Raw genomic sequence first — 52,230 nt, 5'->3', positions numbered from 1 at the left:
CAAGCTCGGCGCGGGCGGCGGGCGTCCACATCGGGGTTCCTGGGTGAGCGTCAGACACTCTCCCAACGCCTGCGATGCTCGCCGCTCACCCAATAGCTAAGCTGTTCTGCCCATTATGAAACGGGGTTTGAGAGCGAAACGTGAGTGGAGGCGCTCATCTAATTGATATCAACTCCGCCGAGTTGGCATTGCATGCCATCAAACCGAACAATCGCGCGGTCAAGCTTGATCTTTAACTTGCCTGGAACGTCGCCCTCGTATTCCCTATGTGCTTCAGCAATAACGACTAAGCCTCCCTCCGAATATATCGCGCATGTGTAAAATGGATGATCTTTATCAATAGCAGAAATTTCGCTCCTACCAATGCGAGGGTTGGGATGGTTCAACAACGGGCGGCCCGCAGTCCCAAGCGTCAAACTTTTTATATTGCCCTTTTCATTTTGTTCAACGCTCTGCACGAACACGGACGGTGGTACTCCCACGATATTCGCCGTCAGGTGGGTAGCCACAACGATTTGGCCCGTTTTGCAATGAGCATCAAAATAAGGAAAAGGTTTTGTTTCCATTTCATCAAGGAGGTGCTTCATAGGCACGTGAAATTTTCCAAAGACATATTGTGTGATACCGGTGTTTGATATGCGCCGATCCATTTTGAACACAGAGTATTTACCGAAGCGTAGATTGCATCGAATACGAGCCGTTGCATAGGACCCTGGCATTTTGACGGAAAGGTAAAATGTCCCGTCCTCCTTCCCGCTTTGGTAATCAAATTTAGATTCTATCTGCGCTGATCCAGCTGGTAGATACTCACCGTTTGGCCCGGCATAGGCGCTGCTGATTTCATCCAGTCCGAGCAGGATGCAGATTGCGAAACACCACAACCGATACACGACGTACGATCCTACCTTGAGGGAGTGAACATCATTATAAATACCGCTCTAAGCAATGTCACGACCAATGCTTTAACGGCTGCTCCCATAGTCAATGTACTGCTTTTGTGCGTTGATTAAGCATACCCTGGATGAGATTGCGCGTAAGCCTGTTCGTCGTGTCGTGGCAGCGATCACCTGGCTCATCGCTTCCGCACCGCCTTGGCCGTGTGTGTTCGAACGCGCCATAGAAGCGTCTGGCCGCCCCATCGCGCGGATGGCCCAGAGCGCGACGACCGACGACATCAATCTGGCTTTGCTAGCACCGATCGGATCGGTACTGATCCGGTGTCGGGATGGGGGCGGTTGGAGGCCATTTGGGATCGTCGACCCTGCCGATATCGCAGCCGGACTGGACGTTCTGACCGATGTCGTCAGCGCGTTGGCGAGCGGCTCGGCCACGACATGGCCCAGCGGAAGGTGAACCGAAGCGTATCCCATCACTGCGACTGGTCGCCGGCCGCTCGGCGATCGCCACCGCCTCCGATGTGAGCACGCGCTTCGACGTGCCGTCGGTCTCACGCCGATCCGAGACCATGCGCAGGTTCATGTTCAGGCCGGGCGAGAACCATCGCTGCGTCGTCACGACCGGATCGGTCGGCTTGGCGTCCTTCGGCTCCTCGACGAGGTGGATGGTCTGGAACGTACACGCGCCGACGCGCACAGGCTCCTCGCCGAGATACGTGGCCTTCGTGACCGGGCGCAGGACCTCGGTCACCTTGCCATCCCACAGAAGTATGCTGGTTGCGCGGTACTCACTCGGCTTAGCCGCCGCGATCGAGATGTCTGTCAGGCCTTCGGGAAAGACCGTCTCGATTGATCGGCTGCTGCTCTGATAGCGGACGTCGAACCCGTTGCGACGGTCAAGATGATACGTGCGGCCCGACGCCCACCCCCCATCGATGAGGACCGTATCACCGCGGCGCTCAGCATCGACCACCAGTTCGCCCGCGCTCGTCGTCAACGTGAGCGAATAGGGTGCACCCGATTGGTCCAGCCGACACACCGATGGGCCCTCGCCGGCGCGACCCGGTGCACTCAGTGCGATCGCTATCGTGGCCGAGATCACCGAGATGACTGCGCTGCGCATGCCGTTTCCCTGTGCCATCTGTGACGTCCCGATGTATCGGCCGCTACGCACAGATGAGCGGCCGGATGCGACAGGATGATGTTCGGCTCTAAACGCGCTGATGCTCAGGACCGAAGAGCCTCTGTGACCGGTCGTCGGCCCCAGACCGCGAAGCGATCCGACACAACTAAATATCCTGACCATAGGTCTGTGGTGGCAACCTAATAGAAAAAGGCCCGGGCCATACGCCGGGCCCTTTTCCAGACTACAAGACCCTTCGAACGGTCAGTACGAGCGCGAGGTCGTTGTCGTGGTCGCCGGAGCGGTCGAAGTCGGCACCGTATTCGTGGTCGTCGCCTTGTTGGCCTGGTGACGACCGACGGCACAGCCAGCGGCCGCACCGGCGATGCCATGCCCGACCATGTGACCGGCGAGGCCGCCGACGACAGCACCCTTGATGCAGCCCTTGGCTTCCGCCTGGCCGAGGCCAGCGACGGCGGTCAGGGCGAGAACAGAAGCGATCGTCAAAGCAGGCATGGCCTATCTACGAGAGAGGATTTCGCTTCACACATGCGGCTCAGACATCCCGTTCAATCACATCTTAGCGGGCTGTTGCTTCGACGATGCGGCGCGGAGCCTCCGACGACGCCTGCACCAGGCTCGGCGTGGTCGTGATCTCGGTCGCCGGCCGGACGGAAGCGGTCGGACGCGCCTGCTCGCGATAGAGCGGCGGCGTGAAGTCGATCCGCTCGCCGGCCAGGGCCGAACCGAAAGCCGGAACGACGGCGAGCGCGGCGAGAACAAAGGCGCGCATGGTCATGATCATCTTCCCTTGAACGCCGGGTCCGCCCCGGCCTATGACAAAAAAATGCGCTGCACTGCAACATGAAGCAAACAGATCCTATCGATAGCAGGTATCGATGCCGTCAATCTGAGGAGTGGTCGCTTGTGCACGTGATTCATCGCGCCCCGGTTCCGGCGGCGTGCGCCCTCGGCCACGGCACGATCACCGCCTCGAGGTTTCTTCGGCCAGAGGGGATCATTCGGTCCGATCGGTCGTTGTCATATTGCATCGCAACAATTTGAAGAGCTCTTCGCCCAAGACGGGGACGCCTGAGCCCGGCAACGCTCGCGTTGCGCGGCCCCTGTTGCGTTGCCGACCGCTGCCCGGCAGCCCACAGGATATCCCCATGCGCCTCGAACTCTCCCTAGCGGCTTCGGCCGTTCTACTCGGCCTTACCCAACTTCCGGCTCACGCCAGTTCCTGCGCCGAGCAGATCGGCACGATCGAACGCCGCCTCGACAGTGCTGGTGCCGTCCAAGTCACCGGACTTCAGGACGGGCATGCCCTCCGCAGCAGCCACTCGCCGAAGGCCCTCGCCACCGCGCCGGCCGGCGAACCCAGCGATGCCGCGATGATCTCCACTTCGGCGCACGTGGCTGATGCCCGACGCCTCCTCGAACAGGCGGTCGCAGAGGATCGCCAAGGCCATCAGCGTGCGTGCGAGGACACGATGACCGAAGCAAAAGGCATGATCGGCGCACTGCCGTAGAGCCGCGCAACGACCCCGTACCGACGGGGTCCCCACCGCATGACTTCGGAGCGATCCAACCGATCGTGGAGCATGTCCCGCAATCCAACAGGATCCCCGCATGACACGCCATTCCACCACGGGCCGCTGGCTCGCACCGACGCTCGTCGGGTCCGCGGCCGCGCTCGCCGCCTCGGCGCTCTATACGGCTGCCAAGACGCGGGACGCCGAGCACGAGACCCCACCAATCGGTGCGTTTCTCACCGTCGATGGCGTGCGACTGCACTATGTCGAGCGCGGACGCGGACCGGCTCTCGTGCTGATCCACGGCAACGGCATGATGATCCAAGACTTTTTGGTCAGCGGCATCGTCGACGACCTCGCCGAGCGGTATCGGGTCATCATCATCGACCGACCCGGCTACGGCTACAGCGATCGCCCACGCGGCCTCTGGACGCCACGCGCCCACGCCACGCTGTTCCAAAAAGCGCTCCAGCAGCTCGGCGTCACACAGGCCGTCGTGCTCGGGCACTCGTGGGGTGCGCTGGTGGCGGTCGCGTTGGCACTCCAGGCACCGCAACTCGTCCGCAGCCTCGTGTTGGCCTCCGGGTCCTATTATCCAACGCTGCGTGCCGACGTGCTGCTCACGTCACCGGTGGCAATCCCCGGCATAGGCGACCTGATGCGCCATACGGTATCGCCCGTACTTGGGCGGCTCATGCAGCCCGCCTTGATCAAGGCGATGTTCGCGCCGGCTGCGGTCACGGACCGCTTCGACCGAGAGTTCCCGAAGGCGATGATGCTGCGCCCGTTGCAGCTGCGCGCCTCGGCGGAGGACGCTGCGCTGATGACGCCCGTCACCGTCGAGATCAAGCAGCACTACCGCGACCTGACCCTCCCTGTGGTGATCATCGTTGGCGGCGACGATCAAGTCGCCGACGTCGATCGGCAGTCCAAGCGACTGCACAGTGAACTGCCGAACAGCGAACTCGTCGTCGTTCCGGGCATGGGCCACATGATCCAGCATCTCGCCCCGCGCGAGGTCGTGGACGCTATCGATCGGGCCGCGGAGCAGGTTCGCGAGGCGGGTTGAATACCAATTGCAGATCTAACGTCTGGTACCGCACGGAACGTTCGGGAAGGGTGGATAGCAGACTATGGCCTTTCACCCCGAAGCGGGCGTCCCGCTTCTACGAGATGCACATTTGAGATAGGCAGCATTGGGCCTCCCTGTGCTGAGACCTCTGCGCCATGAGCTTTGACTAGAGTGGCAACGACTTGAGCGAGTTCGTGAGGCTTGAGGTCCAGTAGGACCAAAGGGACACAGAACACCATCGGTCGGCTGTGCCATTGTCCAAAGCGGAACCGGTTCTGTCGGGCGCTGAGTGGCGTCCGAAGGTTGAGGCGAACGTGGTTTAAGGAACCGCGAACGTAGACGATGCGCGCTTGCGCGACTTCCGACCATGGGACCACAGCCTCGGCAAAACGATCTTCGACTCCATTCTCACGAACGATCAGCACGGGGGCTGGCCGCATGGCATCTTTTAGGCAATTCCAGGCGGTGATGGAACCGAATGCTGTAAGAAAAAGGCCGCAGGGAGGCCGCTTACGGCTAGAAGCCAAGTGACCTTCTCCAAAGGATGCCAGATCAGCAGGGATATAGCGGCAGCGACTACGATCATGCCGCACGCGCCTCCCGCAAGCATGAAGATCGCAAAAAGGTATTGGCGGATCGCACTGGTGTGTATTTCGAGGGGGAGCTTGGCTAAGCAAAGAGGTGTCACGTTGACCTGGCCGAACGTTGACGCACCCGGCAGATCGGGCGCTTGTGTGCATCCTCGCATAGCAACCTGATGGTCTGCTAAGGGGTGGGGAGCAGACCCAGACCCTTCGCCCGGAAGCGGACGTTCCGTCCCCGACCCATGTCTGCCACGCCGCCAATTGCTGGCGCTACCCGAAAGCGGTCATTCCACGGTTCCCCGAACGAATGCTTAGGAGATGGTCGGCATACATCCTCTAGCATGTACACCTCGGACCCCACGGTATCGCAATGCGGATGTGGACGAGGTTCTATCTCCTGATCGGAATACCGTTCCTCGCTGGTTTGAAATTGGAAGCCGCGCCGATGAGCAGCCCTGGGGTGATCGAAGCGGCTGGTCCCGGTGGGCCACTCTCTGGAACATTGCTCGGCCCCTCTGATCCGAACGCTTCCGTCGTTCTAATCGTCCCCGGTTCAGGCCCAACTGACCGCGACGGCAACAATCCCCTCGGCGTCCGAGCCTCCTCCTATCGGCTGATCGCAGAGGGGCTCGCAGCGCGTGGGATCAGAAGCGTGCGGATCGACAAGCGCGGCATGTTCGGGAGTGCCCAAGCTGTCCCGGACGCCAATGCCGTGACCATGGAGGATTATGCCGCCGACGTCCGTCTGTGGGCTGCTACCATCCGCGAGAAGACGGGGGCCGCCTGTGTTTGGGTGCTCGGTCACAGCGAAGGTGGCTTGGTGACCATGCTCGCGGCCCAGCGGCCCGAGAACATCTGCGGGCTTCTCCTCGTGTCCGCGCCCGGCCGCAAAGCCGGCGACGTCCTTCGCGAACAGCTCGCCGCCAACCCTGCCAACGCGCCGATCCGCGAGCAGGCTGGTTCTATCATCGCCCAGCTGGAGCGCGGGGAGAAAGTCACAGCCGACGGCATCCATCCCGCGTTGCGCCCGCTGTTCCAACCCGAGGTGCAGGGTTTCCTGATCAGTCTGTTCGCGCTCGATCCCACCAAGCTCATCGCCGCCTATGACGGTCCGGTGCTCATCCTTCAGGGCCTTCGCGACATTCAGGTCAGTCTCACAGACGCGGAGCGGTTACATCAGGCTCGGCCAGATACCGAGATCGTCCTGCTGCCAGATACCAATCATGTCCTCAAAGCGGTGACGTCGGATGACAGAGCTGCGAACGCTACGACTTATCAGGATGCGAACCTCCCGCTCGCCCCTGGTGTCATCGACGCTCTTGCCACCTTCGTGAACCAGACGAGGAAGCATCGTTGAAGGTCTCCGGTCGTAGTGGTGACGTCTGCTTCGATGTAGCTGTCGCTCGATAGCAGACGGTCAGAAAACCACCCCAAGCCGCCATTCGGCTACCGACCCAACCTGGTCGTTTGCAACTCAGCCCTGGTGCTCCGGGACCGGACGTTTGAGCGACTACGCGCGCGGCGGTTTTCCGCATCAACATGGGCTCAGCTCAAAAGCAGCCTCATAGCGGACGGCATCAACGCTACGATCATGAAGGCGAGCGCCGCAGAACGGTAGCTGTACACTGCAGGATTGCTGCCTAGAGTTGCATTGAAAAATCGTTTGATGATAGAGGTTCAGCGTCGGCAGAATAGTTAAGGTGTCTGGCTTAGATTTCCCGGGCTTGCTTTTGGGGCGGGGATCAACGTGACAAAACTCAAACTTAGCACAAAGGTTGTGACCGGCTACGTCGTCTTGCTGGCGATGATGGTTGTTCTGACCGGCTACGGCATCGTGCAGGTCGAAAATATCGACGAAAAGCTCAAAGAAATCAATGATCTTAACTCGGTCAAGCAGCGCTACGCGATCAATTTCCGTGGCAGCGTGCACGATCGAGCGATCAGTCTTCGCGATTTTACGCTTGTCGCCGATCAGTCCGGCCGTGAGGCAGTGTTGGCCGATATCAAGCGCCTGACCGAAGCTTATGCGCGATCGGCGACGAGCATGGACCAGATGTTCGCCGAACGACCCGATACCTCGGTCGAGGAGCGCGCGATCCTCGGGGATATCAAGCAAACTGAGGCGAAGACCTTGCCTCTGATGAAGAACGTCATCGAAAGTCAGCAGGCAGGCGACACGGGCAAAGCTCGGACGATGCTCATGCAAGACGCCCGGCCGGCATTCGCCGAGTGGCTGGCGCGCATCAACCGCTTCATCGACCTCCAGGAGGCCCGTAACCAGGCCACCGGTGCCGACGTCCGCGCAGTGTCCCATGCCTTCACCCTTTTGATGCTCGCGCTTTGCGCGATCGCGTCCCTTGTCGGCTGCGGCTTCGCGATCTGGGCCTACCGCGCCATTCGCCCGCTTCGCCCACTGACCGCCGTGATGTTGAAGCTCGCGCAAGGCGAACTCAGTGTCATGGTGCCCGAGACGCGGCAGCAGGACGAGGTTGGCGACATCACCCGCGCCGTTCGCACGTTCAAGGACAACGCCTTGGCGGCGCGGGGTCTGACGGAGGAGCGCGCAGTCGAGCAAGCGCGCAAGGTGCGTCAGGCCGAGCAGATCGATGCGACGACGCGGGCGTTCGAGACGACGGTCAACGGGATCGTGGCCCAGGTGGATGCCGCAGCCGGCGAGATGCAGGCGACGGCACGCACCATGGCGGGCACCGCTGCGCAGACCGCTTCGAATTCGACTTCGGTAGCGATGGCGGCTGAGGAAGCTGCGGCCAACGTCAACATGGTGGCGGCGGCAGCCGAAGAGCTGGGTGCTTCGGTTCAGGAGATCGGCCGTCGGGTCGCCGGCTCTGCGGAGCTCGCCCGCGCGGCCGTCGCGGATGCCGATCAAACCGGCGTCCTGGTGCACGAGCTCTCGACCGCCGTGTCGCGCATCGGCGACGTTGTCGGGTTGATCTCGGGTATCGCCGGGCAGACCAACCTGCTCGCTCTGAATGCGACCATCGAGGCTGCTCGTGCGGGGGCCGCCGGCAAGGGCTTCGCAGTGGTGGCGTCCGAGGTGAAGGCGTTGGCGGAACAGACCGCAAAAGCCACAAGCGAGATCTCCGGGCAGATCGCGCGGATCCAAGCCTCCACCGGCCAAGCCGTCGCCTCGATTGACGGCATAACCGGGCGGATCCGTGAGATCAGCTCGGTTGCGACTGCCATCGCCACCGCGGTCGACGAGCAGGGAGCTGCCACTCAGGAGATCGTCCGCAATGTCAGCCGCGCCGCGATGGGGACTGGTGAGGTGACGAGCAACATCTCGGGCGTTGCTGGAGCTGCGGAGCAGACGGGCGTGGCAGCGAACCAGGTGCTGGGGGCGGCCTCGGAGCTGTCGCATCAGTCTGAGCACCTAGCCGCCGAGGTTGGCCGTTTCCTCGCGACGGTGCGCGCAGCCTAGAGTGGGCCAGACGGCGCGCTCTCAAAGGGCGCGTCGTCTGTCGGGCAAGCTCTCCAGCATCAGCGTGTTGCCACCGGCGGCGGCGCAGCGGCCGTGGGTCGGCGAGATGGATGGTCAAGACGGCGTGCGCTGCAGGATCGAGATGCCGGCCCCCCGACGGCCAAGAAGCAGACGATCTGAGGGTCCGTGAAGGGTCGTGAGCGGGCACGCGAGCGACGTCCGCTTCTATCGATTACTGCCCGAAAGCAGACCGGCGGAAGACCAACCAACCCGGATGTTGGCCTCTACCTTAACAGCCTGGAAGCGGACCTCCCCAGGGTCCGAGAAGGGTCGTGAACGGGCGCGGCGGCAACGTCTGCTCACGTTCGTTGCGGTCCGAAAGCGGACCGGCGGAAATCAACCCGTTGCAGACTTCGCAGGTGGGTACCAAGCGTCGGGTTTGGATTACTAGCCCTCCCCGCAACACAGACGCCAGCCACGCACCGCACCTGAGCAAATGAGACCTCCATTCGAGACCGGCATGCAGCTGATGGGGCGTCGCGTCACTCCACTTGAAAACCGTATGAAGGCATCATAGAGCGAGGCCAAACTTAGCAGCCGCGGGCAACTCTGAACCTCCGCGCTGATGCGCCGAATATATATATCGAATACTCGTCGCGGACATAGGTGATCATCCATTGCGAACCTTCACCGTTCGTCATCAGCGCGGGCGATCACGCCTGACCTGGTTCGGCATCGCGCTCGTCCTAATCAGCGTCGGCCTTATCTGGCGTTTGGTCCCCCTCGGCCTCAATGTCCTCGCGCTCAAGTACGGCGGCTCCGTTCTGTGGGCAGCCATGATTTACTGCCTCTGCGCCGCGCTTCTTGCCAGCCAGTCGATCACGGCTACGGTATGCTTAGCCTGCTGCATGGCGCTCGGCACTGAAATGCTGCGCCTTTACCACGAACCTTGGCTCGATGCGTTCCGGCTGACCTTACCGGGAGCATTGCTCCTCGGGCGTATTTTCTCGGTTTGGAACCTCGTGGCCTACGTTGCCGGGATCGGGTTCGTTGCTCTTTGTGAACGGGCCGCTACCTCGCAGCCCGCAAGTTCACATTCTCAAACCCGCGAGCGATAAGCAGACCGTCCTAAGTCTTCGAAGGGTGGGGCAGCCTGATTTCGAACGCCGTCCCCTGTATTACCGGTACGACCGCGATTGATCCGCCACGTCCTTGCAGGATCGCTCGAACGATGCTCAGCCCCATGCCGGTCCCCCCATCCACCCGTCGCGTGGTGTAGAACGGCTCGAACACCCGCTCGCGGTCGCGGATCGGGATCCCGCGACCATCGTCGACGATGCGTACGCAATGCATGTCACCGGCGATCGTCACATCTAGCCGCAGGGTCGATGCACCGTGCCGAGCTGCGTTGTCGGCCAAATGCCCGAACACGATGCCGGCATCCTCCGGCGACAGCGGCAACAGCTGCTCAAGCGTACCCTCGGCGCGGATCTCGATCTTCGCGAAACGGGCGATCAGATCCGCCGTAATTTCCCGTAAAGTCGTATGCCCGGCAGGTGAGGCAGTTTCGGCGCGGGCGAGTTCGCGCAGCCGCCGCAGCAAGGCGTTTAGACGATTGGCGTCCGCTACGATGTTTGCAAGAAACCGCCGCCGCTCGGCCATACTCATCGCCGACCCCAGCCCATCCTCATCCTCTTGAAGTAGCTCGGCCGCCCCTTGGATCGCAGTGAGCGGTGTCTTCAGTTCGTGCGAGACGTGGTTGGCGAATGTCGCGACGTAGTCCGAGCGCTCGCGCAGGCGCAGTGCCATCGTCTCGAAACTATGAGCGAGTGCCGCGATCTCGCGCGTTCCGAACCGGGCCTCGGGGGCGGAGGTGACCGGCGCACCTTGCCCGATCGCCGCGGCCCGCGCCTTCAAGGCCGTGATCGGCCGACCAATCGCCCGGGTGAAGACGAGGGCAACGGTCCCTGTCAAAACCATCACCATCAGTAACGCAAGGACGACCTTGCCGCGCTCGCCGTAGAGCAGCCGCACGACGTTGTCGGGCGTGCGCGACGCGTACACGACCCCAGCGATGCGGCCATCCACCAGCACTGGCATCGCCACGAACACCCGCACGCTGGTGCCGCGGCTGATCGCGTACAGGGGCGGTGGTGGATGTTTCGAAATGCGGACCCGCATGACCGCCCGAAATCGCCCTTGCAGTGCCGTGGCGACCTCCTCGACACCCGCTAGCGAGCGACCGACCTCGTCACCGCCGGCGAGAACGATGCCGTCGCGGTCGAGGACGCGAAAGCCGGCGAGCGTGACGGCTCGGATGGGTGGTAGGAGCGGAGCGAGGCGCGTGCCCAGGGCCGCGGGGGCGAGTGAGAGGCTCGGGGCGTCGGCAGCGCTCGGGCGGCGACCGAGGATGGGGTCGGTGGTCAGATCCAGCGCCGGCTCGATCGCGGCCGGATCCGCCTTCGGTACGACCGGGCCGAGCAACATGTCGCGCGCAGGATCCGTGGCGATCTCGCGCGCGATCACGGTCGCTAACACCATGGTCTGGCCGATCAGCTCGCCCTCGGCTTGGCGCACGAGTTGGTTCTCGTACAGTCGCACGAAGGACAAGCCGAGCAGCGGTAGGGCTGCCACAGACAGCAGCAGCGCCAGAACGACGAGGCCGAGTGTCGGCCGCCACTTTTCCCGCGGCGCTCGCGCGACAATGTTCTTGGCGCTCACGCCCGCGCACCGCATGGTCCGAGGCGGAAGCCGACGCCGTGTATGGTCTCGATCGCGTCGCTACAGCCGACCGCGGCCAGCTTCGCGCGGAGGTTTCGGACATGGCTGTCGATTGTGCGGTCCGAGACATGCACGCGCCCGCTATAGGCGGCATCCATCAGCTGGTCTCGGCTGAGGACGTGACCAGGACGCACGGCGAGCGCCCGAAGCATCGCAAACTCGACCGCCGTCAATGCCAAGGCGACGCTGCCGTAGGCCGCTGCGTGCCGCGGTGGATCTAGAACGAGGCTACCGCGGCGCAGGACCCCGTCGCCCTCCATGACCGAACGTTGTCCCTCGACCCGCCGCAAGATGATGCCGACCCGGGCGACGAGTTCGCGCGGGCTGAACGGCTTGGTGACGTAGTCGTCTCCACCAATCTCCAGCCCGAGCACCCGGTCGATCTCTTCGTCGCGAGCCGAGAGAAACAGGATCGGCACGTCGGAACTTCGTCGTACCCGGCGGCAAACCTCCAAACCGTCGATGCCCGGTAGCCCGACGTCGAGGACGATGAGGCGCGGCGGCTGCCGGTCGAACTCGGCTAGCGCCGCCTCGCCTCCATCGGCGGCTTGGGTCACGTGTCCCGCCTTGCCCAACGCGAAGCAGATTACTTCGCGGATGTGCGGATCGTCGTCGACGACGAGGATGCTGCGGTTCATGTCTGGCGTGCCGTGCTGATCGATTGGAAGCTCACCGCGCCGGAACTGGCGCGTCAGGATGCGCGGCAAGGTAGTTCAGAAGACGCTGGTCACGGAATGTCCAGGCGCGCCAATCTCCCATCCGCTGCCGGAGGGTGGCGGCAAGCCTCCACCGCCATTGGCGAGCGTCCACCGTGAGAGGTCCATCGCCATCGGCCAGCACGCGATCAATGGCAGGGATCGCTGCAGCCCCGAGGCTCGCTGCGTACGGCAGATCGAACGCTTGCCCTGCGTCGAGCCGATGCGCCGCATTGAAGTCCGCCACTGTGCCGGGAAAATTGACGAACGCGCAGGCGTATAATGTGGTGGCTAGTGCCAGGGCGTTGGCTCCGACGAGCCAACCGTTGCCGCGTCGAAGTATGATGCGGGCGAGGATCAGCGCGAGACCGACACCGACGAGCGCCATCCAGATCAGGGCCGCGAGGCGCAGGAGCGACAGCCCATAGGCCTCGACGTAGAGGTCGAGCCGCAGCATTGCCGAGGTGACCAGCAGAACGTTCTGACCGATCCACAGGCAGACGAGAATGCGGATCGCCGACGAGCGCTCGCCAACGCCGCCGGGACGCAAAGCGATGAGCACGAAAGCTGCCGCGAGCAGTGCGGTCGCGATCAGGGGGTAGGCCCCACGGTGCGCATAGGCTGCGTGGGTCACGCCAGGGGGCAAGGCGAACCCGATCCAGAGATAGGCCACGTCGGTGGCCGATTGCACGGCGAAGAGCAGGTTGAACAGGACGAAGCAGCGCAAAACCACTGTTGAGTCGAGCACACCTGAGAGCACAGGTGCGACGTCCGCCGACGGGGACTGCGTGAGCGCTGCGCCTGCTACGTCCAGTCGCCCCGATCCGCGCGGAGCGACGAAGGCCCACACGACCGCCAGGAGGCAGAGCCAAAGCAGAGTGCGCGGCAGATCGAGACGCGGGATCAGGACCGACCACGGCATGTCCACGACCCAGCCCACGAGGACCGGGTTGGCCGTAGCAAACAACGCGGCGAAGACGGCGCAGAGCGCGAGCGGTATGAGCCAGCCAATCAGAACCGCTGCTCGCGGAGCTCGCCGGCTTTCGATGGTCCGGCGCGCGACGTCGTACAGGTCCGCGGGCAGGTTGAACGGGCCGGCCAGAACGATCCCAGCTGCCGCCTTGACCGTTCTGGCTACACCGCCTTCCAGGCTACCCGTCAGAATGGCGACCGACAGGGCTAAACCAACGACACCGAAGCCAAGGGACAGCAGACTGACGCTTTCCACGAGCGGGGCGAGGCCCGCGATCAGTAGGATGAGTGCGACGGCATACCGAAGCCAGTGTAGCCGTGAACCTACAGCCACCAGGGCCGCAGCTGCGATTGCCGCCAAAAACACGACCAGGGAAATGCCCAAGGCGTGGACGTAGAATAGGCGGTCGCCGATCAGGGCGACGACGGCGGCGAGCACGAGTTTGGGACCGGGATGGGAAATCGTCGGCGTGGGTGCGCTCAAGGAGGGGGATGTCATGTCGGCCTCTGCAAGTTGGGAGGCCGCCTAGCGCAGGCACGCTGGCGGCGAAGCCAGCCGCCGCCTCACCCCATGGCATCTTGGGGCGACGATGACGTCGACAGCTCACCGGCGCAGAATGCGATCGTCTCAGGCATCCCTGAGGGACGATCCGTGCACGGTGTCAGGAACTTCGTGCAGATCGTGTGCAGCCGTCTCGACGATCCTGCTGAACCTTCTGACCGGCGACAGCGCGGCCGGCCTCAAGGTGCTGCAATCGGACGTGCGCATCGACTTGCTGGTCACGGACGTGGGCCTGCGCGGCGGGATGAATGGCCGGCAGATGGCCGATGCGGCCCGCGTCGGCCGGCCCGATCGCCACGTGCTGTTCATCACAGGCTACGCCGAGAATGCCATCCTGGGAAACGGACAGCTTGCACCCGGCATCGCGGTCCTGACGAAGCCTTTTGCCATCGAACTATGGCCGCGCGGATCCGCTCGATGATCGAGGGCGGCAGGGAACACAAACGCACATCGCCCGACCCGTCCTAGGCCCCACGCATTCCGTCCGTCGTACCGCAACCCCGCAGTGCCATCACGGCGATCATCACCGGCCCTAAATCTCATCTAGAGCCGCGGTCAGCGTGCAGACGACGCCAGACGGCAGATAGCTCACTTCGACCTCGCTGGGGCTCCTACCTAGCCGCCGCGCGTTGATCCCGCGTCGAGGCATGGTGCGCCCGAAGGCTATCAGTCTCGGACGAATGCGGCCTTTACCGGACGGTGCGCGAGTGCCTCGATCACTTGCGGAGCCGTGCAGGCGCGCTGATAGCATCCCTCCGCAAGAGCGATCAGCGTACCTTGCGCGTGCTCGGTTGCAACGTCTAAGCCAATGTCGCTGGCATGCTCCGCTGACGTCAAGGTGTCGATCCGGTAGTATCGATCCTTCAGATCGTGCTTTAGCATGAAGTCGACGAGCTGCTGCTGTACGCCGAAGACCGTCGAAACAAGCCGCTCGTTCGTGATCCAGTCTGCAGGACCGAAATCGGCACCCAACGACCTGGGCAGGCCAAAATTCGACGACGTCGTACCGATGCTGAGCACGCGGATGTCCTCCCTGTTCTGCCCCGCGAAATGCACGGCTTCATGCACGGCGCAGGCGTCCGGCGAGTTCGCTGCGAGACCGCCATCGGCGTAGAGGCTGCTACCGACCGTCGCGAGCGGGAAGAATGTCGGGGCCGCCGAGGTCGCCATTGCGATTTCGAGGACCTTGCGGTGCTGGTCCCTGGTCAAGGTCGGATGATGCGGTGTCTTGAACATCTGAACACGACCTTCGGTCATGTTCACCGACGGTATCAGAATACGTGTCCGCGCAGTTCCTAACAGGGTCTCCTCACCGACGATTCCCTTCACCGTCTGCCGAAGCGCGGTAGCTTGGTACTTCGGACCGCCCACATAGGCTCGGTAGCTGTCCCATTTGCCAAGCAGCCCGGTCCTCGGCGGACGCTGGGGCGGGAAGATCGCTGAGCCGTTTTTGATGAAAGCGTCGCGGATCGCACTCGCACGGTGACCGAGGCCGAGACCGAGGGCGATGATGCCGCCGATCGATGTTCCGGCGATGAGATCGAAGCACTCACCAATCGGCCGACCCGCCTGCCCTTCCAACTGGGCGAGCACTTCGGCGGTGAACAAGCCGCGGTAGCCGCCGCCACTCAGGCACAGGATTTGAAACGTCATTGTGAACGAAAACCCCGCCGGTTCTTGATCCGTTCCGCGAATCGCTTAATCTCAACCCTAGCGATATCCCATCCATCCGCACAGCAACGCTCGATTGGTCGTCGCCGAGGAGCCACTATGGCGAATGTCTCCAAACTTTTGCACACCACGACCGATCCCGAGACCTTCCTCGTAAACCTCAAAGCGGAGGATAGCGATCTGAAGGAGGCCAAAGGGAAAATCCGCGCGTCCCTGCGCGTCGCCTTCAGCGCGGCGTCCCGGGAGCGCTTCGACGCAGACGTACAGCCCCGGTTCTTCACGCAAGGCAGCAGCAGCTACCGGACGCTCAACGATCCCGCATGGCCACCGAGCCAGCAAAAGGATCTCGACGACGGCTGCTATCTACCGCTATCGTTCGTTACGGGTGAGCGACCGTCGAAGGCGGCGAAACAATTCTTTGAATTCGTCGACACGATCCTGGGTGAACTCGCGAAGACCGAGGGTTGGACCCTCATCAAGAAGCCAACCTGCGTGCGCCTTGAGATCGCACTCGACGCCCACGTCGACATCCCCCTCTACGCCATTCCCGATCAACAGTTCGCGTTGCTGGAAGCCCGTGCGCAGCGAATGGAGAAGGCCCACGATCACGCTCCGAAACGCTGGGAGGATCTCCCCTCGAACGCGGTTCTGCTCGCGCACCGCGACGACGATTGGGTCGCGTCCGACCCGCGCAAGATCCACAAGTGGTTCCTTGACGCTGTCGATATCTACGGCGAACGGCTTCGGCGCGACTGCCGCTACATGAAGGCTTGGCGAGATCACCACCACCTCGACCACGACAAGCTCTCCTCGATCATGCTCATGGCCTGCGTGTGGAGTGCCTACGAGGCTATTCGCCGGCCTTTCTTAGCCGAACGCGAGGATGAACGCCTCTTGAGCATCGTCACGCGACTGCCGGCCATGCTGGGCCAAGACATGCCCAATCCGGCCAGCAAGGACGAGAACCTCAATCGCATGTCGCCCGAGCAGCGGGTTCGAACAGCTGCGGCCGCCGAGGCACTGCGTGATCGCCTTCGGGAGGCGGTGGAAGCGTGCGACGAGAAGCAGAGCGCGATCTCGCTGATGCGTGCGGCGTTCGGACCCCGACTGCCGGACCGGCCGGATCTCGTGAGCATCCCCGTGCGAGCCGAGGCGATTGTCGCCGCGCAACCTAAGACGTACGTCCCCGCCCGTCCAGTTGGGCGCTCGCAAAGTGGCTGACGACAGGACCGCAGCACGCCACGCAGTCCACGACGCCCTCGGGCAGCGCGGTTTCATGCGCATGGCTCCGGTTTCGCGCTCTCCGTTCTACGCCGGCGTGCTCGAAAGACACGCCGCTGCGATCCCTATCGCTATCGAAGTGACCGACTTCGATTTCGTAAAATACCCACGCATCCGCATCGACCCCGGTTATGTGATGCCGGATCGTATGCTTCCGCACCTGCAGGGTGTCGACCGGTCGATCTGCTATTATGCAAAGGGGAGCGTCGTCCTCGACCGTTACGATCCCGGCGGCACCGTTCTGCAATGCCTCGATCAAGCTGAGGCCGTTCTTCGGGACGCCATTGATGGACGCTCGGACGCCGATTTCGCGGACGAGTTCAATGCCTACTGGGGCACCACATTCGTCTACGTCGATCTCCCGGTGAATTATTCCGGACCGGCACGCATTTGCGCCGTGCGGCTCGGCCGTAGAGAGCGGGACGTTCTCATCGTGACGACCGGACGGACGTGGTTCGGTGGACTCGATCGATATACCGGGCGGCGAGGGGACCTCGGACAACCGGTACTCGTGGTCATTGTCGATCAGCCACTGACCTTCTCGGCGGACGACACATGGCCGCCGACGACACTGCCCGCGCTCAATACGTGGCTCAAAAGCATTGCCCCGGATCTTGACGGCTGTTTGGAGACGGTTCTGCGCACGAAGTCCGGTCACACGGCCGCCGTCCTCGTCCGTGCGCCCAACGGCCTGTTTTGCTATCAGATCGACGTTCCGCGACACCTGCGCAGACCGGAGTTCCTCCAAAACCGACGTCAGCGACTGCTGCACATTATGGCGCGTCAGCGGACCCTGACCCCGGTCGACCGCTTTGCCGGTGTCCATGTCGATGAGGCCTATCTATTCGGTCGGAATCTCGGCGGTATGAAGAACCTCGCCGGCAAGAAGATCCTGCTGATTGGCTGCGGCACCATCGGCGGCTTCCTCGCGCAGCAGCTCGCCCAGTGCGGAGCCGGAGCCGGTCGCGGATCTCTGACGCTCGTCGATCCCGACGTACTCAAGAGTGGCAATCTTGGACGGCACGTCCTCGGTGTACCGTTCCTCGGAGAAAACAAAGCCGAGGCTTGCGCAGCCTTTCTCAAGGAGCAGTTGCCACCCCTAGCGATCGAGGGCCACGGCGGCGACGTTCTCGCGCTGGCGCTGCCATGGGCGCGATACGATCTCGTGATCGACGCCACCGGCGAGGAAGCGCTGTCGCTCGCTCTGAACGAGCGCGCCGTCCGCGCTCGACCAGAGCAGCTGCCAAATCTCTTCGTCTGGTTGGTCGGCAACGGTGCGGTTGCTCAATGCCTCCTGACCGGCGATCCAGACCGGGCCTGCCTGAAATGTCTCAAACCGTCTTTGGCCGGGCCGCCCCAGTTTCCCGCGCTACGACCGGGGGTCGTAACCGAGACCGTCGCCAACGTCTCATGCGGAGACGCCGATTACATCCCTTTTCCGGTTTCGCGATCCGTTGCCGCGGCAGCTCTCGCCTGTGACCTCGTGCTCGATTGGGCGAACGGCGATCCAGGCGATCGTTTTCGGTCACTCACCCTCGATACGAAGCGCGGCCTCGCCGTTCCACCGGGGAGCCCCGCCCCAATCGACACATGTCCGGCCTGCGGTCCCACCGCGTGATCTTCCAGGTCGATGAACGCCGATTGATCCTGCTCGCATCGGCCGTCGAGGTAGCCATTGCAACCTACGTGACCGAGGTCGAGATCGGTCTGGAAGCGGGAGGCATCTTCATCGGCAGCCATCGCGGGCCACACATCGAAATCACAGCGTGCACGACGCCGCTGCCGAGCGACGTGCGTCGATCCAACCTGTTCGATCGTAAGGATTCCGGCCACCAAGCTGCAGCCCTTGCCGCCTGGCAGAGCACCAGCGGCACGGACACCTATGTCGGCGAATGGCATACGCATCCTGTCGACGATCCAACGCCATCAACCCGCGATTTACGGACCTGGCAATCAATCCTGGCTCGCGACACCGATCCAGCCGTCTTCATGATCGTCGGACGTCGATCAGTCTGGTGCGCTTGGGGCCACGGGAAAGGCCTACGCAGAGTTGCGGTTTCACACGCTGCATAATGTCGTGTTTCACCTGTAAAAACGCCGCTCCTCGAAAAACGCCTTCGGGGCTAGGTGCCGTGTCGCGTCACCCCTGTCTGACTGGCCCTGAAACCATGACGCTGCTGCCCCAAGGAGCATTCACCTCATTCGTGATGCCCCTCTGTTGGAGCATACGATCCACGCAGCTGTGTCATTTGCAACCTTGAATAGGTCGCTCAGTCCAGCCAAACATCGCTCATAGAGCGTGGCGGGATAAGATCATGCCCTGGGGTGGAATGCGCGGCCTCTGGCCGATCGTGATCATGGCGAGCACCATGGGGTCCGCGTCCGCGCAAGTGACCCCACTCGACATTTTTGGCGGACTGCTCGGGGCGGCCCAATCACAGGCCGCTCGTGAGGCCTGGGGTCGCCTGCCGAACGGGGATCGTTCCTGCCTGGATCGCGCCATGGCACGGCGGAACACAGACATCGCCGGATTGATCCAACGCGGCATCGGCCCGGACGACAGTCGGCTCAGTGGGTTCTTCACAGAGTGCCGGCGTTTCACCGAGCCGAATTTTCGACGCGGATACAGTTGCACCGCCCCCGATGAAAACGGCTGGTCGGTCTCGACCACGTGCAATCAGTCCTTTGCTTACCGCGACGGCAACGGCCGCATCCAAGCCATCGAGCCACGTGAAGCGATCGAGCTAAATTTCTCTGGCACGCGGGTCATCGTCGCCGACGTAGAGACCGGTGAAGCCCGCGAGCTACGCCAAGCACGTGCTGAGGCGCAGGGACGGTCCGAGCAGCTTCAAGTTCTGAAGGGAACGCTCGCGAACTTCCAGCGCGATGCCTCGCCCGTCGTGCGAGCCGAGGTCGCTCGGATCCAGGGTCGCATCGAGCAGCAGCTGAGCGCGCGGACCGGGCCGACCGCGCCCGACACAGATGCAATCGGTCGCGAAATCGGAAACCTCGGCGCGCTCTCCCAGGCGGAGGCTGTCCGGCTGGCCGCTCTCGATCGGATCAGTGGACTACGGGCCCAGGCCGAAGCACGCACGAAGACCGACACCTCCGACAGCCTGCGCAAACGCCTGAACGAGCTGCGACGGGACGCGGTGGCCCTGTCCGAACCACCGCGCGTCGTACAGGCCTCGAAGTCGGTGTCTCCGGCTCGCGATCTTGGTCCGTCCTTCGATTGCGAGCGGGCGAACACGCCCCTTCCGATCCTTATCTGCGAGGATGCGAACCTCCGACGGACCGATCTGGAAATGGCGCGGGCGTTCTACGCCTTGAGGCACCTGAAGCCCGACGCCGGCGCGGAACTCAAGGCCGAATCGAACGACCTCGTGAAGCGCACGATCGAGGCCTGTCGTGTTCCTGAAACCGGCAAGGTCACGGCAGCGCTGCGAGCCAAAGGCGGCCCATGCATCGCAGCGGCCTACAAGCGTCAGAATGACGTTTGGGCAGGGCGCGTCCGTCGCGACGGACCTCCCTCCGCCCGCCAGGAGCTCGAACGCCCTATCGAGGAGCACGTGCGGCTGCAGGAAGCCCTGCGCAACGCCGGCCAACTCCCTCCGGACGCGACCGCGGACGGCGTCTACGGCGGTGTCACACGCCGGGCGATCACGGCGTTTGCGGAAGCAGAGGGGCTGCCTGGCGACGGGTTCCTCGGAACTGCGCTCGCTAGCCGGCTTGGTCGCGGAACATCCTCCGCTCCATCGATTGCGATCGTCACGGACCCTTCGTTGCCCACGCGCATCGACGCCGTCGCACGGCGCTACGAGACCTATCTGGCGGATCTTGGAGTCGACGAGCGAGACCGCACGACACGGTTGCAGGCGCAGCGAAACCTCGACGAACAGCGCAAGCGCGTTCAAGCGCTCCTGAGCGGACCGGTGCCGGACGACCTTCGCCCGGAACTCGCGGTCTTGATGCAGCAGTCGGAGGGGGCCGCGCCACAGGATTTGCCCCGGATCGCCGAGACGCTCCAACAGCGCTTTTCGCAGATCGAACCCCGGGTGCTACAGGCTGAGGCGGTCCAGCGCGCCGTCACCGACAAAAACCGGTTCCTCGTCGATGGCGATGCCGGCGACCTCCTGCTGCTCTACAACAGTTCACCGCGCGCCGTGTCTGTCGTTCGCGGCCTCGATGGCAACCTCGTCTTCGATCCGGAGCACACGGTCGCTTGTGCGCTGCCCGATGCGCCGTCCGATCGCATTGCTCTGGAGCAGCTCGTTGCGAAAGCTCGCACGCTCGGTGCGCCGATCAAGGAAACCCTGGCTCCCTGCTCGAGCGCGCAACTCCAGAGCGCCGATCTCATCGCCTTCGAGCGGGGCGCGCTCCAGGCACAGACAAGCTTATTCAGGACCATCGCTTCGGCCATCGATACCGGTGTCTTCACCCTCGGCGGTACGGTTCTGAAGTCCGACATCGAGGCCGCACGACAGGCCGAGGGCATCCGCGCAGCCGAGGCCGAAACCGAAGTCGCACGCGGAACCTCGGATGGTCTGACCGTCCTCGCATTCAGCACCGGATCGCGCACGATTTGCCGGATCGCGGGTGGCGATAAGGCCCTTCACGATCAGATTCTGCAGCCCTACGAAGCCTTGCTGAAAGCCGAACTTCGGGGCGTCGCGACCGTGGTCCCCGCAACGACCGACGGAGCCTTCCTGTCGGTCAAACGGGGGCAGTGCGGGGCCGTCTATGGCACGGCAAAAGACTTGGCCCCTCTGGTCAAGGCCATGGCGCGGGATGGCGTCTCACTTCGCTACCTCCCGATCTGGATCGCCCCAGAGACGGTCGCCAAGGCGCAAGCCGCGCTGAACGATCAGGACGCCGCCAAACGCCGGGACCGCGAGCAGGATGCGCGCCAGAGGGAGCGCGATCAGGCCGAGCGCAGCCGGACCGCATTGGTCGAACGTCTGAAGCGCGATCAAAGCGAGGCCGAAGCCACGCTGAAGGGCGGGATCCCGCAAGATCTGCAGACCTTCCTGGGTGGGTTCGTCGCCGAGATCGCCGGAATCACCGCCGAAACGCCCGATGCGCGGCTGAAAGAGCTGACCGACGCCTATGCCGGCAAGCGCGCGCGCATCGACGAGGCGGCACGGCTCGCACGCGCGATCACAGCCAAGAGCCGCTTTCTGATCGAGGGTGGCCGCGGCGACCTCATCGTCTTGTACAACGACAGCGGCAAGGCCCCGTCGGTGGTACGCAACCTACGCGGCGAACTGGTCTTCGAGGACGGGCGTGCGGCTGCCTGTCTGTTCCATGCGCCACTCTCCGACGTCTTCCTCAACCGCCAGATCCGAGACCGGAGCGCGGCCCTCGGAGCCAAGCTCGCCTTGCCGCTCGCGACGTGTGGCGCGAACGATCTCGCTAAGCAGGATCTCATCTTTGCCGAGCGCGAGCGCCTCTTGCGCGAGCCAGTCGACCGGATGATCACCCTGGTCGATGCTGTCAACGGGAACCTCTTCGCTCGCCTAGAGGTCATCGATGCGGCGGCACTCGCGACTGTGAAACAGGCGGAGGCCGCCAAAGCCAATGCCGTCGAGGCGCGGGTTCGAGGCCGCACCGGCGAGGGCTTTGGCCTGGTGGTCGTGCCGAACACGTCGAGCGCCCTGTGCCAGGTTACGACGGACGCCGTCGAGGCGCATGCCGCAATTCTCAGCCGCCTCGCCGACCGCGTTGGGGACGAATTGCCTGGCACCCCGGTCGTGACGCCGACATCGGCAGATGGGGCGTTCATTGCCGTCAAACGCGGCGAGTGCGGTGCCGTCTATGCGTCGGTGGCCGACCTCGCGGCAGTGACGGAGGCCATGACCCGGGACGGCCTCAGCCATCGCTACCTACCGCTCTGGATCGAACAGAGTGAGGTGGCCCAGACGCTTAATGGGATCGAGCAGGACAAGTCACGCAGCGCTGCGCAGATCTTCGCGCGCCAGCGTGAGCTCGAGGAGCGAAAAACGCTCGACCGCGAGAAGGAAAAAGAGGAAAGCGCGCGGCGCGACGTGCAGGAACGAGCCCTTCGCGCCCAGTATAGTGAACGGGCACGCTTCTTCGAACAAACCTTCGGTGACGAAGCACGGAACTTCGTCACTGGCGATCAGCCTGCATCGTTCATCGGTCGCTATCCACGGCTTGCCCAACACTATCAGGCTCAGCGCGAGGACCGCTGGGAGTTCATGTCGATCGAGACTCGAATTTTGGATTACGGCACCGCCCTCTACAAAAACCGCCCTCTCGAGACCGCGCTGGTGAGCACTTGGGTCAAGATGCGCAACCGCATCAAGGGCGAGTACCAGGATGTCTGCTATGTCACTGGCTATATCAACGATGCCGAATTCGGTGTGACGCGTGATGCGTTTGGGGAGCTCTGCGAAGAGGTCGGCCCTAAGATCGCACGCTACAAACAAGGCTCGCACTTCACTAGTCGATGGACTGTTCCGTGAAACGCACGAAAGCCCCGTGAGACTTTGACGCCGTATTGTAGTGTCAGACACTCGGTTCTACGACGAATGCGTGATCCGATCGAAGCGGCTCCGCAGTCGCACTCGCGGCATCGGCGCACTATACGGCCACGAAGACGCGGAACGCCGAGTGCGAGACCCCACCGATCGGTGAGTTCATCACCGTCAGCGGCGGGCGGCTGCACGATGTCGACCGCGGACGCGGACCGGCTCTCGTGCTGATCTACGGCACCGGCATCATAATCCAAGATTTCTTGGTACGCGGCATCGGGGACGACCCTGGCCCGTGATGGCGCGAGCTGGGAAGAGTTGGACGCGGTCGCCGATATCGCGATGGCTGGCTGGGACGCTCGAATTGCCAAATCTATGGTCGACGACGTCTGATCTACTGGCCTCTTCCCGAAAGCAGACCGGTGACAATTCACCCATCCTGGCCGTAGAGCGGTCCGGCCGATGTCGACCCAACTCGGTCGTCGAGCGGACGGGCGGGTCCCGACCCAACCCGGCCGCCTGGATCGGCATGGGCGCTTCCCATAAGCGGTCATTGCTCGGCCGCCCGGCAACTTCGGCTAGGGGTGGTAAGCGGACCCTGGCTCTTCGTCCCGAAGCAGACATCTCGCGCGCGAACTGGTCCGTAGGCCCAGCAATGGCAGACAGCCTTGACGGGTCGATCAGGAGGAGCGTTCTACGGGTTTCGTCCGGGGCATGGATAGGCGGCCCGGAAGGCCTGTCGCATCGGCACGACGTAAAAAGCTGTCAGCTCGCTGGGATGCTGGATGACGTACAGCGAGAAGGCCGTCACAGCATCGATCAGTTTGACCTCGTTCGACGGACAGATGAAGTCACCCGCGATCTCCGTCGCAAGCATCGTCCGAACTGCTCCTAGACACTCGCCGAGATGCCGCATCGTATCTGCATCGTTCCGTGAGTAGCCTTTACGGGCAAATTTGATGAACTGGTTGCAACCGTAGATAATATCTTCAGCCTTGTCTCCGGCCGAGCAACCAAATGCTGGCGACGAGAGAGCCATCAAGACGCAGGCCAAAGACATGAAGTGGCCGATTTTCTCGAAGTTTCTCATGCATCAATACGCGCTTTGAGGGCGTGATCTTCATCGGGGTCGCAATTCGCGGGTTTACATTTTTGATCTTATGCGGTTAAGTTTTAATTAAGCAGCAGGGCTGGTCACGATGCATTGAAGAATAAGATGCTGGTTGGGATTTCTGACTATCCCTTAGCAAGGCTTTCATATCCAACAGTCTAGTTGCTGCGCCGGACCTCCCTGGGCGCGGGATCGGATTGCATGCCACGTCGAGGCCGAATGGATTTTCGTCGTGTCCGAGCTGCTGGCTGGAGCGTCATCGCGCGTGGCCAAGCGTTCAAGGCCGACCATCGCGGCGGCGTCGCCGTCATCTTCAGTCTCACCGCCGTGGTGCTGCTCGGTCTCGCAGGCGGCGGTATCGATTTTGCCCGCCTCGCAAACCGGAAGGTTCAACTTCAGTCGGCGACCGACGCCGGCGTGATCTTGGGCGGTAACACCCTGAAGCTCGCCGCAGCGAACGGCGGCTCCGTCACAGCTGTCACCGAGCAGAAGATCCGCTCCGACGCCCAGCCCGTAAGCGGGACGCCTTTCTCCGTCCAGGTCAGCGTCGGTGCCGATGGCACCAGCGTCTCCGCGCAAACCCAGGAAACGGTGACGCTGATCTTCGGCAAGTTCCTCGGCAAACCGACCGCCACAATCAGCGTTCATGCGCAGGCGTCCGTCGTGGGTAAGACGCGACTTTGCGTCCTGGCACTCGACCCAAGTTCGGCCGGCACGTTAACGGTTCGGGACCACGCATCGATGACTGCATCGACGTGCTCGGTCTACTCGGACTCGACGAACGCAAGCGGCGTCACGCTCCAGAACCAAGCCACCATCTTGGCGACCAGCATCTGCTCGGCGGGTGGGAGTTCCGTGAGCACCACGATCCCGCCCCTTCCAGGGCCCAAATCCGGTTGCCCCAGCTTGGTGGACCCCTTGGCTGGGCGAGCACCGCCGCCGTCCTCCAGCTGCACGTACACGAACACGGTCGTGACCACCTCGCAGACGCTCTATCCGGGCACGTACTGCAACGGATTGAAGGTCACGAAGGGGGCCGTGGCCACGCTCGCGCAGGGCATCTACGTCATCGACACGGGTCCCCTCACCGTTGATGGCAACGCCACGCTGACCGGATCGTATGTCGGCATCTACCTCAAGAGCCAGCAGACGACGCTCAACTTCACACCCCAAAGCATCATCAACCTGACGGCTCCGAAGGACGGTGCGATGTCAGGCCTCCTCATCTACGAGGATCCCACCGCTCCGTTGTTGCGCGAGCACAAGATCTCCAGCGGCAATGCCCGCCAGCTGCTCGGCACGATCTACATGCCGCGTGGAAAGCTGACCGTGGACTCCGCCGGTATCATAGCCGACCTGTCATCCTATACGGTGATCGTATCGCGCCAGCTCAAGGTCGCCAGCAGTGCCAATCTTACGATGAACGCCATGTACTCGGCCAGCGATGTTCCGGTTCCGAGTGGCGTAGGCAACATCGGCGGACGCCTGCTTTTGACCCAGTGATCGCAGCGCCGTCCTCGAAGCAAGGCCTGCGGCGGGTGCCGTTCTTCATCTGCTTCGGCGCCTGAATTCAGATTTGGTCCTAGGTCGACCACAGTCCGCTGCCCGGGTGGGCTAATTGGCACACTCAGCGATGCCGTTCGACGCGAAGCGCTCGAGCCGTGGTCCGGGCTTATCAGTCTCACCCTCCAATCGAGCCAAGCGGGCGTTGATAGCCTCGATCCACTCCGCATTGGTACACGTGATCAGGAGGGGTTCGAGCACGGCTGCGAGATCGCGAGCGAGCGCGTCCCGGCTCATGCCGCTCAATTCGCCACCGCCCTCCTCAAAGGCTGTGGCGACACTCTCCGCTATAGCGAGCGCCTGATCCGCTCCAGCGACGTGCCCTATCTCGCCACTCTCTTGAGACCGTGTCGTCTCCATCAGTTCACCCTAAAACACTGCTTTCCGTCGATCGCTTCATGAACCACGACGGCCCCAAAACCGTTGCAGGGCGAATTCTGCCTCCGTCGCAGAGGGGGCTACAGAAATACCTTGGACAGTGCGCCGTGCCATGCAGAACGGCCGCTCACAAAAGAGCGCCAACGGCTCCAGATTACATCCTAGATGACACCGAGATTTTTATGAAATGCGATGATCGTGAAAAATCTTCCCGTGCCAGGGTTCTATCTACGCTAAGCCCTAATCTGGATAAATCTCGTGCGTCTTATTCATGTGTTCTTGATAACCCTCGCACTGGCCGCTGCGACCCCTGCCTTGGCCTAGTATACGACGACCAATCCTGGAACGAACAATGCGGGAATGGCTAACCCGCCCACCAGATCCGACCACGACGACCATCATGATTACGGCTGGATCGGTCTCCTTGGGCTTGCCGGCCTGCTGCGCCGCAATCATCGGGTCGTTCCGGGCACAACCAACAACGTTTCGGGCACCGGCACTGGCCGCCTCTACGCCACTAATCTGTCGATGAAATCTTCCCAGTGTTGCGCTCATCCAAGGGTCGTGACACTGGAAGGATGGGTTAGGACAGTTCGTTACTGGAACAGGCGTAGGATCGAGTCAGGTTTTCCATTGTATGAACCACCTGCACGAAACGGTCCGTCGCCTTGTCAGCCTTGCGTGTTCCTATCGCCCCGGCGCCATCATCGAAGCTGAGCAGGTGGTCGACACCTACCTTGCATCCTTCCATGGCTATCGCGCGCGTAGAGCTGCCATGGACCTCTTAAGGGATCAACTCGCCTGCCCTAACTGCCGATCTCACAACCGCGGTGGTTTGTTCGAGCAAGTCGAGTTTCACCTGCAGCGTAGGCGCCAGGAGATGGTGCGTCTATTCCAGTAGGGTTGCTCGAAAAGCGCACCACGAAGCTCGGACTGAATGCCGAGAACACGGCCTTTGCGCGGCTACGCTCTCGCCGTCGGGCGGTGTTGACCCTCGCTCGCGCGGTTCGACGTTGTCGTCACCGGTGGGCGTCTTTTTGCCGGAAAGCCACCGGCCGTCCTGCTGGCGAGTCGATCAGAGTTGAGCGAGCTGCGGAAGTTCCTTGCTCCCGCAGCTTGATAGTAGGGTCTAAAACACACACGAGCGGTCTATCTGTAAACGAACGTGATCCTTGTTCGCGAACGCCTCCAGCTCGCTTTGGCGGCATACGATACGATCGTCATCAGGATAGGCAACCATCCTCGTAGGGTCCGAGTTTAAGGTAAGTATTGTAGGAGGATTTAATGTCGTCAGATACCCTTGCCGCCAACTTCGGTTCTCTCAAAGGAGCGCAGTCGGCGCGTGAGCGTTTGGCAAGCGCAGGCTTTGGTCGTAACAGTATCGATATTGTTCAGCATGGTGATGAGTTCGAAGTATCAGTCCGCGCACGTCCAAAGAATCGTTCCAGAGCACGTGCGGCATTGACTAACAATACTATGAGTCATCTGGCGGACCGCAATGGCCTACTTAGTTTTATTGAGGGAAACATGAAATTTTCTCTTGGGGTAGCCGTACTTGCCGGAATGGCACTTCACCACTTGACGCATGATTGAAAGCACAACAACTTGGGCAGGCATTAACTTAGTGTGACATAAACTTCATCGGGCCGCATTAAGTGAACACAGGCCGGCTGCCCGCCGTTATCAATCCTCGCGCCATCGAGCAGCCTGCGTGTGGACGTGCCCGCTTTCCACAAAGGGTCGATAGCAACCTGAACGATCTGTTGGATATCCGACCTTTTTGTGGGCATCAGGTATGGATCGACCTTGGCTCGCCGTTATTGCAAAGCGGAGAGCAGGGGTCGATCCAGGGCGCTCCCGAGAAGGTCTGCTTCTTGGTACTCAGCAGAACAGCCCTCACGACGCGACCGGGTGGAGCGTGACCCACAGGTTTTTGATCGCGCCAAGGTTCACCGGCCCAGAGTTCTGGCTGCTTCGATCCGTTCAAACATACTGGATCCTGCTCGGAACGTTCGTGCATCCATCGCAGGAGGGGGGCCCTATCACCACGTGCGTCCGAGACAGTCTCAGAACTTGCGTATGACGGGGCTCGCCTCGGGGGTCCCATCCTTGTCCTGGTAGATCGGTACCGTGACCCGCAGCCAGCCGCGCGTCTCAAGGCCGGCGTAGTTGCGCTGGACCACGTCCCGCGTGACGTAGGCCTGCAGGTTCACCGGCCCGAAATTGTAACCGACGAGTGCGCCGACGGCGAACTGGCCTTGACGGGCGTAGGCGGGATTGCCGGTCGGTAGGTCGGTCGACCCGAAGGCCACCGGCCCGACCTCCCACTTGCCGAAATGCTTCGTGGCGGTGAGGTCGAGATTGAGGAAGTCCGGGTAGAACGTGCCAGTGGGAGACCGCGTGTCGAAGAAGGTGCCGTAGAGGAAGTTGCCCGTCAGGTTCCACCCGTCGCCATTGTAGGTGATGGCGAACCGTTGGTGCAGGACCGGGTTCTGGATGACGATCTTGGTGTCGCTCGGGAGGTACGCGCCGAGCAGGTAGCTGAAGTTGAGGTTGTTGCCGAGCTTCCAGGCGACCTGGGCGGCAAGCAGCGTTTGCCCGAACCCGCTCTGGTAGGCCGAACCCCGCGTGCTCGACGCCGTGATGGGCTGGAGCACGACGAACTGCAGCCGCCCGCCGACCACCTCGGCCGGTGTCGCCCAGATAAAGGATGGCAGGTTGATGTTCGAGTCGGTACCGCGCGGGGTGATGTCGCGCGAGCCGAAACTCGACGTGTCGATGAAGTAAAGGCCGACGGGCAACGGCGCGCCGGGAGCCTGCCCCACGGTCTGTCCAGGTTGCGCCGAAGAGCCTGCCATCGCGGAGATGCCGGCCAACCCGTAGGTGAGCGAGGCGGCGATGGCAGCGATATGGGTCGCCCAGATAAGCCTAGCTGTCGTCATTCTGCAGTCCAAACCTCGCCGTCTTTGGATCAGCCTTTATTGCATGCCACCGCCGACTAAGCGGCCTTCCCGTGCGTAGAATGCAGAGTTGCGACGCGAGCGTAGCCATCCGGCAACAACCGATGCAGCGAAGGCTCGCTTTCTCGGGTGCTTCAACCGCAGGCGATGGAAAGGCTCGTCGAAGCCGCTCCCGACCGGCAGATTTCGCTGAACGACCCGGACGCGCGGGTGATGGCTACGAGCGGCAAGGGGATCCGCCCGCTCATGTCGTCGTCCTCTCGGTCGACGATCCTTCGACAGGCTCAGGTTGAGGAGAGCCAGATCCAGGCGCTCGCCCGCACGCAGGCCCCATTGCCGATGAAGCCGGGCCACCCGACGACGCGCACCCACAAATGCAAGCGACACGGGACGACGACCCTGTTTGCCGCTCTGGACGTGCTGGAGGGCAAGGTGATCGGCCGCTGAGCGGACAGCCATGTACAAACAGGGGCCGTAGCGCTTGGAACCTTGGGCTTACGGTCCCGTCGCCAGCGATAAAGGGGCCGGGTCCGAAAGAGTCATGTCCCGCTCAGCCTCACGTTCGCCTTCGTCACCTGCCAGTGTCCTGACACGGTCGACGCCGCGCACCCGATGCATCGGTGCGGAACGGTCGTCTGCCAGCTCCTGCATAGCCGAGCTCGTCTGACCGCATGTCGCTGCGTCCCACTTCTCCCTACCCCGCCTTCCTCTTGGGCGGCGGGCACATGGGTGCGCGGATGCGGGCTCATGATTGGTCCGCCTCGCCGCTGGGCTGGCCCGAGGCATGGCCGCAGTGGCTGCGCTCGGCCGTGAGCCTAATGCTGGGTTCCAAGTTTCCGATGTTCGTGGCCTCGGGCCCTAATTTCGGCTTCCTTTACAACGACGCCTACTCCGCGATCCTGGGCGACAAGCATCCGGCCGCCCTCGGACAACGCTTCCAGGACATCTGGTCCGAGATTTGGTCGGATCTCCTGCCGCTGGTCGACGCCGCCATGGCGGGCGAGGCGACCTGGGCGGAGAACCTGCCACTCACGATGAGGAGGCGCGGCTACGATGAGGTGGCCTACTTCACCTTCTCGTACTCGCCCGTTCGGGACGAAGCCGGCGCGGTCGCGGCGATGTGCTGCATCTGCACGGAGACGACCGCGAAGGTCCGAACCGAGGAGGCCCTTCGCGCCAGCGAGGCACGGGCCTCCGGCGTGCTGGAGGGCATGACCGAGGGGTTCGTACTCCTCGACCACGATTTCATGATCCTGCAGATCAACGCGGAGGGCCTACGCCACGAGGGACGTCCGGCGAGCGAGATCGTGGGCCGACCGCACTGGGACGCCTATCCGGGCTCGGAGAAGCTGCCCATCGGGCAGCTCTACAAGCGGGTGATGCGGGACCGGATCCCGGAGATGCTGGAGCACCGTTACGTCTGGCCGGACGGCCATGACGCCTGGCTGGAGGTACGAGCCTATCCCTCGCTCGATGGCATGGCGATCTTCTACCGGGACGTGAGCGAGCGGCGAAATCGCGAGGAAGCGTTGAGCGAGGCCGAGGTGCGCCTGCGCCAGGCCCAGGAGGCCGGCGGCGTCGGCCTGTTCACGGTCGATGTCGGTGATAACACGCTGCGGCCATCACCAGAATTTTGTCGTCTCTACGGCCTTCCGGTGCGTGACAGCTATCCATCGCGGGCCTTCGAGGAGTTGGTCATCCCCGAGGATGCCCATCTCGTCTCGACGGCGGAGACCCGGTCGAGTGGCGCGCCGCCCCGTGACGTCGCCTACCGGATCCGACGCGCGGACACGGGCGAGTTGCGCTGGATCGCGCGTAAGGGTGAGATCGAGACCGACGGGCAAGGACGGCCTCTACGCTTCTCCGGCGCATCGCGCGACATCTCCGAGCAGCGGGCGGCCCAGGAAGCCTTGCGCGAGAGCGAGGACCACTTCCGGCACACGGTCGAGCTGAACCCGCAAGTGCCCTGGACGGCCGACCCGCAGGGCAACATCACCTCCTACTCGAAGCGATGGCTCGACCTCACCGGCCAAGCCCCCGGCGAGCCGGACGGTGCGGGCTGGATCAAGGCCCTTCACCCCGACGACGTGCCGCCCACCCTCGAGGTGTTCGGGGCCGCGCTCGCCTCGGGCGAGCCGGTGGACGTGGATTACCGCATCAACGTCGGCGGACGCGGCGAATACCGCTGGATGCGGGCCCGGGCCTATCCGCGTCACGACGCGGACGGAGCGGTCATCCGCTGGTACGGCGTCGTGGAGGACATCCACGGCCGCCGGCTCGCCGAAGAACGTCTACGGGCGAGCGAGGACCAGTTCCGCGTCATGGCCCAGGCCGTCCCCAACCAGGTTTGGGCAGCGCGTCCGGACGGTCATCTCTACTGGTTCAACCAGCAGGTCTACGCCTACAGCGGCGCCGAGCCCGGCACCCTGGACGGCATGGCCGAGTGGACCCGCATCATCCACCCGGACGACTTGGCCACGGCGGGCGAGGCCTGGTCCCGTTCGCTCGCGGCGTGCAAGGTTTACGAGACCGAGTTCCGCATCCGGCGTGTGGACGGCACGTACCGCTGGTTCCTGGTGCGCGCCGAACCGGTCCGTTCCACGGACGGGACCATCCCTCGCTGGGTCGGAACCAACACCGACATCGACGAGCGCCGCCGCCACGCCGAGGAACTGGCGACCCTGAACGCCACCCTTGAGGCGCGGGTGGCGGATCGAACAAAGGAGTTGATGGCGACGGAGGAGGCGCTCAGGCAATCGCAGAAGATGGAGGCGGTCGGACAACTGACCGGCGGCCTGGCCCACGACTTCAACAACCTGCTGGCCGGCATCTCAGGCAGCCTGGAGCTTCTCCAGACCCGGATGGCCCAGGGGCGCCTGACCGATCTCGACCGCTACATCAACGCCGCGCAGGGCGCCTCGAAGCGGGCAGCGGCCCTGACCCACAGGCTCCTCGCCTTCTCGCGACGCCAGACCCTCGACCCCAAGCCCACCAACGTGAACGGTCTCGTCGCCGGCATGGAGGACCTTGTCCGGCGCACCGTCGGCCCGGCCATCCACGTCGAGGTGGTTGGCGCAGCGGGGCTATGGCCGGCGCTGGTTGACCCGCCCCAGCTTGAGAATGCCCTGCTCAACCTCTGCATCAACGCCCGTGATGCGATGCCTGACGGTGGCCGCATCACCATCGAGACCGCCAACAAGTGGCTCGATGAGCGGGCCGCGAAGGAACGCGACCTGCCCCCCGGCCAATACCTTTCGCTCTGCGTCTCGGACACAGGAACAGGCATGACGCCCGAGGTAATCCAGCGCGCCTTTGATCCGTTCTTCACAACCAAGCCTATCGGTCAGGGCACCGGCCTCGGCCTCTCGATGATCTACGGCTTCGTGCGGCAGTCGGGAGGCCACGTCCGGATCTACTCGGAGGTCGGCGACGGCACGACCATGTGCCTCTACCTCCCGCGCCACTACGGTGAGGCCGAGGAAGCCGATGCCATGGGTTCGTTAAGCGACGCGCCACGCGCCGAGCAGGGACAGACCGTGCTCGTCATCGATGACGAGCCAACCGTTCGGATGCTGGTCACCGAAGTGTTGGAGGATCTCGGCTACACCGCCATCGAGGCGGCCGATGGGCCGGCCGGTCTCAAGGTCCTGCGCTCGAACGTGCGCATCGACCTGTTGGTGACGGACGTCGGCCTGCCCGGCGGTATGAACGGTCGCCAAGTGGCCGACGCGGCACGGGTGACCCGGCCGAGCCTGAAGGTCCTGTTCATCACCGGCTACGCCGAGAATGCCGTGGTCGGCAATGGTCACCTCGACCCTGGTATGGCCGTTCTGACGAAGCCGTTCGTCATGGAGGCGCTCGCCTCGCGAATCAAGGAACTCATCGCCGTCCCGTAGGGCTGCGGGACCAGTCAACTCAACGCTTCACAGCCGACGTGCACTCGGGTGTTCTGCCGCTCATCTACGCCATGACGGATGCCCTCAAGGTGTTGATGACCTCAGCCACGGCTCGGCGCCGCGTTTTAGCTCCGGAGGGGAGTGCTCGCGCCAGCAGGGAGGTCAGGCGAGATGAACCAAGTGAGTGCCCGGGCTGAGGCCGCCAGCCATCCCAAGAAGTGGGAGATCGGCCTGGTGGCCACCTTGTTCTGCGTCGCCACCTTCGTCCTTGGGTTCGGCCTGCTGGCCGATGAGGTCAAGGAGGGCGACACCAAGGGCTTCGACACCTGGGTCGCGCAGGTTTCATGGTCCGGCGACGCGGTCTACAACGGAGTGTCATAGCATCGCCTGAGTTGCCGGCCGGCATTGCAACGAGGGCTTTCGATGCTGGCCCCTTCGACAGGCGCAGCAAAAGTGCGCCGGTGCTGAGGGCGACCAGTGCGAGAGGTTACCCCGTGGCCGTTGTCACGTCAGATCTGGACGCCACCGGAGACTTCGAGACGCTGTGCGTTCACCCACCCGAACCCATCGGACAGTAGCCCGGCAATGACGGGGGCGACGTCCTCCGGAAGGCCGACGCGGCCGAGCGCGGTCTGATCGGCGACCATCTTCCGGACCTGTGGGTTGTCCCGCACCACGCCGCCGCTGAAATCGGTGGCGATGGCACCTGGCGCGACCACGTTCACGGCGATGCGGCGGGGAGCCAGTTCCAGGGCCATGTACCGGGTCAGGGCCTCGACCGCAGCCTTCATCGGCCCATAAACAGCACGCCCGTTCATGGCAACGCGCGCCAGACCCGAGGACAGATTCACAATCCGGCCGCCATCATTCATCAGCGGCAGGAGCTTCTGCGTCAGCAGGAACGTACCCTTGAAGTGCACGGCGAACTGTTCGTCCAGTTCAGCTTCCGTGGCCTTTAGGAGTGTCGCTGCCGAAGAGGTCCCAGCGTTGTTGACGAGGGAATCGAAGCGTTCGGCTCCCAAGCTTGCTAGGCCGTCCCGCACCGCTCCGACGAACCCGTCGAAGGTCCCTGCGGCCCCGACGTCCAATCGGATGGCGATTGCAGATGCACCGGCTTCCTCCACAAGACCAACGACCCGCTCGGCTTCCTCTCGGTTCGTGTTGTAGGTGAGGATTGACCGAACCCCGAGCTCGGCGAGCTTCAGGACCGCAGCCCGTCCAATCCCTCGGCTCCCGCCGGTCACGATGGCAATCTTAGTTTCCGACATGATCGTGCTCTCCGCTCTCGTCCGACGGAACGGGTCATATTGGTAAGTGACCCTCGCGCTGAATGCCCGAACCAGTCGCGTTCTTGCCTAATCCTGCTCGGCGCCCTAGAGATCGCCGAGAACAATCCGTAGAGGAATCGCGCATGATGGAGGCGTTGGCGGAGACGATCCTGCGTTACACGGAGCGTCAGGCTGGCCCCGGCCCCTACGAGGTGCCGTCCCTGAACCTCCACATCATGCGTTCGGATCGCCCGAACCCGCCGAGCCACAGGATCTTCGAGCCGGCACTCTGCATCGTGGCCCAAGGAGCCAAATGGGCAAACTTCGGCGAAGAGCGTTTCGTCTACCGCGCGGGCGAGGCTCTCGTGGTGGGAGTCGAGACGCCCTCAACCGGGCGCGTAGTTGAGGCCAGTCCTGACGAACCCTGCCTCGTTCTGGCGCTCGCGCTCGATCCGGACATCATGCGGAGTGTGGCCGAAGAGATGGACAGCCCCCCGGTGGCTGGCGGCAAAGATGGCCGAGGTATCTTCGTGGCCGACTTCGACGGGCCTCTCGCAGACTGCGCACGTCGACTCGTCCGGTTGCTCGATACGCCGGAGGCGGTTCCCGTGCTGTACCCCGGCATCATGCGCGAGATCTGCTACTGGCTGCTGACGGGGCCGCACGGCAGCAAGATCGCACATGTGATGTCGGCGAACGGTCCGTCACGACGGCTCATGGACGCTCTGCACAATCTGCGCGACCGTTTCGCCGAGCCAGTCCGCATCGAGGAACTCGCCACCGTCGCCCGGATGAGCGTCTCGGCGTTCCATCGTCAATTCAAGGCGCTGACGTCGATGACGCCGCTGCAGTACCAGAAGCAACTGCGTCTTCTGGAGGCGCGACGACTGATGAACTCCCGTGCCTTCAACGTCGAGGCCGCCGCCTTCGCGGTCGGGTACGAAAGCCCCTCGCAGTTCAGCCGGGAGTATGCCCGTCTGTTCGGCGTCCCACCGAAGCGGCACGTGAAACACCCGCATGCGATCGCCGGCGACCAGGGTCCTGAAGGCGACGAACGCCGAGCGCTTTAGGTCTACACGCCAAACGTTCCAGCCTGCGGGTATGCCGCGAGATGATTCTGCGCTTCCTTATGAGCGAGGAGGTGCAAGCTCTTCCCGCTGGCATGCAACAGTTCCAGCACGTCGCCTCGTGGTGGACCGCCACGAGCGCCGTCGCTGGCTTCACAAAGGCGCAGGAACTCACGCTGGGTCTCGTTGATGGATTTGGGGAAGCCGTTCGTATCCATTGCAACCGCCCTCCGATCAGGTCGGCTCTTTGCTCGGCACGGGTGGAGCCTGCCAAGCCGAGCGGCAACTTTGAACAACTGATCGGCCCCCACGAGGTGGTCCAAGGGTGAAGTTAGTGCACGGTGGGCCGCTCCGCCACGAGTAGCTTGGCCGGCGGAGCTGGGCGGGCGAGCGCAGCTGGCCAAGCGGAGAAGGCTGGCACGAACACCTCCGGGGCCGGCGGCCGGTATGCCCGACGCGCCGTTTCCCCGGCCCTACGGTCTAAAGCGCATGCTTTACCATCTTCGCTGGCGACGATGCCCGCGGGACGGTGGTGATCCGCGTAGGCCCGCATCAGTGGTCGCTTGGAACCCCCGTTCGGAGGCACGGCGATGACGACGTGGTCGGCTGCGTGAGTTACGCGTACGCGAGTCCGACGACGGCCAGCGCGAGAAGCGGTGCGCAGAATCGGCAGCTCTCGCGCTATCCCACTACGTCGACGCCTTAGTCCGCCTTGGGGGCGGTCGGCATGCTCGCCGGCGGGGTTTGGGTAGGGTGCACCGTCATGGCCGGCGGCTGGTCCGAGAGCTGCTGCCGCGCCTCGGCGAGCTTGGCCTGTGTGGCCGCAAGTTCCTGACGCGTGGTCCCGAGACGGTCCTCAAGGGCGGCCATCTCCTTATTACGGGTCGCAAGCGTTTCGGTCAGGGTCGCCAACTGTGCCTGGGCGTCGGCCTGCTTCCCCTGCAGGGTCTTAACCGCCGAGGTCGCACCGTCGCGGTCCGCCGACAGCTTCTGGACTGCCTGCTCGGCCTGGCTCCGCTCGGAGATCACCCGGTCCCGCTCGGACTGCGCCGTGGCGAGCTCCTTCTGGGTCGCCGCCAAACCGTCCTTGGCCTGCTGCACCTGCTGGCCGGCCTGGGAGACGTCGCTCGTCAATTTCTCACGGTTCGCCGTCAGGCCGGCGATGGCCTGGTCCAGTTCGGCCTTCCGCTTCGCCGCCTGCTCGGTTGCGGCCCGCGCGTCGGCGAGATCCTTCTGCGCGGCAGCCGAGCCGTCGCGCGCCTTCTGCTGGCTCTCCTCGGCCTTGGCCAGGTCCGCGGTCTTAGCGGTCGCCTCCTGGGACATCGCGGCGATGTCCGCCCGAAGCTTCGCCTCCTGCTGCCGCGTCTCCTCCAACCGGCGTCCGACTTCCGCCAGTTCCTTGGTCCTGGCGGTCGCCGCCTGCTCGGCGGCCGTGGTGGCCTCCTTCATCGGCGCGAGCTTCTGCTCCGCCTGGGCGACCTGCGCCTGCAGCCCGGTGAGCTTGGTGGCCTCGGCTTCGGCGGTGGCCTTGGCCTCGCCGGCCTTACGCTCCGCCGCCTGCTGTTCCGTCGCCAGGCTCGCGGCTCTCGCCTTGGCTTGTTCGCTGGCCTGGGTGACGTCCCGCTCCTGCTGCTGGGCCGATGCGATCCTCGCCTTGAGACCATCGAGGGTCCCTGCCGCCGCCCTTTGCTGGTCGAGGTCCGATTGCAGCGCGACCTGCCGCGTCTCCAGGTCCTGGATGCGGTGGTCCCGGACGGTCCTCTGCCGTGCGCCGGCAATGGACGCAACGACGAGCCAGACCAGGAGCACCGCCGCCACGACGGCGAGGCTGAACGGGAGGGGCCTGCGAAGTTCGGAACGGTAGTCGATGGCCATGGCGTCCTCACGGGCGTGGAAGGGGATGGATCAGATCGACGAGGCAGCCTCGCCGGGCATCGGTTCGGCACCGGTGGCCCCCGGCTCGGGGGTGGGGACGCTCGATGCGACGTCGGCAAGATCCGTCCCGACAAGGGAGCCGATCATGCCGATGAGTGCGCTGTGCTGGGGGGTCCGTTCGCCGAGGCGAGGAAAGCCGCGAACTCGATGCGGGACCGCCTCCCGCCGGGTGGCACGTTCGGCTCGTGGAAGACGCACACGTCAGTTGGGTCGCCACTGCCGCAAAGGTACCAGTGGTCGTCGTTCGACCTGTAGCGGATCAGCATGCGCCCGGGTGGCATCGGAGGATCCCCACCGTCTCCCCCCAACCGATGACCGCGTCCGTCGTAAGCGTAGCCCCGGACGTCGACCGTTCAGCGACGGCCGTGGACGACCATCGCGAGCAGGTATCCGATGGCCCCGGCCATGGCCGCAAGCATCAACGGGGACTCCTTGGCGTAGTCCGTCACCGTATCGGCGCCTCGACGGTATGTCCGCTCGGCATCCGGGAAGGCCCGACGGCCCTGCTCGATGGCGTCCTTTGCCATGCCACCCGCCTGGTCGGCGACGTCCCGCACCGCGTCCTTGGCCTGTCCGTACAGGTTCTCGACGGCACCCCTCGCCTCGTTGGCGGTGCCCTTGGCCTGGGTCTCGCGGTCGCCCGTGACGTCGCCGACGGCGCCCTGGACCTTGCCGCCGAGTTCCTTGGCGGCGCCGGTGATGCGGTTTTCGTCCATTGGTCAATCTCCGTTCGGTTCGAGGTTGAGCCGGCCCGCGGCAAGACGCGCTTCGAGCCGCGACTAGGGCTGACTACTTCTTCGACGCGGCCTTCTTGGGTCGCGCCTTGATCGAGCTTTGGTCTGCCTTCTTCGCCCGGTCGTCGGCCTTCGAGGCATGCTTGGCGGCCTTCTCCTCGTTGCCGGCGTCGAGGTGCCGAGCGGCCTTCTGGTGTGACTTGGCCGCTGCCTCATGGTGTTCGGCGGCCTAGGCGTGCGCGCTTCCGGACATATGTCCGTCCGGTGTTGGGAGTTACGTGCCCCGATGCGAACGTGGTGGCCGGTCGGTTCCGCGGCTCCGATACCTGCGGGATCGACCGGGTGGTTCCTCAGCCCGGCATGCCGGCGACCGAGGACGGCAGCCTGCCGTCGGGGGTGTAGCGATCCACTGCGGACGGCAGCTCGCGCGAGAGCCTAGACAGCAGGTCATCGTGCGAAAGGCCGGTCTGCCGCGACAGCGTATCGAGGACGTCGGGGCCGATGGCCGACCTCAGGTGATCGGGCTTCATCTCGGCGTTTGGCCCGTGTTTCACCCAAGAGTCGGCCGCCTCGCCGTGGCCGTTCTCGCGAAAGCGGTCGACCAGATGGCCAAGGCCGCCGCTGAGCAGACCACCCGCGCCGGCACCCCCGAGGGCGTTTCCGAGATTACCAAAGATGCCGCCGAGACCACCCTGTCCCGCGGGCGTGCCTGCGGTCGCAGGATCACCGTAGCCGGCTCCGCCGAGCATCTCCTGGATCTTGTCCCGGTTCTGGAAGCCTGCCACGGCCAACAGGCCAAGCAGCGCCGTCATCGAGGGGAAGCCGTCACTCATTGGATGTCTCTGTTCCGTTGTTCTGGGACCTTCGGCGCGATCAGCAATCGTCGTCACCGGGCTTCACCACCTTGCCCTCAGGCGGCTTCGCCTCGTTGGCAGAGGCCGTCGCATTCGAGCCGACGTTGTTCATCGCCCCGACCGTCCCGGGGGATTCTGCCTTGGCACCCGGCGAGACCTTCGCGGTCGTGTCGCCGTCGACCTTCGAGGAAGCGTCGGCCGAGCCTTGCTGGCCGGTGCTGTTCGTGGTCGTTCCGACCGCACAGGGCTTGGCCGAGGCGACGCCGGCACCGAGGAGCGTCACGGCTGTCGCGACGGTCAGGGTGGTGAGGATCTTCATGGAGGTCTCCTTGGGGATCGGATCGAGTACGAACTGGGGAAGGCAGGCAATCGCTACGAAGAGGCGGCGGACCGTTCGGATGCCGTCTCGGCGTAAACCGCGATGGCCGCCCGGCAGCCGGGCGAGACCTGCCCGGCGCTCTTGAGGAAGCAGGCGACGACCTCGGGTCCGTTTCGGTCGAGGCCGTCGCAGAGAATGGTGACCACCCCGCGGTGCCGAAGGACGTCCCTAGATCGTAGGGCTCGGTCGCGGCGTGGTCGCCGAAGCTCATGCCCGACGCGGTGTCAGGGTGTTCGTGGCGGTGTGGGTGACGGTCGGATTGACGGCCGAACCGCGGCCGGCGAAGTAGGAGGCGAGTGCCCCAAAGATCAGCGCGAGGGCCCCGAACAGCGCGCCCTGGGAGACACGGCGAGCCGTGGCGTCGGCGATCTGCTTGGACTGCTCCTTGGCCGCGGCAACGGTCTCCTTGAACTGCTGGGTGTACTGCGCGACCTGGGTCCGGGCCTGCTCGACCGGGATGTTCTGCGCCTTGGAAAGGGCCACGGCGGCCTTCTCCTGGGCGGCGGCCTGCTGTGCGCCGTCACCCGAGACGGCGGCGCGAATGGCGGTCACCGCGGTGTCCTTCAGCGCGGCCGGATCGGATCCGGTGCCGTTGCGGACATTGGACTCGATGTTCGAGAACGGGTCGGTGACCTTGGTCAGCGACGGAGCGGCGGCCTGCGCCAGGGTCGAGACGGAGCCGCCCATCGCGTTGCCGACCCCGCCGATGGCCGAGGAGGCCGTGCCCATGGCGCTACTGACGATGCCGCTGGCGGCCGACGACAGCATGTAGAGCACCACGAGGGTTGAGACCGCCCAGGCGAGGAGGCCGTGATAGCCGGCCGTCGATGCCGACGGCTTGCCGGATAGGCGTCCGGCGAAATAACCGCCGGCGACGGCCGCCAGCACGCCGGAGACGACGAACCAGAGGCCCGCTCCGATGCCAAGCGAGCTCGCAGCTGGTGTGCCGTCGCCCATCGGATCGACCGTCGACAGGCCGATGCCGAGCCCCAGCATGTTGAGGATGACCTGGGAGATCAGGGCCACGGTGGCTCCGGCAAGCACGGCACCCCAGGAGACGGAATGCAGCATCATCGTGCGCATGTCCTCGGCCGGCGGGACCATGGTGGTCTGCGGCAGGTCGCGGTCGACGACGGTGCGATCCGGTATCGGGCGTCCGGGGGATACAGGCGTGGGCTCGGTAACGGTGGCCATGGTGGTTCTCCTGGGTTGTAAGCTCGGAAAGCTGGAAGGGCGCGGCGGGTCAGACGACCCGGCGGCGGCCCATGACGGTGTGGTAGAGCCACAGCACGATCACGGCGCCGACGACGGCCACGAGTAGGCTGTAGAGGTTGACCCCCGACACGCCGGGCTCGCCGAACTGGTTGAATAGGAAGCCGCCGACGACGGCGCCGACGATGCCGAGCAGGATGTCGACGACGAGGCCCTGTCCGGTGTTGTTGACGATCTTGCTGCCGATGAAGCCGGCGATCAGGCCGAGGACGATCCAGGCGAGGAAGGACATGGCGAACTCCAATTTTCGGCGTGCAGAAGGGTCCCGACGCAGGGCCTGCGCGGGCTGAGGCATGGGTCTCGATGGCGTACTGGGCCGGGGCTAGATCCGCGCGGGACGGCGGAGTCGGGTCGGCTGGTTCGTGGTTTGCCGCGCTTCAATCGTAGCGATCTCGGTCGTGGCCTCCGCCTCGACCTTGGTGTCGCCGAAGATGATGCCGATGGCCTGCTTGATCAGGGCACGGGCATGATCGCTCGACAGAACCTTGCGGCCCTTGCCCATTCGCGGCACCTCTTTCGTCCGATTTGGCCGTCGTCGAGATGCCCGGTTCGAGCAGAGCTACACCCACCGAATAGTTTCGTCGGAGCGATGTTCCGGCAATTTACATAAAAGTATTTTGAATTAGTCGAGTTAGTGTTTTCGACCTGGTTTTCGCGTTGTATTTTTGCCGTAATGCTCAAATGATATTTTCTCGCCGATGCCGCGTTCCCTGGCCCAGACGACCACGGCGCTGCGTCGGTTGACGCCGATCTTGCGGTACAGGCTGGCGACGTGGTTGCGCACGGTGCTCAGCGAGACGCCGAGAGCCTTGGAAATCTCCTCGTCGGTATCGCCGCGGCAAATGCCCTCCAGCATGTCACCCTCGCGGGTCGTGAGCTTCTCCGCCACCGCCTGAGGCTTGCCCGGCCTGGGCGGGTTGCGCAGCAGGGCGAGCTTCTCGATCACGCCGTGGCTGAACCACGACGCGTCAGCCATGACGGATTCGATGGCAGAGATGAGTTCGGTCTCTGTGCGCTTTCGGGACGAGATGTCCTGGACGGCGCAAAGGAGGCCCTCGCCGCCGCCGACGATGACCTTCTCGGCGGAGACGAGGCAGTCGAGGACGTCGCCGTCGCGCGTGCGCAGGCGCCCCTCGAAGGCGCGCACCCTGCCATAGCGTTGGAGTTCCCGTTTGAAGCGCGTCCGCTCTGCCTCCTCCACCCAGGGCATCGCGGAAGCGCCTTCGGCATCGCCGAAGGTGGAGGCGTACGCGTCGTTGACGCTGGTCGGCAGGTCGGTGTCCGAGCTGAGGAGGACCGTGGGGATCGGGCTGAGTTCGAACGCCTTGGCGAAGCGCTCCTCGCTGAGACGGAGCTCGGCCTCGGCTTTCCGCCTGTCCTCCAGGTCGGCGAACGTGAACAGCATGCAGCGTTCGCCGCCCGGCATCTCGATGGGATGGCCAGCGACGATGACGTATTTCTCGGTATCGGACGGGACCGAGAGACACGCCTCCCGCTGCCTGATGGTCGTGCCGGCATGGAGGTGCTCGATTGCGGAGGCGCGATGCTCGCCCTGGCCGAGAAGGTCGACCTCGGTGAATGTCCGGCCGATGACCTGGTCGCGTGCGTATCCGGTGAGCTCGACGAAACCCTGGTTGACCTTGACGTAGCGCAGGTCGGAGAGCCGGCACACCACGGCCGGGGCCGGGTTCGCCCGGAATATGCACTCGAACCGCTCCTCCGCGTCGTAACGGTCGCTGGCGTCCTGCATCAGAAGCGCGAGGCCAGTCGGTGCACCGGCATCATCCGTCGTGACCACTCCCCGCATTCGATGCGTCCATGTCCTCTCGGGGTGACAGACGTGGTGGACCTCCACAACCGCGTCGCGAAACGCCTCGCCGGCGAGGATGCGCTCGACGGGATGCTGCAGGGGGCCGACCTTGCGGTGGTTGAGGTAGCGCAGGACGAAGTTGGCCCGATACTCGGCGACCGTGGTTCCAAGGTCGCCGAACTCGGCGACCCCATGCATCGCGAGGGCGGCGTCGTTGGCGTAAGCGATGGTGTGGTCCGGCTCGATAAGGATCACACCCTCGGCGAGGCCGGCGACGACCTGTGCCAGTTGCCGCTGCTCGGACTGGGTCATGTTGGCTCACCTCGTTCGAAGGGCATCGGTGGTCGCGTCGCATCCACGCATGGGTGCCAGCGTCCCAAACGATGCGTCGGGCACTAACCCGGACATTGCCGGCCGGTATCCTTGCCGTCTGCAGGAAGGTTGTCGCCTTGGTCTGACACGCGTTTCCGGACTGGCAAGCCCCTGTAATTCTCTCCTCGGCCCTCGATCACTTCAGGCTGCGGCATGACGAACGGCCCAACCCCATCTGTAAGCACTCGGTTGTGCCCCAGATCAGTGTCTGATAGCGAACGTTATTGCCGGCCACGACAACGGGGCGTCGGCGACTGAGAGAGACGCGCACTCCCGCCTTTTGACTGCCGAGAGAGGCGCATGCCTCGCTACCACTTCAACGTCTATGACAGCGTGCCTCTTCCCGATAAAAAGGGCATCGAATTACTGGAGATCATGCTCGCTCGTCGAGAGACTATTCGATACGCAGGCGTACTCATTGAGGAAGGCGCAAGACTAGAAAGCCTTGGCTCGGAACTGCAAATGGAATTCACTGACGAAGCGGGGATTATCCTGTTTAGGTTGGACTTTTTTGTTACCAAAAATTTAAATACCTAGTTGCCGAAGCTAGCAATCAGCTAGAATCAAGCGTCCGGCTTGCTCAGCTTGCCCCTCTCGATGACGATGTCCTTGATCTCGCCGACGTTGCTGTTCGTGCCGTCGACGATGTTCAGGCCGATGAGGTTGTCGCTCAGCACCATGTCCGGCGGGACGGAAGCGAACTTGACGGTGGCCGGCGGCGCCGAAGCTTCGTCCTTGGTCAGGAGGGGGCCGCCCAAGGCGGCAACGGCGGCGAGCACGAAGAGACGCATGAATATATTCTCGATCCCGGATCGGGTGTCCAGGAACGAGCGACGTAGGAAAACTGTTCCGGCGAGAATTTCGGGTCCCGGGTGCGGTCCCTCGGTAGCCACTTCCGGCACCAATTTCATCGCCCACGCGAGGATCGCTTCACGGAACGTCCCGGCCTTCACCTTTGGTCGATGGGAACGGTCCCCTGGGGATCGCCGTTCCCGCTCGCTGTCGCCGCCTCCCCTTCGAGCCGGCCATGGCTGCGATGGACTGGCCGGAGATCCACAGATCCCGCTGTCCGATGAAGCGATGAGCCGGCCCACGGGGTATTATCCCGATGCTATAGGCATGTCTGAACCAAGTATATAAACTGCATTAACCTGCCATTCAGGTAGGCGAACTGCCTACATGCGAAGCATTATTTTGGAACGGTATTTCCGACATCTCCGTTTCTGGCTCCGTAACGACCAGCACACCTGGAGAAAACCATGTTAGAGAACATTCGCGTCGCCGCACTCGCCACTGCCTTCGTCCTCGGCGGCGCCGCTCTGGCAGTCGCCCAGTCGTCCTCGACCGTCGGCACCGGTGGCTCCTCCGCGGGTGGGGGCACCAGTTCCTCCACCGTTGGCACGGGCGGCTCGTCCGCCGGCTCCGGAACCGGTGCAGGTACGTCCTCGACGCTGGGTACCGGCGGGTCGTCGGCGGGCGGTGGCACCAGCTCCTCGACCGTCGGGACCGGTGGCTCGTCGGCCGGCAAGGGTACGAGCGGTTCGACCGTCGGCACCGGCGGCTCCTCGGCCGGCATGTCCGACGGCGGCGGGAAGTCGGGCGGCGCGGCCGGCCATGACAAGGGCGGTCCTGGCAACTCCGAGAACGCACCGGGCCACAACAAGCGCTGACCCCACACCAAACTGAAAACCCGGGCGCGGTCCCACGGGACCGCGCCCGTCCCGCTCCCGAGGAGAGTTGCACCATGGCACGCCTGATCCTGCCGCTTCTCGGCGGCGGCCTCGCCCTAGCCGGGGTCGCCGCGAGCCATGCCCAGACCAGCACCGTCACCTCAGGCCCGAACGGTGTCTCGGGAGGAACGACGGTCACCACCGGCCCTAGCGGAAAGCCCTGCAAAGTCGTCCATTCCGACGACGCGAAGGGCGCCGGGACACTGTCGAGTTCGGTCACGGCAGGACCGGACGGCGTGAGGAGTTCCACGACCGGGGGGCCGTCGGTGATCACCCGATCCGCGAATGGCACGACGAGCAGTTCGGCCTCAAGTTCTGGCTCTGGAAACGGGACCACGATGACCACCACCGGCGACGGCGATTGCGTCGTCACGGTTCCCAAGGACAAGAGGTGAGGCCCACATGACAGCGACGAAGATCATTCCCGTACTTGCGGCCATGGGCCTCCTTCTCGCTCCCGCACTCGCCCAGGCACAGGCCCGCGGCAGCGCGACGGGAGGCAGCGCAGGTTCCGCCGCGGCCGGTGGCACCTCCGCCTCGACGGTCGGGACCGGCGGCACGTCGACCGGCGCGAACGGCGCCACCGGTTCCTCCCTCGCCACGGGTGGCGCCGCCGCAGGAGGGAAGACCATGGACCGCTCCCACGTTAACGAGACGGGGAACGGCGGCCTGAACGGGCAGGCGAAGGCCATGTCGCATGACGGTGGTACCTTCTCGAAGTCGCAGACCAAGACCAAGGTCCGCGACGGCGAAGGCGTCGAGTCCAGCACTAAGACGATGTCGCATGAGCCTGGCTCGAAGCCCGTGAAGTCTACGACCACTACCGGGCGCTGACGCCGGCGATCAGGTTCCGTCCTCCCACGACGGAGCCATGAGGATTGCGACATCCCGACGAGGCCGCCCCTATTTCCGTGGTGCGGCCTCGACTGTGGAGCCATTGCGAGGAAGCCTACGTGGCAACGATGAGCCTGCCCGGACGACGGCAGGACTGGCTCCTGCTGGGACTGGCCCTCGTTCTCGTTTCCGCGGCCCTGGCGACCTACCATTTGACGCGCCCGACGACGCTGACGGTGGCAGCCGGCCCGAACGGGGGAACGGAACCGGCGCTGTTACGTGCCTACGCGGACGAGTTGGCACGCAGAAGGCTTGGCATCCGGCTGAAGGTCGTGTCCTACGACGGGGTTCGCGAGAGCGCCGAGGCGCTGAAGGCCGGCAAGGCAGACCTTGCCGTCGTCCGACCCGACGTCGCGATGCCTGGCAACGCGTTGACGCTCGCCGTCCTGCGGGATCTGTCGGCCTTCGTGGCGGCTCCCTCCAGCGCGGGCATCAAGGGCTTCCCGGATCTGGCGGGCAAACGCCTCGGTATGCTGGCGAGCCGCACCGCCGACCGTGCCCTCGTCGGCACCCTCCTTGCACACCACGACCTGGAACTCATGACGGAGATGCCCGTCGGCACAGTTCCGCCAAAGGCCGTGGCCCTCGTGGCCCTGGAGGAGACCGAGGTCGCCGACGCCCTACGCGACCATCGCATCGACGCGCTGGCATTGGTCACCACACCAACCTCTCCCGTCGCAATGAGAATGGTGTCCCTCGTCAAGGAAGACGGCGGGGACGAAGAGGTCGCCCTGTTCGGGGTACCCGATTCCGCCGCCGTCCTGGCACGCTGGCCACGACTGCAATCGGTCACGCTCCCGGCGGCCTTGTTCGGCGGCAATCCCCGCGTTCCCGCCGAGGACGTGGCGACCGTTGGATCGTCCTATCGCCTGATGGCCCGCGCCGACCTCTCGCGCAGCCTCGCCGCGGAGGTGACACAGCACCTGTTCGAGATGAGGACAGCCCTCGCCGACACCGTTCCCGCGGCGGACGCCGTCACCTTTCCCGCCTACGAGCACACCGCCGGCGCCACCAGCGCGCGCCTCCCGATTCATCCCGGCGCCATCGACTACTACGAGCGTGAACAGGAGACGTTCATCGAGCGCTACGAAAGCTGGATCTACCTCATCGCCATCCTGGCCGGCGGCGTCGGATCGACGGTGGCCTGGCTGCGGCAACGACTGGGCCGCATCCGCCGTGAGCGGATCGAGGTGGCGACAGGCCGCCTGCTCGAACTGCGTTCGGAAGCCCGCCGGGAGACCGATCCCGGGCGCCTGGAGGCGATGGCCGCCGAGGTCGACGACCTTGCCGCCACCGTCGCGCGCCAAGCCCTCAATCGACCGACCGAGCTCCGTATCCTCGGTGCGGCCAACGTCGCAATCGACGCGACGCGATCCACGGTTAGGCGTGCTTCGATGCGCCGGAGCGAATCGGCCGCAAGCGTCGGCCCCGGGCTCCCGGGTGCACCGCCCGCCAACTGAATTCGAGGACATCCTGCAACGAGGCGCCACCGGTCGCGCAGGTGCCTTCGCCGCTGCGCATCGTGGTCGTGGCGTCGTGAGCGGAGGAGCCTACCGGAAAGGCTTTCCGATAGGCTTCAGGTCATCGTCCACGTGGGGAATGCTCAGTATCCCGCTCGAGCGGGCGCCCGACGCATACCGGATGTTCGACCAGGGATCGCCCAAGAAATTCGTCATCGATCCGCACAACACGACGAAACTGTCGGCCTGACTTTCCGGCGGATGCCGGGGGCGCCACCGCGAGGCGCTCCCATACACGCGGCTGATGTCCGGTCTGTTCACGCTGATCGACGAGGTGGCGTTCGCCCCGCTCAAACAGCGCCTAGCCCAACGGCTCTTAGCTGAAGCCGATCCGCGCGGCGTCGTTGCCCTGACCCATCAGAAGCTGGCTGACGACGTCGGCGGCGTGCGCGAGGTGGTGAGCCGCATCCTGGCACAATGGGCCGAGGCAGGCCTGATCGAACTCCGTCGCGGCGCGGTCGAGATTGTTGAATGAACCAGCTTGGCCGCCGCCGTAGGCGGTGAAGAGCGGCGCGCGCAGCGTCCGATTCCGGGCGAAGACTAAGGTCTGATCGCCACCTCAAGCCGAAGTTGCCGGAAGGCTGACGAACGGCTGCTTTCGAGAAGCACCGACGGCGGTCCTAGTTGCTGGGTTGGGTCGCTACCAGACTGGCCGCTCAGGGTGGATTTGCGACGGTCCGCTTTAAAGCGAAAGTTGACAGAAGCGGACCTTGTCGCCACGCCTGCTCACAACCCTTTCAGAAATTCGTGCTGGCATGGTGCAATGACCGCGATCAGGGTGAAGCACATTTCACTTTGCTCTCGATCAGAATGCTCATTTGTAAATGTATGACAGTGTGTAGCGGTGCTAGTGCCAAATATGGCTGTGCGCAAAACCATTACAATATTTGTGCCTTCGGAATTGCGGGTGTTCCTGTAAGGGTGCGTCGCCACCGGCCGCTACAGCAGCGTCAGCGACGTGGTACGTGCCGCGCTGCAAGAGTTCGAGCGCGCCGAGATGGGTAAGACCCCGGCCGACCAGCGAGCGATGGCACAGCAGGCTCCTGCCTCTCATGATCACGCTTGATCCAATGTCCGGTAATCGCGACTTCTTCGCCGGGGCGGGCGAGATGGTGACGCGGATGCGTGCCTACGACTGGACCACGACGCCGCTCGGCAAGCCCGAAGGTTGGCCGTCCGGACTCGCACGGCGGTCCGCCTGCTACTCAACAGCAATGGGCGTTTCGCAAACTCGGATCTGAGACGCGGAACGACCTCTGCCGTCCCGCTTTCACCCTTTGTTCGCCTGTGGAAGCCCGAGGCAGATTGCGAGTAGCTGGTTCTGCTCGTGCACCGTCCACGCGCCGACGAAGCCGAAGCCCTTGCGCAGCCAGAGCATGGCCTCGAAGCCCTGGATCGCGCGTCGCGCCGTATTGAACGAGCGGAAGCCTCCCACCCGCGGCATCGACCTTTTCACCCGGAAGTGGTCGCTGTCGATCCCCTGCTGCAGATGCTCGGTGACATAGTGGATCGGCGTGCGCGGCAGCAGTCCTGCCTGCCGGCTCTCGGCGATGGCTCGCGGATACGGGCCAGCGCCATCCGTGCCGATGCGGTCCGGGGCGAGAAGAGGCTCATCCGCTAGCATCTTGCGGAAGGAGCGCCTGGCCGCATCGAGATCGCGGTCGGCGGTCAGCAGGAAGTCGACTGGATTGCCGTGTTTGTCGATGGCCCGGTAGAGGTAGCGCCACCCGTCGCGAACCTTGATGTAGGTCTCGTCGATGCGGACCGACCCGCAGTGAGGCTGACGGAACTGAAGTAGCCGCTTCTCGATCAGGGGCGCGTAGGCCAGAACCCAGCGTTTCAGGGTGCTGTGGTCCACCTTCAGACCGCGTTCCAGGAACAGCTCCTCAATGTCGCGGTATTTCAGCGGATAGCGGAGGTACCAGGAGACGGCCTGCACGATGAGCACTGCCTCGTAGCGCCGGCCTTTGAAGTCGGCCTTGGAGCGATGCTTCCGCATGGCGGCGATAGCGGACAGGATCATGGGTCGGCTGCAAGGCGGAGGCGGCAAGCTCGTCAGGAATGGCTAGCGATCCGTGAACGAAGACGCGCACGCGTTTGCGACAGGCCCCGAAAAGGGCCGCCGCATTCCGAACGGCCAGTCAAACACTGCCACGCAACACTGCGCTGCCAAGCTGCCGCGGGTAGTCGGTGCCGTGTATAGCGGAAGCCTGACCGGCGTGAGCCCGTCGGCATTTGCGACAGGCCTCTGAATGGGGTAGGTCGGCCTCCTCCGTCTAATTAACATTAGATTCAATAAATCTTGCGTGGCAATCTAAATGAATATTATAAGAATATCTATACTGATTTTTTCAGCATTACTGGCTGGAATATTTGGTTTTTTTGGCGTGCTTCAGGGATCGAGCTCAGATTTCACCCTATTATTTATGGTTTTTTTCTTTGCGGCGAACGCATTTTACGTTTTTTACTCTCGGCCTACGTTTGTCGCAAGCGAATTTTTCAATCGAACTGCGACAGGGTTAGCAATAGTAACTCTTGAATTAAAGCATCAAGCAGAAGAAGCTAAGACAAGAGAAGATGAAGCTCTTCGACTTGAGGCTTCGGAGGATGTAAATAAAGACGGCAGGCTTAAGGCAGCTAGCGATTTTATGAAATTTGCTGTTTCTAATCCGCATTTAAAAAAACTTTACTCTTTCGATGATAAAACCAAATTGATAGCGGATCTATCGGAGAAAGGTCAAAAGCCTATCGAAGATAAAAAATAATCAAAAGATATACATCAAAACATTCTAAAATGTAATTTTACAATTTATCTAGCGATTTGTCACAAAGGCCAGGTCTCAATTTTTGACGTTCCTGCGCATCATTCGAATAAGTGCAGCCATCGCGCCAACGTAATCGTATTTTGCCACCGGCGGGGGTGCCCATTTCGCTCTCCGCTCACGGTGGTGGGTGCGCCAGGACTGGTCGGGTGTCGGCCGTTTCAACACGGGCACCGAGGCGACAACTGGACCGGGGATCCGTGCTCAATGCCGTGCTCCCGATGCGACGGATGCCTCGGCAAGCATTGCCCGCACGGAAGCGGCAATCTCAGCCGGCCTGTAGTCGGACATCGCCAGAAAATTTCATGCACGTCGCCGATCGATGTGCCGCTACCGCGCGTCAAACCCTCTGCTAACGCACGCATGATAAAACTCTGCGCAATAATTATAGTGGCGGTCCCGGCCGTCTGCTGGGCCAAGGCCATTGCAGCAGCCTCCAGCGCCTCGATCTGATCATGCGGGGACATCACTGCTTACCCGCCCTGGGTGTGACGCCGTTTCTGAACGACCGCGAGCGGGCTTGCAGACCACCCCCGATACTAGCCGCGCGAGAGCGCCGTTCGACGCGGAGATCACCACCGGGATCGCCTGCAAGGTGGTCAACAGCTCCTTCGCGACTGCGAGCGTTCCTGAGAGGCCGGCCGGCGAGGCCTGCGGGGCGACTGTGATGCCGCCGGCTACCTGCAAGGCATCCTTCAGCTCGCCTGCTCGGACGTGAAGGTTTTCGAGCGCACCGGTCTCGACCTTTGGCGCGATCGTCTCCCCGTTGAGCGCCGTCAGCTTCGCCTGGACGCCCTCGATCATGTGTTCGAGTTCGGCCTTCCGTGCCTTAAGCCCGGCGCCGCCCCCCCGGGAGATCGAGGCTCGCGCTCGCGGCCAGCTCCGACTTCACGTTCATCAGCTCGGCCTTGTAGGAGGCAAGAGCTGCAGTCGCTTCCTGCATCTTGCCCCTAATCCGGGACGGGCGCCGCGCTGGATGCGGCCGGAGCTGCCTCCTGTCGCTGCGCTGCCATCGGCGGGATCTTTGGGCGTCGCCGGGCCGAAACCCGGCTAGCGCACCATGACCTCCGACTTGGGAGCCTCCGAGGGTCGCGGCCCGACCAGGCCATTGAGTCCGGGCAGGCGCGCAGGCACCGAAGCCGGCATCCCGGCCGTGCCCGGCGGTAGCGACCCTTCCCAATTCCCGAACGTGCCCGAGAACGGGGTCCGTAGGTACTTCTGGAATGGCGGGTCTTTCGGCACGAGCCCTTCCATCGGGTTGAGCGCCGGGGCCTCGCCGGCATCCGCCTTGCCGATGAAGGCCTGCGACCCCTCCTGGATGGCGATCTTGTTCGCCTGGTCATAGGTCATCGTCAGCGCTGCCGCTGCCGTGAGGGCAGCCGGCAGGGCGAGGACCGCCGTCGTGAGCGTCGCGGCTCCGGCTGTGAAGGCACCCGTGATGATGCCGTTGCTCATGCCGAGGGCGGTACCGGTGAGCGCTGCCGTGCCGCCGATCGTTGCCGCCTTGCCGCCGAGCCATGCCGCACCGGCCCCGGTCGCGATGACCGGGCCCGGCAGCTCGGCTGTCGATTGGATGGGCTGGGGCGTGTCGCAAACACGATTGTGTCTGCTCTTACCCAGCGTTGACCTTATGACCCGCAAGGCGCCTCCGGTTTCGGAGGCTGCCCATTATCCTGTCCGCCATCGCTGCCAAGCTCAAGCAGCGCGCCAAAGCTGACTTCAAAGGCCGGCACTACGAGGCCAACCTGATCGTGCAGGCTGTCGCCTGGTACCTGCGCTACTCGCTGAGCTACCGCGACACCGCGACATGGGGCAGCTATTCCCGGAACGCACTCTGGAGGTGGACGATAGCACCCTGAACCGCTGGGTTCTGGCCTACATTTCCCTCATGCAGAAGCAGCTGGGAGCTTTCCGCAAGCACATCAAGCCTCCGCCTGTGCCTTACCGGTACGGCTTGCGACAGGCCCCGTCAGCTGCGGGCCCATCCAATTCCCACGTCACGCCCAGCGCTGTCCCTTCGTTCAGTAGCCTGTCAAATATGAAAGTCCGCGCTGCCGTTGTTGAACATGTTGGCGACGCCGCCGCTGTTGTAGCCGGCATGGTTGTCGGCGGCGTCGCCCGCCAGGGTCTGGCCGTTGAGGCTGACCTGATGGACGTAGAGGTTGCGGTCGGCCGTCGCGCTGCCGCCGTAGACGTCGTCGAGGAACTGCACCGCGATGTCGTGCGCACCCGTGCCGAACTGGCCCGTGAGGGTGATGTCCTGCGTCTGGCCTGCCGCATGCGACGCGCTGGTGGTGAGTGTGCCGCCGATCTGATGGCCGTCCACCAGCACCTGGAAGTGCGGATTGCCCTGGTAGCTGTCACCCGACACACGGAAGACGAGGGTGTCCGGAGCCAAGGGTGTCACGACCGGCGCTGTGGGTGTCGTGACCACGGGCGCGGGGATCACTGGCGTAGCGGGTACTGTGACGACCGATGTCGCGGGGGTGTGAAAGTCCGCGCTGCCGTTGTTGAACATGTTGGCGACGCCGCCGCTGTTGTAGCCGGCATGGTTGTCGGC

General features: G+C 63.7%; 47 protein-coding genes and 3 pseudogenes. 25 read left to right on the top strand and 25 right to left on the bottom strand.

Annotated features, from left to right (window positions below):
• Window positions 1-158: 158 nt before the first annotated feature.
• The 4 genes from FV230_RS02815 to FV230_RS02800 all read right to left on the bottom strand — a co-directional run bounded on the left by FV230_RS02815 (window position 159) and on the right by FV230_RS02800 (window position 2,818).
• Window positions 159-890 (bottom strand): hypothetical protein, encoded by a 732-nt coding sequence (locus tag FV230_RS02815; protein WP_147841157.1) that lies wholly within the window; start codon window positions 888-890, stop codon window positions 159-161.
• A 298-nt stretch (window positions 891-1,188) separates the two neighbouring features.
• A complete protein-coding gene (locus tag FV230_RS02810; RefSeq protein ID WP_147841156.1) occupies window positions 1,189-2,037 on the bottom strand; it encodes a hypothetical protein in 849 nt (282 codons plus the stop codon).
• Window positions 2,038-2,283: 246 nt separating this feature from the next.
• Window positions 2,284-2,535 carry a hypothetical protein gene (locus FV230_RS02805; protein WP_246686448.1) on the bottom strand — a complete coding sequence of 84 codons (252 nt, stop codon included), beginning with the start codon at window positions 2,533-2,535 and terminating at the stop codon, window positions 2,284-2,286.
• Window positions 2,536-2,599: 64 nt separating this feature from the next.
• A complete protein-coding gene (locus FV230_RS02800) occupies window positions 2,600-2,818 on the bottom strand; it encodes a hypothetical protein (protein WP_147841155.1) in 219 nt (72 codons plus the stop codon).
• A 370-nt stretch (window positions 2,819-3,188) separates the two neighbouring features.
• On the opposite strand from FV230_RS02800, the gene FV230_RS02795 reads away from it, so the two are divergent.
• The 5 genes from FV230_RS02795 (at window position 3,189) to FV230_RS02775 (ending at window position 9,767) form a co-directional block, all read left to right on the top strand.
• Complete coding sequence (locus tag FV230_RS02795; RefSeq protein ID WP_147841154.1) at window positions 3,189-3,551, top strand: hypothetical protein; 363 nt, start codon at window positions 3,189-3,191, stop codon at window positions 3,549-3,551.
• 100 nt (window positions 3,552-3,651) lie between these two features.
• Complete coding sequence (locus FV230_RS02790) at window positions 3,652-4,623, top strand: alpha/beta hydrolase (protein ID WP_147841153.1); 972 nt, start codon at window positions 3,652-3,654, stop codon at window positions 4,621-4,623.
• Between the two features lie 957 nt (window positions 4,624-5,580).
• Window positions 5,581-6,567, top strand: coding sequence for an alpha/beta fold hydrolase (locus FV230_RS02785; protein WP_147841152.1), 987 nt, complete (start codon window positions 5,581-5,583; stop codon window positions 6,565-6,567).
• A gap of 390 nt (window positions 6,568-6,957) precedes the next feature.
• Window positions 6,958-8,649, top strand: coding sequence for a methyl-accepting chemotaxis protein (locus tag FV230_RS02780; RefSeq protein ID WP_147841151.1), 1,692 nt, complete (start codon window positions 6,958-6,960; stop codon window positions 8,647-8,649).
• A 677-nt stretch (window positions 8,650-9,326) separates the two neighbouring features.
• On the top strand, window positions 9,327-9,767 hold the full coding sequence (locus FV230_RS02775) for a DUF2809 domain-containing protein (RefSeq protein WP_147841150.1): 441 nt from the start codon (window positions 9,327-9,329) through the stop codon (window positions 9,765-9,767).
• Between the two features lie 10 nt (window positions 9,768-9,777).
• Here FV230_RS02775 and FV230_RS02770 read toward each other — a convergent pair whose 3' ends face one another.
• From FV230_RS02770 to FV230_RS02760, 3 genes are read right to left on the bottom strand one after another with little or no spacing between them, the layout of a single operon-like run.
• On the bottom strand, window positions 9,778-11,370 hold the full coding sequence (locus FV230_RS02770; protein ID WP_246694702.1) for a HAMP domain-containing sensor histidine kinase: 1,593 nt from the start codon (window positions 11,368-11,370) through the stop codon (window positions 9,778-9,780).
• On the bottom strand, window positions 11,367-12,068 hold the full coding sequence (locus FV230_RS02765) for a response regulator (protein ID WP_147841160.1): 702 nt from the start codon (window positions 12,066-12,068) through the stop codon (window positions 11,367-11,369). Before FV230_RS02765 ends, FV230_RS02770 begins: the two co-directional genes overlap by 4 nt.
• Window positions 12,069-12,099: 31 nt before the next feature.
• On the bottom strand, window positions 12,100-13,581 hold the full coding sequence (locus FV230_RS02760; RefSeq protein WP_187275356.1) for a DUF4173 domain-containing protein: 1,482 nt from the start codon (window positions 13,579-13,581) through the stop codon (window positions 12,100-12,102).
• Window positions 13,582-13,819: 238 nt separating this feature from the next.
• On the opposite strand from FV230_RS02760, the pseudogene FV230_RS02755 reads away from it, so the two are divergent.
• Window positions 13,820-14,127, top strand: a pseudogene (locus FV230_RS02755) (hybrid sensor histidine kinase/response regulator); the annotation flags it as partial.
• A 198-nt stretch (window positions 14,128-14,325) separates the two neighbouring features.
• Here FV230_RS02755 and FV230_RS02750 read toward each other — a convergent pair.
• Window positions 14,326-15,312 (bottom strand): CBASS cGAMP-activated phospholipase, encoded by a 987-nt coding sequence (locus FV230_RS02750; RefSeq protein ID WP_147841147.1) that lies wholly within the window; start codon window positions 15,310-15,312, stop codon window positions 14,326-14,328.
• 117 nt (window positions 15,313-15,429) lie between these two features.
• Between FV230_RS02750 and FV230_RS02745 the strand changes: the two genes are divergently transcribed.
• From FV230_RS02745 to FV230_RS02730, 4 genes are all read left to right on the top strand, one after another.
• Window positions 15,430-16,551 carry a cyclic GMP-AMP synthase DncV-like nucleotidyltransferase gene (locus FV230_RS02745; RefSeq protein ID WP_147841146.1) on the top strand — a complete coding sequence of 374 codons (1,122 nt, stop codon included), beginning with the start codon at window positions 15,430-15,432 and terminating at the stop codon, window positions 16,549-16,551.
• Entirely contained in the window at window positions 16,544-18,229 is a 1,686-nt protein-coding gene (locus FV230_RS02740) for an E2/UBC family protein (RefSeq protein ID WP_147841145.1), read from the top strand. The genes FV230_RS02745 and FV230_RS02740 overlap by 8 nt, the downstream gene beginning before the upstream one ends.
• The gene (locus FV230_RS02735; protein WP_187274759.1) at window positions 18,226-18,684 is read left to right on the top strand and encodes a Mov34/MPN/PAD-1 family protein; all 459 of its coding nucleotides are present in this window, start codon (window positions 18,226-18,228) and stop codon (window positions 18,682-18,684) included. The genes FV230_RS02740 and FV230_RS02735 overlap by 4 nt, the downstream gene beginning before the upstream one ends.
• A gap of 284 nt (window positions 18,685-18,968) precedes the next feature.
• Complete coding sequence (locus FV230_RS02730; RefSeq protein WP_187275355.1) at window positions 18,969-23,096, top strand: peptidoglycan-binding protein; 4,128 nt, start codon at window positions 18,969-18,971, stop codon at window positions 23,094-23,096.
• Window positions 23,097-23,799: 703 nt separating this feature from the next.
• On the opposite strand, the gene FV230_RS02725 is transcribed toward FV230_RS02730, so the two are convergent.
• On the bottom strand, window positions 23,800-24,195 hold the full coding sequence (locus FV230_RS02725; RefSeq protein ID WP_147841142.1) for a hypothetical protein: 396 nt from the start codon (window positions 24,193-24,195) through the stop codon (window positions 23,800-23,802).
• A 240-nt stretch (window positions 24,196-24,435) separates the two neighbouring features.
• On the opposite strand from FV230_RS02725, the gene FV230_RS02720 reads away from it, so the two are divergent.
• Window positions 24,436-25,719, top strand: coding sequence for a TadE/TadG family type IV pilus assembly protein (locus FV230_RS02720; protein ID WP_187275354.1), 1,284 nt, complete (start codon window positions 24,436-24,438; stop codon window positions 25,717-25,719).
• 1,722 nt (window positions 25,720-27,441) lie between these two features.
• On the top strand, window positions 27,442-27,750 hold the full coding sequence (locus FV230_RS02710) for a hypothetical protein (protein WP_147841139.1): 309 nt from the start codon (window positions 27,442-27,444) through the stop codon (window positions 27,748-27,750).
• Between the two features lie 473 nt (window positions 27,751-28,223).
• On the opposite strand, the gene FV230_RS02705 is transcribed toward FV230_RS02710, so the two are convergent.
• Complete coding sequence (locus FV230_RS02705; protein ID WP_243938374.1) at window positions 28,224-29,015, bottom strand: transporter; 792 nt, start codon at window positions 29,013-29,015, stop codon at window positions 28,224-28,226.
• A gap of 338 nt (window positions 29,016-29,353) precedes the next feature.
• On the opposite strand from FV230_RS02705, the pseudogene FV230_RS02700 reads away from it, so the two are divergent.
• From FV230_RS02700 to FV230_RS02690, 3 genes and pseudogenes are all read left to right on the top strand, one after another.
• Window positions 29,354-29,561, top strand: a pseudogene (locus FV230_RS02700) (hypothetical protein); the annotation flags it as partial.
• A gap of 227 nt (window positions 29,562-29,788) precedes the next feature.
• Window positions 29,789-33,013, top strand: a complete 3,225-nt coding sequence (locus FV230_RS02695; RefSeq protein WP_147841137.1) for a PAS domain S-box protein — start codon at window positions 29,789-29,791, stop codon at window positions 33,011-33,013.
• Between the two features lie 171 nt (window positions 33,014-33,184).
• The gene (locus FV230_RS02690) at window positions 33,185-33,394 is read left to right on the top strand and encodes a hypothetical protein (protein ID WP_147841136.1); all 210 of its coding nucleotides are present in this window, start codon (window positions 33,185-33,187) and stop codon (window positions 33,392-33,394) included.
• Between the two features lie 128 nt (window positions 33,395-33,522).
• Here the strand turns inward: FV230_RS02690 and FV230_RS02685 are convergent, their stop codons facing one another.
• Window positions 33,523-34,281, bottom strand: a complete 759-nt coding sequence (locus tag FV230_RS02685) for an SDR family oxidoreductase (RefSeq protein ID WP_147841135.1) — start codon at window positions 34,279-34,281, stop codon at window positions 33,523-33,525.
• Window positions 34,282-34,424: 143 nt separating this feature from the next.
• On the opposite strand from FV230_RS02685, the gene FV230_RS02680 reads away from it, so the two are divergent.
• A complete protein-coding gene (locus FV230_RS02680; protein ID WP_147841134.1) occupies window positions 34,425-35,351 on the top strand; it encodes an AraC family transcriptional regulator in 927 nt (308 codons plus the stop codon).
• 2 nt (window positions 35,352-35,353) lie between these two features.
• Here the strand turns inward: FV230_RS02680 and FV230_RS02675 are convergent, their stop codons facing one another.
• From FV230_RS02675 to FV230_RS02625, 9 genes are all read right to left on the bottom strand, one after another.
• The gene (locus tag FV230_RS02675; protein ID WP_246694701.1) at window positions 35,354-35,566 is read right to left on the bottom strand and encodes a hypothetical protein; all 213 of its coding nucleotides are present in this window, start codon (window positions 35,564-35,566) and stop codon (window positions 35,354-35,356) included.
• 484 nt (window positions 35,567-36,050) lie between these two features.
• Window positions 36,051-37,223 carry a chromosome partitioning protein ParA gene (locus FV230_RS02665; protein ID WP_187275353.1) on the bottom strand — a complete coding sequence of 391 codons (1,173 nt, stop codon included), beginning with the start codon at window positions 37,221-37,223 and terminating at the stop codon, window positions 36,051-36,053.
• Between the two features lie 413 nt (window positions 37,224-37,636).
• Window positions 37,637-37,999 (bottom strand): CsbD family protein, encoded by a 363-nt coding sequence (locus FV230_RS02655; RefSeq protein WP_147841132.1) that lies wholly within the window; start codon window positions 37,997-37,999, stop codon window positions 37,637-37,639.
• Between the two features lie 368 nt (window positions 38,000-38,367).
• The gene (locus tag FV230_RS02650) at window positions 38,368-38,850 is read right to left on the bottom strand and encodes a YidB family protein (RefSeq protein ID WP_147841131.1); all 483 of its coding nucleotides are present in this window, start codon (window positions 38,848-38,850) and stop codon (window positions 38,368-38,370) included.
• A 40-nt stretch (window positions 38,851-38,890) separates the two neighbouring features.
• A complete protein-coding gene (locus FV230_RS02645) occupies window positions 38,891-39,190 on the bottom strand; it encodes a hypothetical protein (RefSeq protein WP_147841130.1) in 300 nt (99 codons plus the stop codon).
• Window positions 39,191-39,457: 267 nt separating this feature from the next.
• Window positions 39,458-40,444: a PhnA-like protein gene (locus tag FV230_RS02640; protein ID WP_147841129.1), complete on the bottom strand. Its 987-nt coding sequence runs from the start codon at window positions 40,442-40,444 to the stop codon at window positions 39,458-39,460.
• A 49-nt stretch (window positions 40,445-40,493) separates the two neighbouring features.
• A complete protein-coding gene (locus FV230_RS02635) occupies window positions 40,494-40,754 on the bottom strand; it encodes a GlsB/YeaQ/YmgE family stress response membrane protein (protein WP_147841128.1) in 261 nt (86 codons plus the stop codon).
• A gap of 90 nt (window positions 40,755-40,844) precedes the next feature.
• Window positions 40,845-41,024 (bottom strand): hypothetical protein, encoded by a 180-nt coding sequence (locus FV230_RS02630; RefSeq protein ID WP_147841127.1) that lies wholly within the window; start codon window positions 41,022-41,024, stop codon window positions 40,845-40,847.
• A gap of 129 nt (window positions 41,025-41,153) precedes the next feature.
• Window positions 41,154-42,644 (bottom strand): PAS domain S-box protein, encoded by a 1,491-nt coding sequence (locus tag FV230_RS02625; RefSeq protein WP_147841126.1) that lies wholly within the window; start codon window positions 42,642-42,644, stop codon window positions 41,154-41,156.
• Window positions 42,645-43,004: 360 nt separating this feature from the next.
• Here FV230_RS02625 and FV230_RS02620 point away from each other — a divergent pair, with 360 nt between their 5' ends.
• Entirely contained in the window at window positions 43,005-43,241 is a 237-nt protein-coding gene (locus tag FV230_RS02620) for a hypothetical protein (protein ID WP_147841125.1), read from the top strand.
• A gap of 26 nt (window positions 43,242-43,267) precedes the next feature.
• Here the strand turns inward: FV230_RS02620 and FV230_RS30490 are convergent, their stop codons facing one another.
• Complete coding sequence (locus FV230_RS30490; RefSeq protein WP_246694700.1) at window positions 43,268-43,657, bottom strand: PRC-barrel domain-containing protein; 390 nt, start codon at window positions 43,655-43,657, stop codon at window positions 43,268-43,270.
• Between the two features lie 306 nt (window positions 43,658-43,963).
• On the opposite strand from FV230_RS30490, the gene FV230_RS02610 reads away from it, so the two are divergent.
• From FV230_RS02610 to FV230_RS02575, 6 genes are all read left to right on the top strand, one after another.
• Entirely contained in the window at window positions 43,964-44,374 is a 411-nt protein-coding gene (locus FV230_RS02610) for a hypothetical protein (protein ID WP_147841124.1), read from the top strand.
• Between the two features lie 74 nt (window positions 44,375-44,448).
• Window positions 44,449-44,829 carry a glycosyl hydrolase gene (locus FV230_RS02605; RefSeq protein WP_147841123.1) on the top strand — a complete coding sequence of 127 codons (381 nt, stop codon included), beginning with the start codon at window positions 44,449-44,451 and terminating at the stop codon, window positions 44,827-44,829.
• Window positions 44,830-44,836: 7 nt separating this feature from the next.
• The gene (locus tag FV230_RS02600; protein WP_147841122.1) at window positions 44,837-45,268 is read left to right on the top strand and encodes a hypothetical protein; all 432 of its coding nucleotides are present in this window, start codon (window positions 44,837-44,839) and stop codon (window positions 45,266-45,268) included.
• Window positions 45,269-45,396: 128 nt separating this feature from the next.
• Window positions 45,397-46,788, top strand: coding sequence for a TAXI family TRAP transporter solute-binding subunit (locus tag FV230_RS02595; RefSeq protein ID WP_147841158.1), 1,392 nt, complete (start codon window positions 45,397-45,399; stop codon window positions 46,786-46,788).
• Between the two features lie 304 nt (window positions 46,789-47,092).
• A complete protein-coding gene (locus FV230_RS02585; RefSeq protein WP_246694699.1) occupies window positions 47,093-47,323 on the top strand; it encodes a helix-turn-helix domain-containing protein in 231 nt (76 codons plus the stop codon).
• Window positions 47,324-47,900: 577 nt separating this feature from the next.
• Window positions 47,901-48,089 carry a hypothetical protein gene (locus FV230_RS02575; protein WP_147841121.1) on the top strand — a complete coding sequence of 63 codons (189 nt, stop codon included), beginning with the start codon at window positions 47,901-47,903 and terminating at the stop codon, window positions 48,087-48,089.
• 29 nt (window positions 48,090-48,118) lie between these two features.
• On the opposite strand, the gene FV230_RS02570 is transcribed toward FV230_RS02575, so the two are convergent.
• Entirely contained in the window at window positions 48,119-48,871 is a 753-nt protein-coding gene (locus FV230_RS02570) for an IS6 family transposase (protein ID WP_147841120.1), read from the bottom strand.
• 295 nt (window positions 48,872-49,166) lie between these two features.
• Between FV230_RS02570 and FV230_RS02565 the strand changes: the two genes are divergently transcribed.
• Window positions 49,167-49,613 (top strand): hypothetical protein, encoded by a 447-nt coding sequence (locus FV230_RS02565; RefSeq protein WP_147841119.1) that lies wholly within the window; start codon window positions 49,167-49,169, stop codon window positions 49,611-49,613.
• A gap of 510 nt (window positions 49,614-50,123) precedes the next feature.
• Here the strand turns inward: FV230_RS02565 and FV230_RS02560 are convergent.
• Together FV230_RS02560 and FV230_RS02555 are read right to left on the bottom strand one after the other, a co-directional pair.
• The gene (locus FV230_RS02560; RefSeq protein WP_147841118.1) at window positions 50,124-50,474 is read right to left on the bottom strand and encodes a hypothetical protein; all 351 of its coding nucleotides are present in this window, start codon (window positions 50,472-50,474) and stop codon (window positions 50,124-50,126) included.
• 246 nt (window positions 50,475-50,720) lie between these two features.
• Window positions 50,721-51,311, bottom strand: a complete 591-nt coding sequence (locus FV230_RS02555) for a hypothetical protein (RefSeq protein ID WP_147841117.1) — start codon at window positions 51,309-51,311, stop codon at window positions 50,721-50,723.
• A gap of 26 nt (window positions 51,312-51,337) precedes the next feature.
• Between FV230_RS02555 and FV230_RS02550 the strand changes: the two are divergent.
• A pseudogene (locus tag FV230_RS02550) lies at window positions 51,338-51,588 on the top strand (IS6 family transposase); the annotation flags it as partial.
• A 114-nt stretch (window positions 51,589-51,702) separates the two neighbouring features.
• Here FV230_RS02550 and FV230_RS02545 read toward each other — a convergent pair.
• A partial coding sequence (locus FV230_RS02545; RefSeq protein ID WP_281408243.1) for a carbohydrate-binding domain-containing protein occupies window positions 51,703-52,230 on the bottom strand: 528 nt, incomplete at its 5' end.

Origin of the sequence: Methylobacterium sp. WL6 (assembly GCF_008040095.1) — a bacterium.
In the GTDB taxonomy this organism is placed as follows: Bacteria; Pseudomonadota; Alphaproteobacteria; order Rhizobiales; family Beijerinckiaceae; genus Methylobacterium.
This window is presented reverse-complemented; position numbering and strand designations above follow the sequence as displayed.

Excerpts from the sequence above, each read along its gene's own strand:
- FV230_RS02810 (WP_147841156.1), bottom strand. The coding sequence starts at position 2,037 with ATGGCACAGGGAAACGGCATGCGCAGCGCAGTCATCTCGGTGATCTCG.
- FV230_RS02805 (WP_246686448.1), bottom strand. The coding sequence starts at position 2,535 with ATGCCTGCTTTGACGATCGCTTCTGTTCTCGCCCTGACCGCCGTCGCT.
- FV230_RS02800 (WP_147841155.1), bottom strand. The coding sequence starts at position 2,818 with ATGACCATGCGCGCCTTTGTTCTCGCCGCGCTCGCCGTCGTTCCGGCT.
- FV230_RS02795 (WP_147841154.1), top strand. The coding sequence starts at position 3,189 with ATGCGCCTCGAACTCTCCCTAGCGGCTTCGGCCGTTCTACTCGGCCTT.
- FV230_RS02790 (WP_147841153.1), top strand. The coding sequence starts at position 3,652 with ATGACACGCCATTCCACCACGGGCCGCTGGCTCGCACCGACGCTCGTC.
- FV230_RS02785 (WP_147841152.1), top strand. The coding sequence starts at position 5,581 with ATGCGGATGTGGACGAGGTTCTATCTCCTGATCGGAATACCGTTCCTC.
- FV230_RS02765 (WP_147841160.1), bottom strand. The coding sequence starts at position 12,068 with ATGAACCGCAGCATCCTCGTCGTCGACGACGATCCGCACATCCGCGAA.
- FV230_RS02750 (WP_147841147.1), bottom strand. The coding sequence starts at position 15,312 with ATGACGTTTCAAATCCTGTGCCTGAGTGGCGGCGGCTACCGCGGCTTG.
- FV230_RS02745 (WP_147841146.1), top strand. The coding sequence starts at position 15,430 with ATGGCGAATGTCTCCAAACTTTTGCACACCACGACCGATCCCGAGACC.
- FV230_RS02730 (WP_187275355.1), top strand. The coding sequence starts at position 18,969 with ATGGCGAGCACCATGGGGTCCGCGTCCGCGCAAGTGACCCCACTCGAC.
- FV230_RS02725 (WP_147841142.1), bottom strand. The coding sequence starts at position 24,195 with ATGAGAAACTTCGAGAAAATCGGCCACTTCATGTCTTTGGCCTGCGTC.
- FV230_RS02720 (WP_187275354.1), top strand. The coding sequence starts at position 24,436 with ATGGATTTTCGTCGTGTCCGAGCTGCTGGCTGGAGCGTCATCGCGCGT.
- FV230_RS02710 (WP_147841139.1), top strand. The coding sequence starts at position 27,442 with ATGTCGTCAGATACCCTTGCCGCCAACTTCGGTTCTCTCAAAGGAGCG.
- FV230_RS02705 (WP_243938374.1), bottom strand. The coding sequence starts at position 29,015 with ATGGCAGGCTCTTCGGCGCAACCTGGACAGACCGTGGGGCAGGCTCCC.
- FV230_RS02695 (WP_147841137.1), top strand. The coding sequence starts at position 29,789 with ATGTCGCTGCGTCCCACTTCTCCCTACCCCGCCTTCCTCTTGGGCGGC.
- FV230_RS02690 (WP_147841136.1), top strand. The coding sequence starts at position 33,185 with ATGAACCAAGTGAGTGCCCGGGCTGAGGCCGCCAGCCATCCCAAGAAG.
- FV230_RS02685 (WP_147841135.1), bottom strand. The coding sequence starts at position 34,281 with ATGTCGGAAACTAAGATTGCCATCGTGACCGGCGGGAGCCGAGGGATT.
- FV230_RS02680 (WP_147841134.1), top strand. The coding sequence starts at position 34,425 with ATGATGGAGGCGTTGGCGGAGACGATCCTGCGTTACACGGAGCGTCAG.
- FV230_RS02675 (WP_246694701.1), bottom strand. The coding sequence starts at position 35,566 with ATGGATACGAACGGCTTCCCCAAATCCATCAACGAGACCCAGCGTGAG.
- FV230_RS02665 (WP_187275353.1), bottom strand. The coding sequence starts at position 37,223 with ATGGCCATCGACTACCGTTCCGAACTTCGCAGGCCCCTCCCGTTCAGC.
- FV230_RS02655 (WP_147841132.1), bottom strand. The coding sequence starts at position 37,999 with ATGGACGAAAACCGCATCACCGGCGCCGCCAAGGAACTCGGCGGCAAG.
- FV230_RS02650 (WP_147841131.1), bottom strand. The coding sequence starts at position 38,850 with ATGAGTGACGGCTTCCCCTCGATGACGGCGCTGCTTGGCCTGTTGGCC.
- FV230_RS02645 (WP_147841130.1), bottom strand. The coding sequence starts at position 39,190 with ATGAAGATCCTCACCACCCTGACCGTCGCGACAGCCGTGACGCTCCTC.
- FV230_RS02640 (WP_147841129.1), bottom strand. The coding sequence starts at position 40,444 with ATGGCCACCGTTACCGAGCCCACGCCTGTATCCCCCGGACGCCCGATA.
- FV230_RS02635 (WP_147841128.1), bottom strand. The coding sequence starts at position 40,754 with ATGTCCTTCCTCGCCTGGATCGTCCTCGGCCTGATCGCCGGCTTCATC.
- FV230_RS02630 (WP_147841127.1), bottom strand. The coding sequence starts at position 41,024 with ATGGGCAAGGGCCGCAAGGTTCTGTCGAGCGATCATGCCCGTGCCCTG.
- FV230_RS02625 (WP_147841126.1), bottom strand. The coding sequence starts at position 42,644 with ATGACCCAGTCCGAGCAGCGGCAACTGGCACAGGTCGTCGCCGGCCTC.
- FV230_RS02620 (WP_147841125.1), top strand. The coding sequence starts at position 43,005 with ATGCCTCGCTACCACTTCAACGTCTATGACAGCGTGCCTCTTCCCGAT.
- FV230_RS02610 (WP_147841124.1), top strand. The coding sequence starts at position 43,964 with ATGTTAGAGAACATTCGCGTCGCCGCACTCGCCACTGCCTTCGTCCTC.
- FV230_RS02605 (WP_147841123.1), top strand. The coding sequence starts at position 44,449 with ATGGCACGCCTGATCCTGCCGCTTCTCGGCGGCGGCCTCGCCCTAGCC.
- FV230_RS02600 (WP_147841122.1), top strand. The coding sequence starts at position 44,837 with ATGACAGCGACGAAGATCATTCCCGTACTTGCGGCCATGGGCCTCCTT.
- FV230_RS02595 (WP_147841158.1), top strand. The coding sequence starts at position 45,397 with ATGAGCCTGCCCGGACGACGGCAGGACTGGCTCCTGCTGGGACTGGCC.
- FV230_RS02585 (WP_246694699.1), top strand. The coding sequence starts at position 47,093 with ATGTCCGGTCTGTTCACGCTGATCGACGAGGTGGCGTTCGCCCCGCTC.
- FV230_RS02575 (WP_147841121.1), top strand. The coding sequence starts at position 47,901 with ATGATCACGCTTGATCCAATGTCCGGTAATCGCGACTTCTTCGCCGGG.
- FV230_RS02570 (WP_147841120.1), bottom strand. The coding sequence starts at position 48,871 with ATGATCCTGTCCGCTATCGCCGCCATGCGGAAGCATCGCTCCAAGGCC.
- FV230_RS02565 (WP_147841119.1), top strand. The coding sequence starts at position 49,167 with ATGAATATTATAAGAATATCTATACTGATTTTTTCAGCATTACTGGCT.
- FV230_RS02560 (WP_147841118.1), bottom strand. The coding sequence starts at position 50,474 with ATGATCGAGGGCGTCCAGGCGAAGCTGACGGCGCTCAACGGGGAGACG.